Origin of the sequence: Candidatus Nitrotoga sp. BS (assembly GCF_927797785.1) — a bacterium.
In the GTDB taxonomy this organism is placed as follows: Bacteria; Pseudomonadota; Gammaproteobacteria; order Burkholderiales; family Gallionellaceae; genus Nitrotoga.
Genome location: NZ_CAKMLL010000032.1, coordinates 1 through 57,671 on the forward strand (window position 1 = coordinate 1; position 57,671 = coordinate 57,671).

At 46.9% G+C, this 57,671-nt stretch carries 53 protein-coding genes and 2 pseudogenes; 19 read left to right on the forward strand and 36 right to left on the reverse strand.

Going from position 1 to position 57,671, the window contains the following annotated elements; translation table 11 throughout:
- Positions 1-326 precede the first annotated feature (326 nt).
- The 9 genes from MJ769_RS02380 to MJ769_RS02420 form a co-directional block, all read right to left on the reverse strand.
- Entirely contained in the window at positions 327-2,234 is a 1,908-nt protein-coding gene (locus MJ769_RS02380; RefSeq protein WP_239234246.1) for a GGDEF domain-containing response regulator, read from the reverse strand.
- A gap of 55 nt (positions 2,235-2,289) precedes the next feature.
- On the reverse strand, positions 2,290-2,934 hold the full coding sequence (locus MJ769_RS02385) for a DedA family protein (RefSeq protein ID WP_239234247.1): 645 nt from the start codon (positions 2,932-2,934) through the stop codon (positions 2,290-2,292).
- 3 nt (positions 2,935-2,937) lie between these two features.
- A complete protein-coding gene (gene secF, locus MJ769_RS02390) occupies positions 2,938-3,867 on the reverse strand; it encodes a protein translocase subunit SecF (protein WP_239234248.1) in 930 nt (309 codons plus the stop codon).
- 16 nt (positions 3,868-3,883) lie between these two features.
- Entirely contained in the window at positions 3,884-5,695 is a 1,812-nt protein-coding gene (secD, locus tag MJ769_RS02395) for a protein translocase subunit SecD (RefSeq protein WP_239234249.1), read from the reverse strand.
- Between the two features lie 9 nt (positions 5,696-5,704).
- Positions 5,705-6,028 (reverse strand): preprotein translocase subunit YajC, encoded by a 324-nt coding sequence (yajC, locus tag MJ769_RS02400; RefSeq protein WP_239234250.1) that lies wholly within the window; start codon positions 6,026-6,028, stop codon positions 5,705-5,707.
- 36 nt (positions 6,029-6,064) lie between these two features.
- On the reverse strand, positions 6,065-7,168 hold the full coding sequence (tgt, locus tag MJ769_RS02405; RefSeq protein WP_239234326.1) for a tRNA guanosine(34) transglycosylase Tgt: 1,104 nt from the start codon (positions 7,166-7,168) through the stop codon (positions 6,065-6,067).
- A gap of 114 nt (positions 7,169-7,282) precedes the next feature.
- Positions 7,283-8,188 (reverse strand): SPFH domain-containing protein, encoded by a 906-nt coding sequence (locus MJ769_RS02410; protein ID WP_239234251.1) that lies wholly within the window; start codon positions 8,186-8,188, stop codon positions 7,283-7,285.
- Positions 8,189-8,202: 14 nt separating this feature from the next.
- Positions 8,203-8,574: an NfeD family protein gene (locus MJ769_RS02415; protein WP_239234252.1), complete on the reverse strand. Its 372-nt coding sequence runs from the start codon at positions 8,572-8,574 to the stop codon at positions 8,203-8,205.
- A 1,174-nt stretch (positions 8,575-9,748) separates the two neighbouring features.
- A complete protein-coding gene (locus MJ769_RS02420) occupies positions 9,749-10,204 on the reverse strand; it encodes a hypothetical protein (RefSeq protein ID WP_239234253.1) in 456 nt (151 codons plus the stop codon).
- A gap of 186 nt (positions 10,205-10,390) precedes the next feature.
- Between MJ769_RS02420 and MJ769_RS02425 the strand changes: the two genes are divergently transcribed.
- Together MJ769_RS02425 and MJ769_RS02430 are read left to right on the forward strand one after the other, a co-directional pair.
- A complete protein-coding gene (locus tag MJ769_RS02425) occupies positions 10,391-11,806 on the forward strand; it encodes an aminotransferase-like domain-containing protein (protein WP_239234254.1) in 1,416 nt (471 codons plus the stop codon).
- Between the two features lie 216 nt (positions 11,807-12,022).
- Positions 12,023-12,535, forward strand: coding sequence for a DUF1993 domain-containing protein (locus MJ769_RS02430; RefSeq protein ID WP_239234255.1), 513 nt, complete (start codon positions 12,023-12,025; stop codon positions 12,533-12,535).
- 270 nt (positions 12,536-12,805) lie between these two features.
- On the opposite strand, the gene MJ769_RS02435 is transcribed toward MJ769_RS02430, so the two are convergent.
- The 4 genes from MJ769_RS02435 to MJ769_RS02450 all read right to left on the reverse strand — a co-directional run bounded on the left by MJ769_RS02435 (position 12,806) and on the right by MJ769_RS02450 (position 16,605).
- Positions 12,806-13,294, reverse strand: coding sequence for a hypothetical protein (locus tag MJ769_RS02435; protein ID WP_239234256.1), 489 nt, complete (start codon positions 13,292-13,294; stop codon positions 12,806-12,808).
- A 60-nt stretch (positions 13,295-13,354) separates the two neighbouring features.
- Positions 13,355-14,185 (reverse strand): hypothetical protein, encoded by an 831-nt coding sequence (locus tag MJ769_RS02440; protein WP_239234257.1) that lies wholly within the window; start codon positions 14,183-14,185, stop codon positions 13,355-13,357.
- Between the two features lie 643 nt (positions 14,186-14,828).
- Positions 14,829-15,515: a dienelactone hydrolase family protein gene (locus MJ769_RS02445; protein WP_239234258.1), complete on the reverse strand. Its 687-nt coding sequence runs from the start codon at positions 15,513-15,515 to the stop codon at positions 14,829-14,831.
- Between the two features lie 340 nt (positions 15,516-15,855).
- Entirely contained in the window at positions 15,856-16,605 is a 750-nt protein-coding gene (locus tag MJ769_RS02450; protein ID WP_239234259.1) for an MBL fold metallo-hydrolase, read from the reverse strand.
- 431 nt (positions 16,606-17,036) lie between these two features.
- Here MJ769_RS02450 and MJ769_RS14630 point away from each other — a divergent pair, with 431 nt between their 5' ends.
- The 4 genes and pseudogenes from MJ769_RS14630 to MJ769_RS02470 all read left to right on the forward strand — a co-directional run bounded on the left by MJ769_RS14630 (position 17,037) and on the right by MJ769_RS02470 (position 18,644).
- Positions 17,037-17,219, forward strand: a complete 183-nt coding sequence (locus MJ769_RS14630) for a hypothetical protein (protein ID WP_320412142.1) — start codon at positions 17,037-17,039, stop codon at positions 17,217-17,219.
- Positions 17,216-17,392: a YeeE/YedE family protein gene (locus MJ769_RS02460; RefSeq protein WP_239234260.1), complete on the forward strand. Its 177-nt coding sequence runs from the start codon at positions 17,216-17,218 to the stop codon at positions 17,390-17,392. Before MJ769_RS14630 ends, MJ769_RS02460 begins: the two co-directional genes overlap by 4 nt.
- Before the next feature lie 54 nt (positions 17,393-17,446).
- Positions 17,447-17,847: pseudogene (locus MJ769_RS02465) on the forward strand (DUF6691 family protein).
- Positions 17,844-18,644, forward strand: a complete 801-nt coding sequence (locus MJ769_RS02470; RefSeq protein ID WP_239234261.1) for a sulfite exporter TauE/SafE family protein — start codon at positions 17,844-17,846, stop codon at positions 18,642-18,644. The pseudogene MJ769_RS02465 and the gene MJ769_RS02470 overlap by 4 nt, the downstream one beginning before the upstream one ends.
- 14 nt (positions 18,645-18,658) lie before the next feature.
- Here MJ769_RS02470 and accD read toward each other — a convergent pair whose 3' ends face one another.
- The 13 genes from accD to MJ769_RS02535 form a co-directional block, all read right to left on the reverse strand.
- Complete coding sequence (gene accD / locus MJ769_RS02475) at positions 18,659-19,561, reverse strand: acetyl-CoA carboxylase, carboxyltransferase subunit beta (RefSeq protein ID WP_239234262.1); 903 nt, start codon at positions 19,559-19,561, stop codon at positions 18,659-18,661.
- A gap of 129 nt (positions 19,562-19,690) precedes the next feature.
- Positions 19,691-20,491, reverse strand: coding sequence for a tryptophan synthase subunit alpha (trpA, locus tag MJ769_RS02480; protein ID WP_239234263.1), 801 nt, complete (start codon positions 20,489-20,491; stop codon positions 19,691-19,693).
- A gap of 30 nt (positions 20,492-20,521) precedes the next feature.
- A complete protein-coding gene (trpB, locus tag MJ769_RS02485) occupies positions 20,522-21,733 on the reverse strand; it encodes a tryptophan synthase subunit beta (protein ID WP_239234264.1) in 1,212 nt (403 codons plus the stop codon).
- Positions 21,708-22,328, reverse strand: a complete 621-nt coding sequence (locus tag MJ769_RS02490) for a phosphoribosylanthranilate isomerase (protein ID WP_239234265.1) — start codon at positions 22,326-22,328, stop codon at positions 21,708-21,710. Before MJ769_RS02490 ends, trpB begins: the two co-directional genes overlap by 26 nt.
- Before the next feature lie 459 nt (positions 22,329-22,787).
- Positions 22,788-23,549: a tRNA pseudouridine(38-40) synthase TruA gene (gene truA / locus MJ769_RS02495; RefSeq protein ID WP_239234266.1), complete on the reverse strand. Its 762-nt coding sequence runs from the start codon at positions 23,547-23,549 to the stop codon at positions 22,788-22,790.
- A complete protein-coding gene (locus tag MJ769_RS02500; RefSeq protein ID WP_239234267.1) occupies positions 23,546-24,184 on the reverse strand; it encodes an energy-coupling factor transporter transmembrane protein EcfT in 639 nt (212 codons plus the stop codon). The genes truA and MJ769_RS02500 overlap by 4 nt, the downstream gene beginning before the upstream one ends.
- Positions 24,185-24,393: 209 nt before the next feature.
- On the reverse strand, positions 24,394-26,901 hold the full coding sequence (locus MJ769_RS02505; RefSeq protein ID WP_239234268.1) for a FimV/HubP family polar landmark protein: 2,508 nt from the start codon (positions 26,899-26,901) through the stop codon (positions 24,394-24,396).
- Positions 26,902-27,146: 245 nt separating this feature from the next.
- Entirely contained in the window at positions 27,147-28,166 is a 1,020-nt protein-coding gene (locus tag MJ769_RS02510) for an aspartate-semialdehyde dehydrogenase (protein ID WP_239234269.1), read from the reverse strand.
- Between the two features lie 151 nt (positions 28,167-28,317).
- A complete protein-coding gene (gene leuB / locus MJ769_RS02515) occupies positions 28,318-29,403 on the reverse strand; it encodes a 3-isopropylmalate dehydrogenase (protein ID WP_239234270.1) in 1,086 nt (361 codons plus the stop codon).
- A gap of 4 nt (positions 29,404-29,407) precedes the next feature.
- Entirely contained in the window at positions 29,408-30,052 is a 645-nt protein-coding gene (gene leuD, locus MJ769_RS02520) for a 3-isopropylmalate dehydratase small subunit (RefSeq protein ID WP_239234271.1), read from the reverse strand.
- A gap of 2 nt (positions 30,053-30,054) precedes the next feature.
- The gene (locus MJ769_RS02525; RefSeq protein WP_239234272.1) at positions 30,055-30,207 is read right to left on the reverse strand and encodes an entericidin A/B family lipoprotein; all 153 of its coding nucleotides are present in this window, start codon (positions 30,205-30,207) and stop codon (positions 30,055-30,057) included.
- 30 nt (positions 30,208-30,237) lie between these two features.
- The gene (gene leuC, locus MJ769_RS02530; protein ID WP_239234273.1) at positions 30,238-31,641 is read right to left on the reverse strand and encodes a 3-isopropylmalate dehydratase large subunit; all 1,404 of its coding nucleotides are present in this window, start codon (positions 31,639-31,641) and stop codon (positions 30,238-30,240) included.
- Positions 31,642-31,863: 222 nt separating this feature from the next.
- On the reverse strand, positions 31,864-33,642 hold the full coding sequence (locus MJ769_RS02535) for an ABCB family ABC transporter ATP-binding protein/permease (protein WP_239234327.1): 1,779 nt from the start codon (positions 33,640-33,642) through the stop codon (positions 31,864-31,866).
- A 339-nt stretch (positions 33,643-33,981) separates the two neighbouring features.
- On the opposite strand from MJ769_RS02535, the gene MJ769_RS02540 reads away from it, so the two are divergent.
- Positions 33,982-34,920 (forward strand): CobD/CbiB family protein, encoded by a 939-nt coding sequence (locus MJ769_RS02540; protein WP_239234274.1) that lies wholly within the window; start codon positions 33,982-33,984, stop codon positions 34,918-34,920.
- 75 nt (positions 34,921-34,995) lie between these two features.
- On the opposite strand, the gene rsgA is transcribed toward MJ769_RS02540, so the two are convergent.
- Genes rsgA through MJ769_RS02560 form a run of 4 tightly spaced genes read right to left on the reverse strand, consistent with a single transcriptional unit; the run spans position 34,996 to position 37,770 of the window.
- Positions 34,996-35,868, reverse strand: a complete 873-nt coding sequence (gene rsgA, locus MJ769_RS02545) for a ribosome small subunit-dependent GTPase A (protein WP_239234275.1) — start codon at positions 35,866-35,868, stop codon at positions 34,996-34,998.
- On the reverse strand, positions 35,865-36,203 hold the full coding sequence (locus tag MJ769_RS02550; RefSeq protein WP_239234276.1) for a 4a-hydroxytetrahydrobiopterin dehydratase: 339 nt from the start codon (positions 36,201-36,203) through the stop codon (positions 35,865-35,867). The genes rsgA and MJ769_RS02550 overlap by 4 nt, the downstream gene beginning before the upstream one ends.
- A gap of 5 nt (positions 36,204-36,208) precedes the next feature.
- A complete protein-coding gene (locus tag MJ769_RS02555; RefSeq protein ID WP_239234277.1) occupies positions 36,209-36,514 on the reverse strand; it encodes a c-type cytochrome in 306 nt (101 codons plus the stop codon).
- Positions 36,515-36,516: 2 nt separating this feature from the next.
- The gene (locus tag MJ769_RS02560; RefSeq protein WP_239234278.1) at positions 36,517-37,770 is read right to left on the reverse strand and encodes a M48 family metallopeptidase; all 1,254 of its coding nucleotides are present in this window, start codon (positions 37,768-37,770) and stop codon (positions 36,517-36,519) included.
- A 169-nt stretch (positions 37,771-37,939) separates the two neighbouring features.
- Here MJ769_RS02560 and orn point away from each other — a divergent pair, with 169 nt between their 5' ends.
- The gene (gene orn, locus MJ769_RS02565; RefSeq protein ID WP_239234279.1) at positions 37,940-38,485 is read left to right on the forward strand and encodes an oligoribonuclease; all 546 of its coding nucleotides are present in this window, start codon (positions 37,940-37,942) and stop codon (positions 38,483-38,485) included.
- A gap of 56 nt (positions 38,486-38,541) precedes the next feature.
- Here the strand turns inward: orn and hemH are convergent, their stop codons facing one another.
- Together hemH and hrcA are read right to left on the reverse strand one after the other, a co-directional pair.
- Complete coding sequence (hemH, locus tag MJ769_RS02570; protein ID WP_239234280.1) at positions 38,542-39,633, reverse strand: ferrochelatase; 1,092 nt, start codon at positions 39,631-39,633, stop codon at positions 38,542-38,544.
- A 111-nt stretch (positions 39,634-39,744) separates the two neighbouring features.
- Positions 39,745-40,764 carry a heat-inducible transcriptional repressor HrcA gene (gene hrcA, locus MJ769_RS02575; protein WP_239234328.1) on the reverse strand — a complete coding sequence of 340 codons (1,020 nt, stop codon included), beginning with the start codon at positions 40,762-40,764 and terminating at the stop codon, positions 39,745-39,747.
- 1,119 nt (positions 40,765-41,883) lie between these two features.
- Here hrcA and MJ769_RS02580 point away from each other — a divergent pair.
- A complete protein-coding gene (locus MJ769_RS02580; protein ID WP_239234281.1) occupies positions 41,884-43,173 on the forward strand; it encodes a dicarboxylate/amino acid:cation symporter in 1,290 nt (429 codons plus the stop codon).
- Positions 43,174-43,544: 371 nt separating this feature from the next.
- Positions 43,545-43,907, forward strand: a complete 363-nt coding sequence (locus MJ769_RS02585; RefSeq protein ID WP_239234282.1) for a hypothetical protein — start codon at positions 43,545-43,547, stop codon at positions 43,905-43,907.
- Between the two features lie 638 nt (positions 43,908-44,545).
- Here MJ769_RS02585 and MJ769_RS02590 read toward each other — a convergent pair.
- A pseudogene (locus tag MJ769_RS02590) lies at positions 44,546-44,728 on the reverse strand (ISNCY family transposase); the annotation flags it as partial.
- A gap of 9 nt (positions 44,729-44,737) precedes the next feature.
- Here MJ769_RS02590 and MJ769_RS02595 point away from each other — a divergent pair.
- The 4 genes from MJ769_RS02595 (at position 44,738) to MJ769_RS02610 (ending at position 49,375) form a co-directional block, all read left to right on the forward strand.
- Complete coding sequence (locus MJ769_RS02595) at positions 44,738-44,998, forward strand: hypothetical protein (protein ID WP_239234283.1); 261 nt, start codon at positions 44,738-44,740, stop codon at positions 44,996-44,998.
- A 1,336-nt stretch (positions 44,999-46,334) separates the two neighbouring features.
- A complete protein-coding gene (locus MJ769_RS02600) occupies positions 46,335-46,784 on the forward strand; it encodes a hypothetical protein (protein ID WP_239234284.1) in 450 nt (149 codons plus the stop codon).
- 906 nt (positions 46,785-47,690) lie between these two features.
- Complete coding sequence (locus MJ769_RS02605; RefSeq protein WP_239234285.1) at positions 47,691-48,617, forward strand: ABC transporter ATP-binding protein; 927 nt, start codon at positions 47,691-47,693, stop codon at positions 48,615-48,617.
- The gene (locus MJ769_RS02610) at positions 48,614-49,375 is read left to right on the forward strand and encodes an ABC transporter permease (protein WP_239234286.1); all 762 of its coding nucleotides are present in this window, start codon (positions 48,614-48,616) and stop codon (positions 49,373-49,375) included. Before MJ769_RS02605 ends, MJ769_RS02610 begins: the two co-directional genes overlap by 4 nt.
- Positions 49,376-49,421: 46 nt before the next feature.
- Here MJ769_RS02610 and queD read toward each other — a convergent pair whose 3' ends face one another.
- Positions 49,422-49,871: a 6-carboxytetrahydropterin synthase QueD gene (gene queD, locus MJ769_RS02615; protein ID WP_239234287.1), complete on the reverse strand. Its 450-nt coding sequence runs from the start codon at positions 49,869-49,871 to the stop codon at positions 49,422-49,424.
- A 288-nt stretch (positions 49,872-50,159) separates the two neighbouring features.
- On the opposite strand from queD, the gene MJ769_RS14555 reads away from it, so the two are divergent.
- A complete protein-coding gene (locus tag MJ769_RS14555) occupies positions 50,160-50,384 on the forward strand; it encodes a bacterioferritin-associated ferredoxin (protein ID WP_338140733.1) in 225 nt (74 codons plus the stop codon).
- A 10-nt stretch (positions 50,385-50,394) separates the two neighbouring features.
- The gene (gene bfr / locus MJ769_RS02620) at positions 50,395-50,859 is read left to right on the forward strand and encodes a bacterioferritin (RefSeq protein ID WP_239234288.1); all 465 of its coding nucleotides are present in this window, start codon (positions 50,395-50,397) and stop codon (positions 50,857-50,859) included.
- Positions 50,860-51,054: 195 nt separating this feature from the next.
- On the opposite strand, the gene MJ769_RS02625 is transcribed toward bfr, so the two are convergent.
- Together MJ769_RS02625 and MJ769_RS02630 are read right to left on the reverse strand one after the other, a co-directional pair.
- On the reverse strand, positions 51,055-52,497 hold the full coding sequence (locus MJ769_RS02625; RefSeq protein WP_239234289.1) for a DUF4139 domain-containing protein: 1,443 nt from the start codon (positions 52,495-52,497) through the stop codon (positions 51,055-51,057).
- A 123-nt stretch (positions 52,498-52,620) separates the two neighbouring features.
- Entirely contained in the window at positions 52,621-52,989 is a 369-nt protein-coding gene (locus MJ769_RS02630) for an Mth938-like domain-containing protein (protein WP_239234290.1), read from the reverse strand.
- A gap of 191 nt (positions 52,990-53,180) precedes the next feature.
- Between MJ769_RS02630 and MJ769_RS02635 the strand changes: the two genes are divergently transcribed.
- From MJ769_RS02635 to thrC, 3 genes are all read left to right on the forward strand, one after another.
- Entirely contained in the window at positions 53,181-54,419 is a 1,239-nt protein-coding gene (locus MJ769_RS02635) for a pyridoxal phosphate-dependent aminotransferase (RefSeq protein WP_305854678.1), read from the forward strand.
- Between the two features lie 100 nt (positions 54,420-54,519).
- Entirely contained in the window at positions 54,520-55,830 is a 1,311-nt protein-coding gene (locus tag MJ769_RS02640; RefSeq protein ID WP_239234292.1) for a homoserine dehydrogenase, read from the forward strand.
- A gap of 99 nt (positions 55,831-55,929) precedes the next feature.
- Positions 55,930-57,363: a threonine synthase gene (gene thrC, locus MJ769_RS02645; RefSeq protein WP_239234293.1), complete on the forward strand. Its 1,434-nt coding sequence runs from the start codon at positions 55,930-55,932 to the stop codon at positions 57,361-57,363.
- Positions 57,364-57,671 lie beyond the last annotated feature (308 nt).

Consider the following 57,671-nt stretch of genomic DNA (forward strand, 5'->3'; position numbering starts at 1 on the left):
CCCTAAAAACCTGTCAAGTGTTTTCTTGATTATTTATAGGGGTGAGTAGTTACACATTTTGAATGGTGGCGTTGTTATTCGCACGCCCCAGTCAACAAACTTTAGTGAGCGCACAATCAAAAAATTAGAATTTTTTATTCTGGCTTATGTAACAGAATCGGCAGGAAAATTTTTATGTTAAAGAATATAAAAATCTTTAAATACGGACATTTGAACTGGCGCTGCTTTGACAGACTTTATTAATACTATGTTTGTGTTACAAAAAGACTTTAGCTAATTATCTTTACAACGATTGGACGCAAATTTTTTCTAGATGCAGAGGAAAATTAATTCCAAACAGTGATGTTACGCCCCATTTCTTTAGCCTTATACAACCGTTTATCTGCAAGTTGCAGTAACATTTCAGCATTTAACAATGCTGAAGATTTACTCGCTACCCCGATGCTAATAGTGACTCTCGTCCCCAGTTGAGTATCTCCCATAGCTACATTCTGACGCAATCTCTCTGCATACGGATAGATCTGATCTGCTAGTGCATCCGGGCAAATTACTAAGAATTCTTCCCCACCAAAACGGCAAACCAGATCCTGCTTGCGTGCGGATGAGCGTAAAATTTGCGCCACCTGCTTCAACACATCATCCCCCACCTTATGACCATAAGTATCGTTAACCTTTTTGAAGAAATCCACATCAACCATCATGCAAGACAGCGGACGGCCACTGCGCTCTGCTACCGCCCATTGCTGCTCCAGGTAATCATTTGCATGGCGACGATTGGGCAACTCAGTGAGCACATCAGTAAGCGCCATTTGCTGCAATCTCTGGTTTGATGCTGCCAATTGCGCAGCAATATTGCGTAACTGCAAATGTTCAACCTTCAGTTCATCCTGCAACTGCACCATACACTGAGTGACATGCAGTCTCGCACCAAGCACGTTTGAGTTAACCGGCTTAGTTAAGTAATCGGAGGCTCCAACCTTAAATATTTCTTCCAACCTAACCAAATTTTCTTGGGTCAGCATGACAAACACATGGATATTGCGCCATAGCTCATTACATCTAAGCGCCTTGCAGAATTCGATGCCATTCATCTTAGGCATGTGCCAGTCAGTAATGATAAGTTGAGGCATAAATTTATCGAGCATACTTAACGCTTCCACCCCATCGCCAGCAGTAGCAACCGTATGCCCCGCTTTTGTCAGTAACAGTTTCAGAACCATCGTCGTTGCATAATCGTCCTCTACCAGAAGGATACGCAATGGATAGCATGTCTCCAGACTAATCTCAGGTGCCCCGTCATCCAAAATTTCCAGCTCGTTAGGTGGCGTGTCTTGCAAAATCTCCTTGAAAGAGGGCATCTCTGTCGAACGAATGCCGAATAACTTACTCCATTCACGCCATTCCTGCACCGTCTTATCGCCTAACTCAGAAAAAGTATCCGCCTCCAAGCCCAACCTGGCGGCATTAATCATCAATTGAGATAGCATTTTGTGCCTTTGCTGACCGTGCGATAAACACGTTTTGGCAAAGCGGTTTGCGATATGTAATATATTTAGTACATGCCAGTTTCGATTGCCTTCCGCAAGATCAGACAGAGCTGGATTTTCATGATATAAAGCGGCTATATGGAATACTTGTGGCAGACCCCAGTTTGCTAACATCTCTTTAGTCAACTGGTTGTGATCAAGCCCGAATTCAGTGCGTTCGAGATCAATTAATATAGTATCTGTGTTGCCTGCTGCAGTCTTGTCAAGAATGAGGGAATATTCTTGAGGATATGCCGTCGCCAGTCCCAAAGAACCAACTTGAGCCAGCAAACCGAGAATAAACATTTCTTCGGCTGCTCCCATTCTACGGCCTTCGATAAAGTTTTTTGCAGCAATTGCCACCAACAATGATTGCGACCAAAAGTTTTGATAATTGAACTTTCGGCATGCTCCATCGCGGCTACCTTCCACTAGCGACAAACCCAACACCACATTACGTACAATACTCAAACCTAAAGACATGACCGCATCTGTTATTGATGCAATAGGTCTTGTCTGATAAGACATGAGTACATTGGCCATTTTAATTAACCGACCTGACAATGCCGGGTCCGTCTTTATCGCATGAGTGATTTCCTGAGTCGTTACATCTTCTTTCAAGGTGAGCTGAATTATTTTCAGAGCCAAACCTTTAGGGGAAGGCAAATGATCTTTTGCCTTGAGTTCCTCAAAGATAGCATTAACCATAGTTCAATTCACCTCTGATCCAGCCAAGTGCAACTTTGAATAAAATATTGCTAATTTATGCACTATGCGTGCGACGATGCCGAATAAATTCTCGCAATGCTGGTATAAATGAAAAAACAATGACAATGACAACCATAAGCGTCAAGTTATCTTTCACCACTGGGATATTACCTAAAAAATAGCCTCCAAAGGTAAAAAGGCTAATCCACGCGACACTCCCTAACGCACTGAACACTATAAAAAGGCGATAGCGCATCAAACCAATGCCAGCTACAAATGGCGCAAATGTTCGTACGATGGGCAAAAAGCGAGCAAACAGAATTGCTTTTCCTCCGTGCTTTTTGTAAAACACATGCGTTTTTTCTAAATGTTCATGTTTGAGAAAGCGTGAATTCGCACGCTTAACTAAACGCATGCCCACCAACCGACCGATCCAGTAGTTAGTGCTATCCCCTAGAAATGATGCAGCCATCAACATTGGCAAAATCAACTTAATTTCCAGCGCGCCAACCCCACACAACGCACCTACCACAAACAATAGCGAATCTCCCGGTAGAAAAGGCATGACTACCAGTCCAGTTTCGCAGAAGATAATCAGGAACAGGATGACATAAATCCACATGCCATATGCCTGCATGATTGCTAATAGATGAACGTCCAGATGCAGGACAATATCTATAAAAGTAGCGATCAGTTCCACAGTCTAGGGTAAAACTTCTTCAGTAACTTTCTCTGTCTTAATGAAATCCTCGCGCGAAACACCCATCAACATAAGCAATGGGCTGGCCACCAACACTGAGGAATAAATACTAAACAGAATGCCAATAGTCAATGCCAATGCAAAATAATGCAATGTCTCCCCGCCTAAAAACAGCATCGCTGTCACCATCATCTGGGTAGAGAGGTGAGTAATGATGGTACGCGACATAGTGCGTGTAATCGCGTTGTCGATTATTTCGGCAACCTCCGTCTTCCGCATCTTACGAAAGTTTTCCCGAATACGATCGAAAACTACCACTGATTCATTTACCGAATAACCCAGCACGGCTAACAGCGCAGCCAGCACGGTGAGTGAGAAATCCCACTGGAAGAATGCAAAAAAACCAATAATAATAACCACGTCATGCAAATTGGCGATTATCGCGGCTAGGCCAAACTTCCACTCGAATCGCACCCAAAGGTAGCAAGCGATACCAATGGACACTAGCAACAAAGCAAGCGCACCATTCTCCACCAAATCTTTACCCACTTGCGGGCCGACAAATTCTACACGGCGCATTTCCACACTGGCATCCTGCTGGCGCAACTTGTCGAGAATCATCTCGCTCAGTTTCGCGCCAACTACATTCTGCTTAAGCGACACTTGTAGTAGGACATCATGGCTAGAGCCAAAATTTTGCACTAACACATCATGCAGCCCCATGTCAGTTAGTTGCCCACGCACCTTGTTCAGGTCAGCTGTCTGAGAGTAGTGCACCTCCATCACCGTTCCACCGGTGAAATCCACGCCGAAATTCAACCCTTTAGTTGCGATAAAAAATACCGCCAGAACAAACGTCACCAGGGAAATTGTGGTGGTATACCGCCCATAGCTCATGAACGGGATGTTGCGGTTGATCTTGAAAAATTCCATTATTGCCTCTTTATACTTAACCGATGGAGATATTGGTCAACCGTAACTTACGCCCGTAAATCAGGTTAACCAGTGCACGCGATATCATCATTGCACTGAACATCGAAGTAAGAATGCCCAAGCACAATACAACAGCAAAACCTCGTACCGCCCCGGAACCAAACATGAATAACGCTATACCCGCGATCAAAGTGGTGATGTTGGAATCAAGTATGGTACGGAACGCTTGCTCATATCCGGCATGGATGGATGCTTGTGGCGTATTGCCATTACGTAGCTCCTCCCGAATACGCTCATTGATCAAAACATTAGCATCAATCGCCATGCCCAGCGTCAGCGCTATGCCGGCCATACCAGGCAAGGTCAACGTGGCTTGCAGCATGGACAACAATGCCACAAGCAGCAACAAGTTAGCGCCCAGTGCCAGAACGGAAACAGCGCCAAACAACATGTAATAAGCGATCATAAAAATCGCAATGGCAACAAAACCGATCTGCGTGGAACGAAAGCCACGCACAATATTGTCCGCGCCGAGACTTGGGCCGACAGTGCGCTCCTCAATGATTTCCATCGGCGCTGCCAGCGCACCAGCGCGCAACAACAACGATATATCGTTTGCTTCTTTGGTGTTCATCTGTCCACTAATTTGCACACGGCCACCGCCGATTTCCTCACGGATCACTGGAGCTGTAATTACTTCACCTTTACCTTTTTCAAATAGCACTATAGCCATACGCTTGCCGACATTCTCGCGCGTCGCATCTTTAAATTTACGCGTACCCGCGCTATCCAGATTGATATGAACTGCTGCCTCATTGGTACGGCTGTCAAAACCGGGTTGCGCATCATTGATGCGCTCACCGGTGAGCAGCACGCTTTTCTTCACCAGCAGCTTAGAGCCGTCCCGATCCTTGAACGTCTCGGTACCAAACGGTGCGGCAGAGCCTTCGTTGAACTGATGTTCATCATCTACCAGACGCACTTCCAGTGTCGCGGTGCGGCCAAGAATATCTTTCGCATGTGCCGTATCCAGCACACCGGGGAGTTGCACCACAATTCGATCTAAACCTTGCTGCTGGATTGTCGGCTCTGCCACGCCTAATTCATTGATACGGTTACGTAAGGTAATTAGATTCTGCTGCACTGCGGAATCTTGAATGCGTTTTTCTTCCACCGGTTTTAAGGTAACAAGCAAGAGAATCTCGTTGCTTCCATTTTTTTCATTGAAGGCCAAACCGCCGAAACGTTGTGTGAGTTCAAACGCTCCTTTACTGCGCGTTTCCGCATCACGGAACTTAATCGTCACTAATCTACCATCACGGCTGACACCGGAATAAGCAATACTCCGATCACGGAGGGTGCTTCGTATATCGCCGGAAGCAGTTTCCAACGCCTTATCCAACGCAGCCTTCATATCAATCTGTAGCAAGAAATGCACCCCACCACGCAAGTCCAATCCAAGATACATAGGCCGTGCATTTATAGCGGTTAACCACTGCGGCGAGCGTGATTGCAGATTGAGGGCAACCATATAGTCATCGCCCAGCTTTGACTGAAGTATATCTTTAGCTTTAAGTTGATCATCGGTACTATTAAAGCGAGCTTTAACGCTCGTAGGATCCAGCATGACCCCTTCCGCATTTAGATTTGCCGCTTTAAGCGCTTCATCGACCCGCTGCAGCAATGCATTATCCGCCTTTAAATTTGCGCGTATGGGCAACACTTGTACAGCAGGAGATTCACCATACAAATTAGGCAGGGTATAAACGAGGCCACAAATAAATACAAAGAGAACAAGCAGATATTTCCACAGCGGATAACGGTTCATTGCAGTACCTTAAATCGATTTAATTGTTCCCTTGGGCAGCACGGTTTGAATCGCACTTTTCTGAATCTGAACCGTAACATTTTCAGCGATTTCCAAGCTCATATAGTCATCCCCCACCTTGGATACTCGACCCAACTCTCCACCGATTGTGACGATTTCATCACCTTTTTGCAGGGCAGCCAGCATGGCCTTTTGTTCCTTGGCACGCTTCTGTTGCGGACGTAACAGAAGAAAATAAAACACTACAATTACTGCGACTATAGGCAAAAACTCCAAAAACCCAGAACCGGACGCAGCCGTAGAGGTTTGAGCATAAGCGTTGCTAATCAACATGACACTTTTCCCGGTTAAAATTCGAAGCGGCGAATTTTAGCACGAACTGGCACGGGCTTGCCGAAACCGGCTAACGAACTCATCGAACTGGTGAGTTGTAATAGCGGCACGAATTTCACTCATTAACTCGTGGTAATAATGCAAGTTGTGAATGGTATTAAGGCGCGCACCAAGTATCTCCCCGATGCGATGCAAGTGGTGCAAATAAGCGCGGGTAAAATTACGACAGGTATAACAACTACATTGTTTATCAATCGGTTGAATATCGAGGCGATATTTGGCATTTTTGATCTTAATGTCGCCGTGGCGGGTAAAAAGCATCCCGTTTCGCGCATTGCGTGTGGGCATCACGCAATCGAACATATCTATGCCATGTGTGACCGCCGCCACCAAATCTTCAGGTGTTCCAACGCCCATCAGATATCGCGGCTTGTCGACAGGGAGCTGCGGCGAGGTATGCTTCAGAATACGCAGCATGTCTTCTTTCGGCTCCCCCACCGACAACCCACCTATGGCGTAACCGTCAAAGCCGATATTTACCAGCTCGCGTAAAGATTCATCGCGCAGATTTTCGAACATGCCGCCCTGCACAATACCAAAGAGTGCGTTGGTATTGCCTTCGTGCGCACGTTTTGAACGCTCCGCCCAGCGCAAACTTAGGCGCATAGAGTCAGCTGCTTGATTTTCATCCGCTGGATAAGGTGTACATTCATCGAAAATCATCACGATATCGGAATTCAGCACCTTCTGAATTCGTATGGACTCTTCCGGCGTCAGAAAGCATTTATCACCATTCACTGGAGATTGAAACTTCACACCCTCCTCGGTAATCTTGCGCAGCTCGCCTAAACTGAACACCTGAAATCCACCCGAATCGGTTAGGATCGGCCCATCCCAGCCCATAAATCCATGCAAGCCGCCGTGCGCCTCAATAACTTCCAAGCCCGGGCGTAACCATAGATGAAAAGTGTTGCCCAGCACAATCTGGGCGCCAATTGCTCTTAACTCTACAGGCGACATCGCCTTCACTGTGCCATAAGTGCCGACTGGCATGAAAGCGGGAGTTTCAACAATGCCATGAGCTAAAGAAAGGGTGCCACGACGAGCAAAACCGTCAGTAGTGTTCAAACAAAAATCCATCAAAGAATCTCCCTCAGTCGCAATAACCACTACTTTGAAAATGACTCAGGGATTACAAATAGCTCGCATAGACCATATAACATCCAGTGGCCATTTTCACGGCGAGTGCAATCTCTACTTCTGCGTTTTAACAATGCTCATCGCCGCCGCTACCATAGCTCCCATATCTGCCATATTACCTGGCAGAATCAGAGTATTGCCTTGCTTGGCGACATTACCGAAAGCTTCCACATATTTTTCCGCTACCTTGAGGTTAACTGCTTCTATCCCTCCGGGAAACTGAATCGCTAATGCGACCTGCTGAATAGCCAAGGCGGTCGCTGTGGCGACGGCAGTAATGGCCGCAGCTTCGCCTTGAGCCGCATTAATTACAGCCTGCTTCTCGCCTTCTGAACGCTGGATAAAGGCTTCGCGCTCGCCAGTGGCAATATTAATCTGCTCTTGTTTACGTCCTTCGGAGGCAGCAATTAAGGCACGCTTTTCTCGTTCAGCAGTAATCTGCGCCTGCATAGCAAGCAGAATTTCCTTAGGAGGCACCAAATCCTTAATTTCATAACGCAACACCTTCACCCCCCAACTGGCCGCAGCTTCATCAAGAGCCGCAACCACAGCACGGTTGATATCATCCCGCTCCTCGAAAGTCTTATCCAATTCCATCTTGCCAATTGCCGAGCGTAAGGTGGTCTGTGCAAGCTGAGTGATAGCGCTAAGGTAATCGCTAGAGCCATAAGAAGCCAACTTCGGATCAGTGACCTGAAAATAAAGGACACCATCCACTTGTAGCTGCGTATTGTCCCGGGTTATACAAATCTGACTGGGAACGTCCAGCGGGACTTCCTTGAGCATATGGCGGTATGCAATACGATCGATAAAGGGAACCACAATGTTTAAGCCAGGTGCTAACACAGCATGAAACTTACCCAAGCGCTCAACCACCCAGGCATGCTGTTGCGGCACAACATTAAGCGCCTTGACAACAAACACAACGGCAGCCACTAAAAGAAACAGTGCGATTTCCATATTATTTCCTAAGGTTATTGTTGTTGCGGCTTGTCTGGTGTCAAAATCAACTTTGAGCCCTGTATTGCCTTGATATAAAGTACACCATCGCGTGACAAGCAGGGAGACTCCAGCTCCGCATCCCATTCCGTGCCTCGGTAATGCACACGCGCAACACCGTCATCACGCCATGATATAGCCTGCACCGACTGACCGATGTCCAAGCTTTGGCTAGTCATCTTGCCCGTAGCCGTGCCTCTCATGCGCCGCAACATCACTGTGCCAAATATACTGGCCACCGCACTAAGTGTGATTTGCAATGGTAAGTTAAGTCCAAGCAGCGCCGCAATACCTGCCAAGCCTGCAGCAATACTCACTATTAGTATGTAAAACGTTCCCGTAGCCATTTCTAATGCCAGCAGGCCTAAGGCTAACAAAAACCAATATATGTAAGGCTCCAAGTGCACTTTATTATATTCCTTCAATCTAATTTGATGATCATATCAGACCCAAGCCACTTCCCCGCAGACACACCAACATCCATGAACAAAATAAGGATTCTAATCTTAATATTAAGCTTGGAAGAGTCAAAGAGGCTAACTCTTCAAATCTATGAGTCCAGGTAATCATGAGCAGGTTGTTCATGATTACCTGGACTTAGGGCACCATCAAGGCAAAGATGCTAAATATCGTTCTCGATTTTTTCAATCTGGCTAGGTATCGCAGGATTTATTCAGACTTGCAATTACCTATACCATAATTTTTACCATCGGCGCGATGAAGCCAGTTCAGCCAAACTTACACGAGAAGCTGCCATACGCAGCTTTTGAGTCGCAGATATAGCGAATGCCATTTCAGTAGGTGCTCGTTTTAAACCGCTACCGATGATTGAATCTGGGCAGTTTCCTGGACGTTTATTCAAGCTAAAATAATTTAGTCCAGCCGTTCAAGCGTGTAGGTCGACAAGTCTGCCCTTTAGACAAAAACTAGCGCAGCAATCCTTTAGAATTTTTGTACAAACCGCGTTGTCATGAAAGGGCCCCTCCGACACTATCGACTACGGTGTATGTATACCAAAGACCATGCGCATACAGTTAATATCCATGAAACAGCTCTAACAGTTATCGAAGTATCAATTAAATTCATCTGGATCGCTATTGAGACCGCACTTAGATTAATAGCTACAATTGAACATAATAAATATAGCAGTAATGATTTCAGCATGGTTTTTACCCTTCCTAGTGACTTACAGGTAGATTTATCTATTAAAACTACATTTAGTTAAGCTTAAGTGGTATTTTTTCATATGCAGTGCTGCTCTGACTGTGAACAACTATCTAAATCTGGGCTTTCTGACAGAGCTTTCGTGTCCGAAATAATCCTTGTTAGCCGCCTCTAGAACGACCCTAAAGCTAGATCAAGGGGATGCAGTTGGTCGAAGTTATCCTTGACTCAGTGCAGACTGTAACGATGAGACACGGTTATAAGCAAGCTCTTTTTCTGCCATAGCCAGGCGGGTTTACACCGCCAGCAACAGACCTGACAAATGCTGATTAAATTACAATAATTAAACATGTAGGATCAAATAGTTACTTTTTTTTCGGCGGTCAGGTTTACCTCCCCATTTCTTTTGCTCGGATGGCCATACACACCTTTCACAACCTCTCCGATAATCCCTCCAAAATTGGCAGCTTCTACTACCAAAATGAGACAAGGTCCCCAGTATGCTAAAGGGATTAGGAAAAACATATCGACATCCGTAGCAGGATTTTCGAAGTAGGTTAAATAGACAAAGCTGATGCAGCGGACAATCAGTGGGGGTAAACAAGCCAGCCATTTTCCACCTAGACCAAAAATCCAGGACACCAAAAAGCCCGCAATGAACGGTACCAAAAATATATCTATCATCCACGCAAAAGTAAATGTGGAGATGCCCGTAAAGATTTCGATATTGACACCCAGCGCCTTATCTCCCAAATAAATTAACGCTGAGCCAGCCAGCACAGCAATACATCCTTTGGCGTATCGAGAATTCATTTTTACTACTCCTTTTTAATAAAGCTACTTGCTTCTTTAAAGATATTTAATAATAGTTAAGTACTTTTAGAGACGTTTATATTCAACCTGATCTCTTAATGCTTACATTACTAGACAATAATCTGACAATACAGGTACAGTTGTTTTTATAATTAACCAACCTGTACTGGTTCAGTAACCATGCCAATGTTAAGTTTAGATTCAAACGATCCGTTACCGTTGATTGACCAGATCGCCAATGCCATCCAAAAAATGATAGATGACAAGGCAATGCGACCGGGTTCACGTATGTCTTCGATACGAAAATTTGCTCAATACCACGGGGTAAGCCGCTTCACTGTTGTCCAGGCTTATGACAAATTGGTGGCAATGGGATATCTGCATTCGAGGCAAGGATCTGGTTTTTATGTTTCATCTCGACCGACGCCTCGTGATTTATCGGAAGCGGCATACAAACTCGATAGCGTAATAGATGTAGTTTGGCTGTTAAGGAATTCGCTAAAGGATCGTGCTAGCAAAACGATGCCCGGAGCATGGTGGCTACCAGCCTCATGGATGGTAGAAACGGGTATCAAAAAAAGCTTGAGAGCATTGTCACTTAAAGATGGAGAATTTCTAACCGCTTATGGCACGCCGGGTGGCTACTTACCTTTGAGGGACTTACTTCAAAGAAAACTATCTACGATCGGTGTTGTTGCAGATACGGCGCAGATCATCCTGACCACAGGTGTGACGCATGCGATGGATCTGGTCACTCGATACTTTGTACGGCCAGGAGACACTGTGTTAGTCGATGATCCAGGATACTTTATTCTTTTCGGAGGACTGAAATCATTTGGCGCGAAAATCGTCGGAGTGCCCTGGAATAATGATGGCCCTGATACCTGTGCGATGGAAACGCTCATCAAGGAACATCATCCCAAACTTTTTTTTACAAATACGATTTTGCACAATCCGACCGGCGCCAGCATTAGCCAGCCTGTCGCTCATCGCATGCTTCAGCTGGCCGAAAAATACGACATGATTTTGGTCGAGGATGATATATATGGCGATTTCCATCCTACGATGGCGACTCGCCTTGCGACACTTGACCAACTCAATCGAGTGATCTATGTAAGCAGCTTCTCGAAATCGGTCTCTGCAAGTCTGCGTGTTGGATATTTCGCGTGCAACCGGGAAATAGCAGAGAATCTCTGTGATGTTAAGCTTTTGACAGGCCTTACCACTTCGGAAGTAAGTGAGCGATTGATGTATCAACTTTTGACTGACGGCCATTATCGAAAGCACCTGGATAAGCTTCGAGCAAAATTGCAGCTGGCACGACAAACCACTATTTCAAAACTTGAAAACATCGGCTTTACAATATATTGCGAACCAGAAGGAGGAATGTTTGTTTGGGCGAAACTGAATGACCAAAGCAATGCGGCTGAAATTGCAAGCCTCGCTGCAATAGAGGGAATCATGCTCGCTCCCGGAAACATGTTCCGTCCACACCAGGAATCTTCACCTTGGTTCAGGTTTAACGTAGCCCATTGCGGCGACGATGCAACGTTTGAGTTTTTTAGAGTTGGGGGGTTCAACGCTGAAGCGCCGCTTTTGTAGGTGACTTTAGGCGGCGAGCTGAGTAAGTGAGCTACTTAAAAGACCAGGTCAAAGGGATTTTAAGATGAAGTACTATTTAATGAGTGAGGAATTCAATCTGAATGTATAGTGCATGTTGAGATTCTAAAAATGAGTTTCCAAAAAATCATTTTTATTCATTTAGGTACCTATCAAAGTGTATAACTATTACTATTATCAATTACTGAAAGGAAACTTATGAGCACTTATATGTACACCACATCCGTACCTGTTTTCAAACAGCTATTGAACAGCCTCAGTGCTATGTTGACCAAGGCTGAAGCTTATGCCACAGAGAAAAATTTTAAACCAACAGTATTACTGGATGCACGACTATACCCTGACATGTTCCCTTTGAGACGCCAAGTGCAAGTCGCTGCCGATTTTGCCAAGAGTGTATCAGCAAGGCTAGCAGGTGTTGAGGTGCCTGCGTATGACGACGATAACGAACTAACCTTTGCCGATTTGCAGGCACGAATTAGTAAAACTTTATCGTTTATCGAAAGCTTAACACCCGCACAATTTGAAGGCAGCGAAACGCGTGAGATTGTTTTACGCCCGGGCACACCGAAAGAGAAAAAAATGGTTGGTCACACCTATCTCTCCAACTACGGTTTGCCGCAATTTTACTTTCATATCACCACGACTTATGCGATTTTGCGGCACAATGGTCTGGAAGTTGGTAAACGAGATTTTATGGGTGACTATTAAGGTTGCTTAGCAATCGTTTCGGATCACAGCTTTCGCGGATATCCTGTGATCTGTTGCTCTAATCTTGCTTCCAGACGAGCATTCTTTCCCGCCACTTGGCGATAAGTGGCGACTCCGCTTTGCGTACAAATAAAGTCGAGTCTGAGCTAACCCGTGATTCAAGGTCACATAGATTAAGCACTATAGTACAACTTCACCACCTCAATCGGTTTTCGGTAGCCGAGCGACTGATGAATGAGGTTGCGGTTATAAAAGTACTCGACGGAATTGTTAGCCAACTTCACGATAGTTTTTTTCGCGCCATTCACGTTGCTTCGGAAAATAGCGGAAAAATGGCTTTAAATAAAGCGGCATGCACTCCCACTTTACTCGCTCCCAATCGTGCTTAAGAAGCAATGCAATGCGGTGATTGAACACTGACAAATCATCTGAATCCGCCGAAAACAAACGATCATAGTGATCCAGGATAGCGCCATCGTTGGTAATGTCTTTGGGATTTATTGACGTCGCCAAGACTGATCGCAGTGCGGCAACCTTGCTAGGTGATGGCGTTGTTTTGTTTTCTATGTGGAGAGCAGATATCTCTGCGGAGAGCTTTCGCATGTTGTCTCTCCACTTCTTTCGCTCTTCCGTGATTTGGCTCAATTGAACTGAGCGTTCGTCTTTGCGAAAGGCAATGAACGAGGCTATCCATCCGCCAACCATTGCGATGGACAGCCCGGCCAAAATCGAGGAAACACTTTCAGGAAATTGGAACATAAGCGATTAACGTAAAAGTAAGGAGCTGGGTGGTTTGCGCAGTCAAGCTTGACTGCCTGATTATGCACGAAGTTTGGCAAGATTGTCACCGATCTCATGAATAACTGCTCGCAATACTTGCAAGCAAATTTTTGCCGTATGTTCTCGTGGGGAAAAGCCAGAACTCATTTGCTCGAATGGATGTATGTAGTTTCTAAAGTCCCTAAGTGAATGGCTGAACTTGTGCGTGTCATGTTGTATTAGCCCTAGTTCCTTACCAACGTCGATGAAGCCACTAAGGTTCCACTCGTGAAATGGCCTCACCTTTGAGTTATTGTCCTTTGGCGATGATTTGGCAGAGTTAAATTGCTTGGGGTGTTGAATAGCCAAGCCAAGAAATATCCCTTCTAGCGTGCTTCCCGCTAGAAGAATAACTGCGAGTGGTGAGCCAGAATTAAAGCATTTTTCAATTTCCTTTATTCTGTACTGCAGCACAGTAGAGATTGCACTATCTAGTGTCAAAACCTTGACATCGACATTACTAAACTCGCGGTTCAGAAAATCGTTTTCAGATTCCTGTGGCACTTCTGGCTCGATTTCGACCTTCTCAAGTTTTTGAAAAAATATGTCGGCTTCTTTTCTAACAGCCTTCCATTTGTCGAATGCAAGATATTGATTGAACTCCTTGATCAAGATGTCTAACTCTTGAATCCGAGAAACAAAATTCACGGGTGCAAACGTGCTCTTGATGCACTGATCGAGCGTAGGCGTTCCGTTGATTTTTGCTAATTTCTCATCAGTAAAGTACCACCGAGATGGAAAGCCTTGTCCATACGAATCATTGAATCCTAGTTCGTTAAAGAATTGAACTAACTTAGGGCCTGATCGATACTCCGATTTTTCATTGATCATTTCCCGAAGGCATTCGAGAGTTTTCTTACATAGGATCATAGTTCAGAGTTTCGCTAATGAGAGCATAACGTAAAGTAGACTTCCTAATTGACGGGTCAAATACACAGGGTCAAGTCTCAATACTGTTCGGTTAGGGGTGAATTCCTGGTTTTTTAATGTTGTATCTTATTGATTATATTTATTAATTATTTTAAACCGAACAGTATTGGGTCAAGTCTTGCATTCATACATTCTCTTTCTTTCACCAGCTCGGTAGCCAATCTACCGACAAGCTCAGACGATGAGGTCTGTCTTCAGGTTGGGGCGGCTTCCCCAGTGAAACTCTGATTCTACGGGTGACTTCAACCAGAGTTAGAATGATTTTGATCATACAAGGTTGGACTGAATCAATGAAGCACACCATCTCCCTCACACTTGGCCTTGGTGGTAGGTACAAATGTGCTTGTACTTTGCCAGCGGTTGAGAATACTCGGCCTTATGTGTTTCCCGCTGCATCGGCATTTTGTCTACGCATCTGTTCATCAACTGTCTGTGATGTTGGGCTTCATTTCATTCAGCTCAATCGTGCTTCCTGACCGTAAACTCAATGGCTCATATGGCAAGAGAGTTGGACATGTATTGACTGGCAATGCGCAAAGGGAGGCTAGGCTAAATGCGTTCCAAAAAAGCGCATAGTTCGATCCCAAGCTATCTGTGCCCATGCTGCATCATATTGCATTGCCGGATTACGTCCTGGTCCTTGTGCGGTTTCGTTAGCGAATGCGTGATGAGCGAGATATCGGTGAGATTCCAAGTTCACTTTCGCACGCTGCAGCTTTTCTTCCAAGGCCTCCACACTGGCTATAGGAAATAACTGATCCTGCATGGCCCAGTGCGCCATCATCGGTACCTTGATCTTGCTGGCGTCTACATCTTCAAGTGGCGGCAAGCCATACCAAACTACTCCAGCTGCCACTTCTGCTACTGTGGTGAGCGTAAGGATCGTCAGTGCGCCACCCATGCAGAAGCCGGTAACGCCCACCTTGCCACCAAGTTTGGCGAGAAATTGCACGGCGCCGCGCACATCTTGCGAGGCGGCATCAGCAAAATCGAGGTCAGTCATTAGATGGTGAGCCTCCTCTGCTTCCACTGTGGATTTGCCACGGTAAAGGTCTGGCACGAGGGCAGTCAAGCCTGCCTTGGCAGCTCGATCAGCAACACCCCGAATCTGATCGTTCAAGCCCCACCACTCTTGGAGTATCACGAGAGATCCTATCTGTTTTTCGGCCTTGGCGAGATAGCCTTGTACCGTTTTTCCGTCTGGGCGGGTATAACTGATCATGGAGTTCATGGTAATTTATCCTTATTTAAGTGTGTAATGAGAATTTTTACTCTAAACTACATTGCCTGTCTAGTCAAAGCCTTATCAAAAGTGGTATGAGCGTAAGCGAGGCATCTGGTTGCGGCGATATTGGGAGCATCAAGTCCGGGTTGAAATTGATCTTACGCGTCACGTCTATTACATTCGTTACCTGTCGTCCTGTAAAACATGGTTGGACCTCTCACCCTGTTGATTGGCCACGTTCAATATCGCATGGCACTATTGAGAAGGGAATGGCAGCACGGTAGTGCGGGTTGGATGGAATGAAGCCCAACATTTCATTGCTCTCAGCTTTTCAATTCGGTGCCCGTCATCCTTGCGGACTATCGGTCATATGACCGCAATATTTCTCAAGATTTTCAGGGAGATGGTCTGGACAAACGCCGCACAGTTTATTTCCCGGCACTGCAAAATCAATGAACTTAGGGTAGGGCAAATTGAGGTTCGCCATAATATCTTTGAATTGCGCCAGCGTAAGATCTCCGCCTAGGCGAGGATTGCGTATCTTTTCCTGTGCGATGGAAGAAACACGCCTGTCTTTGTAATCATGACCGGGATAAACAAGAAACTCGTCTGGTAAGGAAAACAGCTTTTCTCTAACGCTCTTGTATAGCGCATCTGCGTCGCCGTTTTGAAAATCGGTGCGGCCACATCCCTCAATTAGTAATGAATCACCTGTGAATATCCGATCGCCTGACAGATAGGCAAAGTGTCCGTCAGTATGCCCGGGGGTATGCAACGGCTGCAATTGGATGCTACCAACATTTAACGGCGATCCTTCTTCAATTCCCACATCTGCGCAAGGCAATCGATCAATAGCGGGCATTGCTATCTTGCTGCCTACTTTTGATTTTAATTCGAGAGCGGCAGTGATGTGATCTGCATGAATATGGGTATCCAGACTATAGGCCAGCGTCAATCCAAGCCGACTGATTTCGGCAAGATCACGGTTGACCGAGTTGATAACTGGATCAATGAGGATAGCTTGTCGCGTTTCCTCACAGCCCAGCAAATAGGTATAGGTACTTGATAACGGTTCAAACAGCTGACGGAAGATCATGACGGTGCCTTTTAAAATTTAAGAAAATGATCAGGGTTTCTGCTTGTAGCTATTAATCCCCAATAGGCTGTTGAGCGGGCAGAATCCAACGAATACAGTATTCAACGCGATTCCGAAACGATACGGATCGCCTTGTCCGCAACACCTACATTGCAAGCTAAAGCTATCGTAGCCTCCTGCCGATAAAAACTCAGACATAGCATATCCTGATGAATAGCTGGCGAAGCCAAGTAGCTCATCAGCACAATATATTTAATTATATCCAACTAAAACATTCTTATTGAGGGAGATAGGTTGATGGGTGTCCCAACTGAAAAATTTTATCTGAAAGAATTGCGCGCTTCCGCGACAGATGCTTGCGGGCTGATGAAGGCTTGGCCAACACAGACTGCTTGACTCAAGGTGAATGCTGCGTCAGCGACTTGGAAAGCTTGCTAGACATTAGGCAGCCAAAGCTTTCTCAACAATTGTCTGTCCTGCGTGAAGAAAAGTTAGTCACTACCCGTCGAGACAGCAAACAGATCTTTTATGCCCTTGCCAGCAGGGAAGAAACGGCCGTCATGGCTGTTTTGTGCGAACAATTCTGTAAACCTGGTAAAGGATGGAAGAAATGACGATAGGCTGGACAACTTTAACCCCTTGGTCATCCTTAGCTGGTGGCGTACTAATTTGTTTGGCTGCAGCAATGTTCCTTTTGATTAACGATCGGATTGCGGGTGTCAGTGGTATTCTGGGTGGGTTGCTACGACCGGTAAAAGTGATATTGGATGGCGAGCCGCTTTTGTAGCGGTCTTTATCACTCATCACCTGATTAGTTAAAGAGATTACGATGCAAGTTTTAATGGCATTCACCACAGGTTTGATATTTGGGTTGGGTCTGCTTTTGTCCGGCATGACGGATCCGGCCAAAGTGATTGGCTTTCTGGATATTGCTGGCACCTGGAATCCATCGTTGGCATTTGTAATGGGTGGTGCTATTTTGATAGCCGCTATCGCATTTCACTTTGCTAAGATTCACCCAAAAGCTTTGCTGGGTGATGTCATGCGCTTGCCAACAGTGGGAGCAAGCCACTGATCTTTGTCGTCGCCATGGTTGTCGGTATGGCGATTTTCGAAATCAAGGATAGGCGTCAAGCGCGCACAAATGCAAAGCAGTCTAGTGCAGTTTACCCAGAGCCGAGTATGCAAATGACGTCGACTACTCTGATATGCGACGCGCGACTCAATAAAAGGTCACGATGATAGTTGAACTGGGATTAGGCATGGCGGTTGGCACAATAATGGCTCTGACTGGAGCTGGGGGCGGGATAATGGCAGTCCCACTGCTCGTATTCGTGCTGCAGCTTAGTATTGTTCAAGCAGGGCCGATTGGTTTATTAGCCGTAGGGCTAGCTGCCGCTTTGGGAGCGGCAGTCGGTTTGAAAGCGGGTATCGTTCGCTATAGAGCAGCACTGTTGATGTCCGTTAGCGGCATGTTTCTGACGCCTTTCGGTGTATGGCTTGCCCACAGAGTCGACAATCGTTGGCTAAGTATTCTATTTTCCATCATCTTGTTCTTCATTGCGTATCGGACTTTCCGCCAGGCGCTGAAACATTCAACCGATACTGTAGGCAGTACCCCCGCAAAACTTGCATGCGTTCGAGACGCCAATAGCGGTCAGTTCGTCTGGACCACTCGCTGCGCACGCGCCTTGGCAATGTCTGGAGGTGTTGCGGGATTTTTCTCTGGTTTGTTGGGTGTGGGAGGCGGCTTTGTGATTGTTCCAGCTTTACAGCGCTATACAGACTTGGTCGTTAAGTCCGTTGTCGCCACGTCATTAACCGTCATTGCGTTAGTTTCACTAACTGGCGTCCTCTTCAGTGCTACGGCTGGTGCATTGAACTGGGTGGTTGCGATACCGTTTTGTACTGGTGCCCTTGCAGGAATGATGGTTGGAAAAATAATATCTTCTTGGCTGGCAGAGCCTCAGTTGCAAATAAGCTTTGCTATTCTGTCCGCAGTCGTAGCGGTTGGGATGATGGTCAAGTCTTTCGCATAGCGTTCTACGCTAATCTATTGCAAAGTTTGACTGGCTTCTTCCATTTCTACGGTCGTCGGCCGCTTGGTAAGCAGCGTAATGAGCATAGCGAGCTGGTCGCGCATTTGGCGACGATCCACAATCATATCAATGGCGCCATGTTCCATCAGAAATTCTGAGCGCTGAAAGCCTTCCGGCAGCGTTTCACGCACCGTCTGCTGAATTACCCGCGCACCGGCAAAGCCGATCATTGCACCGGGTTCCGCAATTACCACGTCGCCCATGAAAGCAAAACTGGCAGACACGCCGCCCATGGTCGGATCGGTCAGCACTGAAATGAATGGCAGCTTTTCTGCGCTTAATTGGGTCAGCGCGGCACAGGTTTTTGCCATTTGCATCAAGGATAACAGTCCTTCTTGCATACGTGCCCCTCCGCTGGAGGCAAAACACACAAAAGGCGTTTTCTGTTCGGTGGCAAGCTGCACACCGCGCACGAAGCGTTCGCCCACTACCGAACCCATGGAACCGCCCATGAAACTGAATTCGAATACTGCTGTTACCAGCGGAATGGCGTGTACACTTCCTTGCATTACCACCAGCGCATCGCTTTCACCCGTGTCACGTTGCGCCGCTGTCAGACGCTCGCTGTATTTTCTGCTATCTTTAAATTTCAGCGTATCCAGCGGCTGCACTTCCGCACCAATCTCGAAACGCCCCTCCGTATCTAATAGCCAGTTCAGTCGAGTGCGCGCGGTAATACGGTGATGATGGTTGCACTTGGGGCAAACACTTTTGTTTTTCTCCAAGTCAGAGTAGTACAGCACCCCTTGGCATGATGGACATTTGTGCCACAGTCCTTCTGGCACATTTTTCTTGTTCTCCCCCCCCAGCTCTCTACGCTTAATTTTTGGGGGTAATAACTTTCGAAACCAACTCATGCAATCCTCCTTAAATCCTTAACGTTGCATTTGTCGCATGATAATTGCGCAGAATTTTCGCGAGTTGGGCAAAGCACCTAGCCTCGCTCAGTAAAATTTTCGCTACGATTCTTAAAGTCCTCCAGGCTGCTAGGTATAATTAATTGCTAAGCGCAATTCCTTAACCAGCCTTGCGACATTGGAGATCACAGACTCTTCGTTTGAACTCTCAATTTCTTGCACGATGCGGCTGCCTATAACCACGCCGTCGCACAGTTTTGAGACTGCTAGAGCTGTTTCTGCATCACGGATGCCAAAGCCTACGCCTATAGGTAGGCCGATATGCTGCCGAATATGCGGGATTTTCTGTGCTATAGCTGACAAGTCCAGATGTCCCGCCCCAGTCACGCCCTTCAGCGACACGTAATATACGTAACCACGCGCCAGTTTGGCCACCTGCTCGATACGCGCATCTGATGTGGTGGGCGCAAGCAAAAAGATGGGATCCACGCCATGGCGATGCAGGTGACCGAACGCCTCGTGGCTTTCTTCCGGTGGGAAATCTACCGTCAGTACACCGTCCACTCCTGTCTGCGCGCAGCGCGTGGCGAAGCGTTCCCAGCCCATTGCCTCGATAGGATTGCCATAACCCATTAGCACGACGGGCGTTCTCTCATCCTTGGTGCGAAATTCCGCCACCATATCGAGTACGTCATGCAATGTTACGCCATGCTTGAGTGCTCGCTCCGAAGAGCGCTGTATAGTTGGTCCATCCGCCATTGGATCAGAAAATGGCACGCCGACTTCAATGATGTCTGCCCCCACCTCTGCCAGCGCATGCATCAGCGAAACAGTAATTTGCGGATTGGGATCACCTGCCGTAACAAAGGGAATCAGTGCCTTGCAGCCGCGTTGCTTAAGTTTTTCAAAAGTGGTCTGAATGCGTGACATGAGATACCTGCTAAGTAATTCTAGAAAAGGTTACAGTTCAATACCAGAAACCCGTGCTACGGTCGCCATATCTTTATCGCCGCGTCCGGATAGATTGACCAGCAGAACTTTATCATGCCCCATCGTCGGTGCGATCTTGGCCGCATAAGCCAAAGCATGACTGGATTCCAGCGCAGGAATGATACCTTCGTAATGACATAAATCATGAAAAGCTTGTAGCGCTTCACTATCCTCAATGGCTACATATTGTGCTCGTCCGCTGTCCTTAAGCCATGCGTGCTCCGGGCCGACACCGGGATAATCCAGCCCGGCGGAAATAGAGTGCGTTTCAATGATTTGACCGTTTTCATCCTGCAACAAATAAGTACGATTACCGTGCAGTACGCCCGGCTTGCCCGCAGTAATTGCGGCTGCGTGCTGACCACTGGCAATGCCGCTGCCAGCCGCTTCCACTCCGATAAGCTGCACACCAGGCACGTCGATGTAAGAATGAAAAATTCCCATAGCGTTCGAACCCCCGCCCACGCAGGCGATCACCGCGTCCGGCTGACGCCCTGCCAATTCCGGCATCTGCAGCATGCATTCCTGGCTTACTACTGAATTAAAATCACGCACCATCATCGGATACGGATGCGGTCCTGCCACAGTGCCGATGATGTAGAAAGTGTTTTCGATGTTGGTGACCCAATCGCGCATCGCCTCGTTGAGCGCATCCTTAAGCGTTTTGGAGCCGCTCTCTACGGGCACAACAGTGGCGCCCAAGAGCTTCATCCGATATACATTAGTTGCCTGACGTTTAATGTCTTCTGCGCCCATGTACACCACGCATTCCATGCCGTAACGTGCCGCCACGGTAGCCGTTGCTACGCCGTGCTGCCCCGCGCCAGTTTCGGCGATCACGCGCGGTTTGCCCATGCGCTTAGCCAGTAGCGCTTGTCCTACCGTGTTATTCACCTTGTGCGCGCCGGTATGATTCAGATCTTCACGCTTCAGATAAATCTGCGCACCATCCAGCCGCTTCGACCAGTGCCGCGCATGGTAAATCGGACTGGGGCGTCCAACATAATGCTTTAGCTCATAGGCAAGTTCGGCCTTGAATTCAGGGTCAACAGAATAATGCTCATAAGCGACACGCAACTCATCCAACGCGCCCATTAAAGTTTCGGCAACGTAAATGCCGCCGTAAGGGCCAAAATGACCCGTGCTATCAGGATAGTTATAAGCCAATTTTCTTAACCTCATTGATGAATGCGGCGATTTTCGCTGCATCCTTAATTCCTTTTGCAGCTTCCACACCGCTGGAAACATCCACTGCCCAAGGCCGCACCTGCTTGATTGCATCCGTTACATTACTTAACTGCAAGCCCCCAGACAAAATTACAGGCAAGGGCAAATTCTGCGGAATCAGTGTCCAGTCAAAGCATACCCCCGTGCCACCATGCGTACCTTCGATGAAGGCGTCAAGCAACAAACCCTGTGCATCTTTATAATGCGCCGCACATTGTACCAAATCCACCCCATCTTTGACTCGCACCGCCTTCAAATAAGGGCGATCGAACTGCACGCAGAATTCTGGCTCTTCCTCCCCGTGAAACTGCAAAACATCCAAGGGTACCTGCTGCAATATTTCTTGCACCGCCTCTGCGCTGGAATTCACGAACAACCCCACCAGGGTTACGAAGGGTGGAATTGCAGCCGCCAGTTGAGCAGCCTGTTTTAGCGTCACATATCGCGGACTTTTGTCATAGAACACCAGTCCGAGCGCATCCGCACCGCTGTGCGCGGCGGCCAGCGCATCTTCCACACGCGTGATGCCGCAAATCTTAATTCGGGTCATAGTAATGAAAAGTGTTGATAATAAATCGGGTCGGTATTGTAGTGCATTCAAGCGGTAGGCTAAGTTTCAACCTAAATATTATCAATTCATCGACCCCGAGAGGGTTGGCGAATGAGGGTTCTCAACTCGAACTAGAGTTTTAACGAATGAAGAAATACTTACACATCAATTCATTAAATATTCTTACAAAAGAAGCTAGCAGCCTGTCGGGCTTAAAGAATCGTAGCGAAAATCGAGCTGAGCGAGGGTAGATTTTGCGAGCTTTCGCCTTACGGCGAAATGCCTGCTTACCCCACTTGATGATTTTGCAGGGTAATAGTTGTTCTATTGCCCAAAAAAGCGGCGAAATAGTCACCGCTCCGCTCAATTTGCAGCCGATTTCCTTTAAGTCCGACAGGCTGCTAGGGTAATAATGACGCCACGAACAGGGTATCGCTCGAATGTAGCACGCAGCGCTGCCTACTTAAGTTGTGGTAAGTCCCATTTCGCATCGTACGTAATCCGATGCAGATATAAGCCATCTGGTGCAAAGGTTGGCGCAGCAAGACTACGTTCATGACTTTCAAGCACTTCAAGCATCCACTGCGGTGGGTGTTTGCCTTTGCCAATATATACCAGACAGCCAATGATATTGCGCACCATATGGTGCAGAAAGGCATTGGCACTAAGATCGAAAATTATGGTATTGCCTTGCTTTTTAATGACGAGTTGCGCCAAGTTTTTGATGGGTGATTTGGCTTGGCATTCCGCGGCGCGCAAGGCACTGAAGTCATGCTCACCTAATAAATACTGCGCGGCCTCACACATTTTTTCCACATTCAGTGGGGCATGATACCAGCCTGCTTTACCGTGTTGTACGGCATTACGCACTGAGCGATTGATTAGTAGATAGCGGTAACTACGTGCCTGGGCAGAAAAACGCGCATGAAATTCTTCTGGCACAGGATGTGCCCACAATACAGCGATGTTGTTCGGCAACAAGGCATTGACGCCACGTACCCAAGCAGTTAGTGGTCTTTCTACGTCGGTATTAAAGTGTACTACTTGTTCCAGCGCGTGTACACCGGTATCGGTACGCCCAGCTGCGATGACTGAAATACGTTCGTTGGCGATGCTGCTCAATGCAACTTGCAACGCATCTTGCACCGTGTGGCCACTGGCTTGACTTTGCCACCCAAAATACTGGCTGCCGTCGTATTCCACTCCGAGTGCAATTCTCATAGCCGCACCAATATAAGCAAGGTGCAGCCTATAGTTAGTACCACGCCATCATGTTTTGTGAATGGGGTAGTGTGCAGTTCGATGCTGTGCAGCTTAACCTCAGCTGGGGCCAGCATCTGACTGATGCTGGTGCGCCAATTGCCAGTGGTATCTAATATAGCGGATTCGGCATACTGCAAGGTTAGCGCCAGTCGGACTGCCAAGCGTTCGCGCGACAGACCGACATATCGTAATGGATAAATCAAAACATATAGTCCACCAATGAGCTGCTGTCGGGGCAACTGGCTTAATAGAATAGCCAAACCTGCCAGAGTAAATGCCAGGCGGCACAATTGCTGAAAACCATTGATCAAACCTTCATGTGTAGGGCTGAATTGGGCGAGTGACAACCACACCGCTTCACCTGGTGTCGCATAGGCATAGATAAGTAGCAACGACAGCATAATCCAGCGCATGCGGCGTAACAGTGTAATCAGTCGAGGAGCGGACAACGCGAAGGCAACAGATAGCAGTGGAAAGCCAGCAAGCAGCAGTCCTGTAGTTTGCAATGATTGCACAGAGACAATGAGGTAGAACCAGAGGAGAATAAGCACGGCAGGGTGCGGTACTAGGGAACCGATTGTCTTATTAATCATTGAGAATAATAATAAGCACTTCTAAATATCACGATTTAAAATTGCACATGGGGCCAGTAAATAAAATTTCATTTCATCTGAGCTGCGATGTGGATGCAGGTACGTAGATAGTTCGGAATAATGGCTTTAATCCCGTCAAATGATCTGGTCTCAGTAAAAACGGCAGCTTAGATTACGAGCTGCCGTTTGGTGCTACATATTACAATCGATTAAATGGGTAGTTGTTGTAGCAATGCTTCAGCAACCCTTCGATGCTGCTCATCTCCCTCACGCACAACTTCTTCCAAAATTTCGCGCGCACCTGCGGCATCCCCCATTTCCTGGTAAGCCTTCGCAAGATCAAGCTTTGTAGCAGCGTCATGCCAACGTGCATCCCTTTCTTCTGCAGCCAGAGCAGGGGGAGGCACATCAGGTTTATCAAGACTCAGATTGATGTCGCTCAGACCGATATCCATTATTTCTTTGGGGGCAGCTTTTACAGGAGGAACCTCAAGCTTATCGACGCTCTTAATGGCATCAGGAAAATCCAATGTGAAATCCATAGGCTCATTTAAATTCGCCGGAGCAGATACTTCCGTTTTGTGCAGAGGCGCCGCAGGGATAAACGTATCCTCAGCTGTAACATCAAGAACGGAATTATCCAGGTTAACTGCAGATGTTTCCTCTTTATGGATGTTTGATGTAGACAATTTAGTGTGACTAGCTGTTACGTCAAAATCTACCGTTGCATTTTTTGAGTCAGAGTGCGATAGGCTTGTCTCAGCACTATCTGGAGATACTGTCGGTGTACTAAAGTCGAGATCGAGGTCAAAATCCAGAGCAGACGGCGTTTTATTTGTCTTGCCCTCATCGAGCGAGGTATTGGGAGAAGGAGTTGCATCGAATGACGCTTCTTCTACTGCTGCTCTTACAGTGCCACCATACATTGGATTGTTCGGTTCAAGCTTGAGCCCCATTATGGCTGCTTGCTCCCAAGCTTTCACATCGCCTGAATCCCGCAACTGACGCGCAATGGTAGCGAATGAATGTGTGTCCTTGCGGTTTGCATAAATAGACAGCAGCTTTAGATGGATCTGATGATTAGCTGGATTTTTGCTCAGCCCTTCTTTCAGAATTTTTTCCGCTTGCTCATCGCGACCAAAATTCAGGAACAAGTCTGCCCCGCTGATCGGATCAAAATCATCAGTCTGTGGTTGGTTAGTATCGCTGGTCGTGGCAATGTCATTCGTAACATTTTCAGCCTGCGAAGGATAGGTGAGTGGCATAACCGGTTGGTTTAAAGAGCCTATTGAATGCTCAATCGGCTTGTCACCAAGTTTGACTTTTCCCTTGCTGTCCTTGCGGCGTCGAGTCACCGCATAGACAAGTCCGATCAATCCCAGCAGCACTGCCGCTACGCCCACCAAATAAAGCGGTTCACGGAGTATTCTTTCCAACATTGAAGGTTGCGTAGCGACTAATTTGGATTTTTCTATGGGCTTAACTGGTTTCTGGACAGGCTTCACTTGCTCTGCTAAAGGCTGATTCTTCAAATCGATTAAGCGCTGCAAGTCTTGGACGGTTTTTTCTAACGCTACAACGCGCTCACCACTTTCCTGGAGCGCTTTGCTTTTGGAGATCGCTTCTTCTTCCAGTGCTTGAATCTTGTTCTGCAAAGTGTTTGCATTGTCACCAAGTGCTTCACCCTTGGACAATCGTACCACTTCCTTTGCTGATTCTTTAGCCACGGTGGCATCATCAGCCACAGAGGTATTAATTTTACCGGAGGCCTCCTGCATGGATTCATTCCCTGTCGCAAACCCACTGGCTGCCGCAAGCTTTTGACGATAGGCATGCCAATCCTCAGCTTGTGCGCGGATTTGCTTTACGGCCTCCACCTGCGACTGATTATCTATCGCGGATTGCTCTGGCATACGCAGGATTTTACCTGTTTTCAGACGGTTCATATTTTTGCCGTCGAATGCGTCGGCATTGGCGTGATACAGAGCGACCAGCGCACGCTCCAGGCTAACATCAGGAGATTTTGTTTGAAGTGCAAGATCACTTAGAGTATCGCCACGTATCACCGTGATAGTACCTAAAGCAACGTTACTACTTTCTTTGGGTTTGTTAACGGAGGCAGGAGTTTCTTTAACTACTTCTTCTACAGCCTTTTTTTCAACTATTGTGTCAGCAGCCTTCTTTTCATCCATCATTAAGGCAGTACTTGGAAACGGGGATTCGATTGCCTTTTCTGTGGCTTTGGGTTCAAGCTCAGCTACATCAACAATTCTCGGCGCTACTGGTTGCACCTTTGCGGGCTGGGGTAGTGTCGGAACATAACCTGGCGGATCAAGCAGGAAAGTATATTCTCGCAGCAGCTTGCCAGACGACCAAGTCAATTCCACCAATAGATTAACGAATGGCTGGTTAATCGGTTGCATTGAAGTTACCTTAATATAAGGTTCACCATTAGCATTCGTCTCAATTTTGAATTTCAAGGGAGGCAGCTCAGATGGATAATCCAAGCCCGCGTCCGCGAATACTTCGGGAGGAGCCAAGCGTGCAGACAGGCTGCTGATTTCATCTTTTCGGGCTGTCCCAAGTTCTATCAACACATTCATGGGCTCACCCAAAGTGTTGGTCACGTTAATATCGCCCATGCTAATAGCATGGGTATAACTAGACAAAACCAAACCGATAACTAACCCCAATATTTTGACGAGTGATTTCAGCACACTACCACCTTTATAAAAAATTTATTTAACGTGAAGAACATAACATCACGAAGTTATCAGCGCAAGCTAAAAGCTCAGGCTTTAAGGATGCGGAAACAATCAATACACCAGTTGGATGCGTTGATGGGCGCATTTCGTCGCTGTTCCTCGCTGAGGGAGCTAGCAGCCCCACACACCTAAACTCGTAACGCCTAGCACTACGATCCCGCCAGCCCCACAAAAAAGGAACATCGGTTATTTTCTCATTACAAGTAAGTTTCAATCAAAATCTCGGCAATCTGCACGCTGTTAAGTGCTGCACCCTTACGTACATTATCACTCACCACCCACAGATTAAGGCCACGCGGATGTGATATATCCTCACGGATACGCCCGACAAGAGTTGCATCCTGCCCTGCTGCTTCGATGGCAGTGGGGTAGCCACCAGGCTCGCGCTTATCCATTACCTGTAGACCTGGCGCTTTTTCCAGCAAAGCGCGCGCTTCATCAGCTGTTATTTTCTTATGTGTTTCAATATGCACCGCTTCTGAATGGCCATAAAACACTGGCACCCGCACAGCAGTAGCATTTACCATAATGGTTTCGTCTTCCATGATCTTGCGAGTTTCCCACACCATCTTCATCTCTTCTTTGGTATAACCGTTATCCATGAACACATCAATGTGCGGCAGCACATTGAATGCGATACGTTTAGAATAAACCTCAGCCTTGATTTCCTGATGGTTAAATAAAGCACGTGTTTGCTCCGCTAATTCTTCAATGGCTTCCTTGCCGGTGCCAGATACTGCCTGATACGTAGCAATATTTATGCGCTCTATGCCTACTGCGTCATGGATAGGTTTTAACGCTACCATCATTTGGATGGTGGAACAGTTCGGGTTAGCAATGATGCCCCGGTTCTTATATTGCGCAATGGCATGCGGATTCACTTCCGGCACCACAAGTGGAATATCATCTTCGTAGCGAAATTGCGCAGTGTTATCGATCACCACGCAGCCAGCTGCTGCAGCAATAGGTGCATATTTTTCCGATACACTGCTACCAGCTGAAAATAAGCCGATCTGCACCTGCGAAAAATCAAAATCTTCCACGTCCAGAACAGTCATTTCTTCGTTGCGGAATGTTACTGTTGAACCGGCTGAACGGCTGGAAGCCAAGGGGAAAAGCTTGCCGACCGGAAAATTGCGTTGCTCCAGAATTGACAGCATTGCCTCGCCAACTGCACCTGTCGCACCCAGTATCGCAACATCGTATTTCTTGCTCATGTTCCCACCCTCTTTATTAATTTCTTCCAGCGGAGCCGGAGGTCTACTATCGGATCATATTGTTGACGCTGATCATCCATGTGCTACCAAATATCGCTCGCGTCTGACTTTTTGGAATAAAATCCACCTGATATTTACAGTCCCATTTAAATTAATTTAGCAGCGTCGCAACTACGGCATCGCCCATCGCGTCCGTACTAATTTTCTCCATGCCGGCCTCGGCAATATCCGCAGTGCGCAAACCCTGCTGCAAAGCCTTGCGTACCGCAGACTCGATGCGTTGAGCGATATTTACGTGTGCAAATGTGTAGCGCATCATCATTGCCAATGACAAAATTGTCGCTAATGGATTGGCAATGTTTTTGCCTGCAATGTCCGGCGCGGAGCCGTGACAAGGTTCATACAAACCCTTGTTGTTTGCATCCAGCGAAGCGGAAGGCAACATGCCGATGGAGCCTGTCAACATGGAGGCTTCATCCGACAGGATGTCACCGAAAATATTGCCGGTTAGAATTACATCGAACTGCTTGGGTGCCCGCACCAGTTGCATCGCTGCATTGTCCACATACATATGCGATAGCTCGACTGTTGGATATTCCTTTGCTACCGCAGTCACAATTTCACGCCACAACATACTCGTGTCCAGCACATTTGCCTTATCCACTGAGCACACTTTCCCCATACGATTTTCACCGGCGCGTTTTATGGCAATCTGGAAGCCAACATGTGCCACGCGGGAGATTTCAGATTCACTGTATACCATGGTATCAAAACCTTGCCTCTCACCATTATCGAGCGTCCGAATGCCGCGTGGCTGGCCGAAATAAATATCACCAGTCAATTCCCGTAAAATCATGATGTCTAGCCCAGATACTACTTCAGGGCGCAGCGGAGAGGCATTTGCTAATTCCGGATACAGCATTGCCGGACGCAGGTTAGCAAACAGATTAAGCCCTTTACGAATGCGCAACAGACCTTGTTCAGGCCTTAACAAGCGTGGCAGCGCGTCATATTGGTAACCTCCCACTGCTCCGAGCAATACGGCATCTGACTGCTGTGCCAACTTTAGCGTAGCATCCGGTAGTGGATCACCTGAAGCATCATAGCCTGCACCTCCGATAGGCGCGTATTCCAGCTCCAAGGGCAGCCCTTCGCGTCGCAAGGCTTCCAACACCTTGGCGGCTTGTGCAATAATTTCCGGTCCAATGCCGTCGCCCGGCAGTATAGCGATTTTCATGAGCTCAACTTTCTTTAAATAACCACGGTACTTCAGGTTTACGCCGTGCTTCGTATTCCTTGATCTCTTGCACATGCTGCAGAGTCAGTCCAATGTCATCCAGTCCATTTAACAGGCAATTTTTGCGAAAGGCATCCACCTCAAAGTGATACACCGACCCATTCGGAGTAGTGATTCTTTGTTGCTCCAGGTCAATCTCTAAATGATAGCCAGGCGTCGCTGTCACCGACCGAAATAATTCATCTACGCTTGCAGTATCCAGCACAATTGGTAATAAACCATTTTTAAAACAGTTATTACAGAAAATATCGGCAAAGCTGGGCGCGATGATGGCGCGGAAGCCGTAATCATCAAGTGCCCATGGCGCATGTTCACGCGATGAGCCACAGCCGAAATTCTCACGTGCCAGCAAAATCTGTGCGCCAAGATAACGCGGCTGGTTCAATACAAAATTTGAGTTAAGTGGACGCTTAGAATTGTCCATGCCCGGTTCGCCGTGGTCAAGATAACGCCATTCGTCAAACAGGTTGGGACCAAAACCAGTGCGCTTGATTGATTTCAGAAACTGCTTAGGAATGATCGCATCCGTATCCACGTTGGCACGGTCAAGTGGTACAGCTAAGCCATCAATACGGATGAACTTATCCATTGCTATTTCCCATTGCTATTTTTTACCTCATCCGCAGTTTTCTCAATCGAGCTGCCGACTTTGGACAGATCCTTGCCAAAACCCCCGACAGTATTACATCCTGTCACCATAACTAAGGGGAACACCAGCAACAACACCATTTTAAATTTAAACATCCTTATGTTCTCCTGTACGCCCAAGCAATACTAAAAATTTCTGACATCTACAAAATGGCCGGCAATCGCTGCCGCCGCTGCCATCTCAGGGCTCACCAAATGTGTCCTACCGCCCGGTCCTTGTCGTCCTTCGAAATTCCGGTTGGAAGTTGAAGCGCATCGTTCACCTGGCTCCAATTTATCCGCATTCATCGCAAGGCACATAGAGCATCCTGGCTCGCGCCATTCGAAACCCGCCTCGATAAATACTTTGTCCAAGCCTTCGCGCTCAGCCTGCTGCTTGACTAGACCAGAGCCAGGCACCGCCATTGCTAGCTTTACATTGGCAGCAACATGCTTGCCGCGCACCACCTCTGCTGCTGCGCGCAAATCCTCAATGCGAGCATTGGTGCATGATCCTATAAATACTTTGTCAATCTGAATCGCAGTAATAGGTGTATTCGGCTGCAATCCCATATACTTTAATGAGAGATTAATACTGCTGCGCTTCACAGGGTCACTCTCTCGCGTCGGATCGGGTATGTTGCCATCTACCGCCACCACCATTTCTGGCGAGGTACCCCAAGTGACTTGCGGTTTTATTTCCGCAGCATCTAGTCGTACCACCTTGTCAAACTGTGCACCCTCATCGCTATGCAAAGTACGCCAGTAGTCTGTCGCCTTGTCCCATAGCTCACCTTGCGGTGCAAAAGGCCGACCTTTGAGGTAGCTGATCGTGGTGTCATCCGCTGCTATCATTCCGGCGCGGGCACCTGCTTCGATGGCCATGTTACATACTGTCATTCGCCCTTCCATAGACAGCGCTCGAATCGCACTACCGGCAAATTCGATCGCATAGCCTGTTCCACCCGCCGTACCAATTTTGCCGATCACTGCCAGTACCAAGTCCTTGGCAGTGACACCCTTACCGAGCGCGCCTTCCATCAACACTTGCATGGCACGGGCTTTTTTCATGAGTAAGCACTGTGTCGCCATTACATGCTCAACTTCCGATGTGCCAATGCCAAATGCCAGCGCAGCAAACGCGCCATGTGTACTGGTGTGCGAATCACCACAGACCACGGTCATACCCGGCAAGGTTGCACCCTGCTCTGGCCCAATGACATGTACGATGCCTTGGCGCACATCTGACATCCTGAACTCGGTAATGCCAAGCTCATCGCAATTGTCATCCAGCGTATCCACTTGCAGTCGCGAAATTGGATCGGTAATGCCATGCGTACGATCCGTAGTGGGCACATTGTGATCCGCCACGGCGAGCATGGAAGCTATACGCCAGGGCTTGCGCCCAGCCAGCCGCAAGCCCTCAAATGCCTGCGGACTGGTCACTTCATGCACCAAATGGCGATCGATATAAATCAACGTGGTGCCATCCGGTTCTTTATGCACCACATGGCTGTTCCAAAGTTTGTCGTAAAGAGTTTGTGTGCTCATGCTCGCTTCCTTTTATAGCACATGATTATGCCACAGCATGGAGGATGTCCGCCACGAACCGCCTCTTTATAACGCATGAAACTGGAGAGCGAGCTACATTCTCAATGAGACGTGATTTTGAGCGGCAGGGTAGCAAAAATGGCCTGAAATAAAGTCGCTCAGGCTAATTTTATTTTTGTAAAAGACTGGGTAACAAATGAATCAAAGAGCAAAAAGTTCTGGTCACTCTTGTTCTTGCTGTTGTAGAGCCCACATTTTCGCATACACACCTTGTTTCGCCAGCAACTCTCGATGAGTACCACGTTCAACAATGCGCCCATTGTCCATTACTAATATCTGATTTGCGTCCACGATGGTGGACAGGCGATGAGCGATAATCAGTGTGGTACGATCGTGTGCAACGTTGCGCAATTCATTTTGAATCACTTTCTCGGATTGAGAATCCAGCGCCGAAGTTGCCTCGTCAAAAATCAGGATCGCAGGATTTTTGAGGATGGCGCGCGCAATCGCCACACGCTGCTTCTCCCCGCCAGACAACTTCAATCCACGCTCACCCACCATAGTGTCGTAGCCATCCGGTAACGATGTTATAAAAGCGTGAATATGCGCCGACTGCGCCGCATGTAACACTTCTTCACGCGTGGCTTCGGGGCGGCCATAAGCTATATTGTAATAAATGCTATCGTTAAACAGCACGGTGTCTTGCGGCACAATGCCAATCACAGCGCGCAAACTGGCTTGTGTCACCTGGCGAATGTCCTGATTGTCTATCAGGATGCGCCCTGAATTGACATCATAAAAACGGAACAGCAATCGTGATAAGGTAGATTTTCCCGCTCCACTTGAACCCACCACCGCGACCGTGTGTCCAGGCGAAATATCAAAACTGATATCGAATAAAATCTGACGCTTTGGTTCGTAAGAAAAACACACTTGCTCAAAATGTACTGCTGCTTGATCCACCTTTAGCGCAACCGCATCTGGCGTATCTTGTATCTCACGGTTTTCATCGAGCAGGCGGAACATTTTTTCCATGTCCACTAGAGAGTGCTTGATCTCGCGATAGACAAAGCCAAGAAAATGCAGTGGCATATAAAGCTGCAACATGAAAACGTTGATTAGAACCAGGTCGCCTATGGTCAACTCACCTTTTACCACGCCATTCGATGCCAGCAGCATCAACGCGGTCATGCCGATAGCAATAATAGTGCTCTGCCCGGAATTCAACGTTGCCAGAGAAGTCTGGTTCTGCACCGCCGAGGTTTCCCACTTGCTCATGTGTTCATCGTAACGTCGCGCTTCATAGTCCTCGTTACCAAAATATTTTACCGTTTCATAGTTAAGCAGGCTGTCTATGGCGCGCGTGTTTGCCTTTGAGTCCATATCATTCATGGTGCGGCGAAATACCATGCGCCACTCGGTAATGAATAAGGTAAAGACGATATACACAGTCAGCGTGATGAAAGTGATAATCGCAAACCACGGGTTATATTTATAAAACAGGATACCTGCAACCAGAGCGATTTCGAGCAGCGTTGGCAGAATGCTGAACAGCATAAAATTGAGTAGGAAACTGATTCCTTTTGTGCCACGCTCAATATCACGCGATACGCCACCTGTCTGCCGCTCCAGGTGGAAGCGCAGACTTAAGCTATGCAGATGAACGAACAGTTTGAGTGCCACGCGCCGTATGGCGCGCTGGGTTACTTTGGCAAATACCGCGTCGCGTAATTCGCCAAACAGTGTACTGAAGAGCCTCAGCAATCCATAGCCAACCACGAGTGATACCGGTACCAAAAGCATTGCCTTTGGCTTATCCAGAGCATCCACGATTTCCTTGAGTAACAGTGGCACCGTTACGTTAGCCAGTTTGGCCAGTATCAGCAGTAACAACGCCAGCACAACACGATTCTTGAATTCCAGCAGGTAAGGCAACAAGGTGCGAATGATATTCCAATCGCCACGAGTCGCATGGTTTGAGGAGGCAGGGCGAGGGCGCATTATGATGTGAGGAAAATTGATAGGCGCCATTATAGCGTGCGTCACGCAATGTACATTTCATACAATAAAATGTGCAGGTGACAGTTAGAGAAATAAAACCCATCAATGACTTCAACCGTTGCGCGAGTCAGATGATCTTGCGTTAGTCAGTCATCTACCGAAGAAGGCAATAAGTGGTTGGTGTCGGGGAGGAAGCGGTTGCAGAGTGTTCACCGGCACGGCCACCTGGAAATGACAGCAAGTGTGTGTAATAACTGAGACAGTTGGGTTAATGGTGTCGCATTATCCTGTGTGTGTGGTATCTTGCAGGCTAACTTAGCCTACGCACCCCGAGATGCCATGAGCCTGTTTTCCCTAATCGCCGCCTTGTTGCTGGAACAATTACATCCACTTGCTTCGCGCAAACACTTGTTTGTCTGGCTGACACACTATGTCAATTTTTTTCAGTGCCACTTAAACGCTGGAGAGCATAAGCATGGCAAGATTGCTTGGCTACTTGCGGTGTTATTACCGTTATGCGTTACAGTTGCGCTGTATTGGTTGTCGAACCTTATCTACCCAGTGTTCGCCTGGGCATTCAGTGTGCTGGTGCTGTATCTCACCATGGGTTTCCGCCAGTTCAGTCATTACTACACCGATATTCACCAAGCGCTACGTGACAACGATTTAGACAAAGCGCGCAGTATTCTTTCTACATGGCGTGGATTGCCATGTGATGAGCTGAGCCACGAGGAGGTTGCGCGCGTCACCATTGAAGAAGGGCTGTTGGCCTCACATCGTCGTGTGTTCGGTGTGATAGTGTGGTTTGTGATTACAATGCTGCTGGGACTGGGGCCAGTTGGCGCAATACTGTATCGTATGGCACAGTTTATTTATACGCGTTGGGATAAACAGAATGACGTCGATCTCAACGAATTCGGCATGTTCGCACGACAAGCCTACCATTGGATAGAATGGCTTCCGCTGCGCCTCACAGCCACAATCTTTGCTATTGTCGGCGATTTTGAAGACACCGTTTATTGCTGGCGCACACAGGCACAAAATTGGCCTGATCCGGAAGCTGGCATTGTGCTGGCAAGTGGAGCGGGTGCGATCGGTGTTAGGCTCGGATTGCCAATTTTACAAGGTGGTTTGCCGCTGGACCGTCCCGAACTGGGAATGGGGGATGAGGCTGACGTGGATTTCATGCAAAGCACTATAGGTTTAGTGTGGCGCGCGTTGGTGTTTTGGATTGCGTTGTTGTTACTGCTAGGGTTAGCAACGTTTGTGAGGATCTGACGTATTCGCAACATTGGCTCCTTATTTGATAAATATCATAAGCCAAATCACCACCTGCTTTTTCAAGGAAGCAGATCAACACTTGTTCTGGCTGATCTCCTGAAACAGTTTTAGTCTCCGTGAATTTATCTTCCCACCTTGCTCAGCTTCTTTCAGCGCACAGCCCGGCTCGTGTGTGTGATGACAATTATTGAAGCGACACTGGCCGTAATAGACCGCGAACTCCACAAAGCCCGCTTCGATGGCACCAGAATCCAGATGATGTAGCCCAAACGCTTGCACACCGGGGCAGTCTACCAGTTGGCTTTCCCTATTTAAGTGATATAGGCGCGCGTGGGTGGTAGTGTGTTTTCCTGAATTAAGTGCGGTGGAAATTTCACGTGTGGCTGCTTGTGCATTGGGTAATAGTGCATTAATAAGGGTGGATTTACCCATGCCGGATTGCCCCACCAGTATGCTGGTATGGCCTTGTAGAAAGGAGCGTAGAGGGGTGATGTTCTCTTTTGCAGATAGTTCCAGCACTTGGTAACCGATGGCGCGGTAGGGTTCTAGTTGGACACGTGCGATTGTAGTTGCTTCAAGTAAGTCGCATTTATTCAGCACGATGAGGGTTGCAAGTTGCTGGTCGTGTGCGGCGATGAGGCAACGTGCCAGTAGTTCGTCGCTAAACGAAGGCTTGCTTGCTACGACCACAATGATTTGTGTGATGTTGGCGGCAATGAGTTTCTGGCGGTAGGCATCAGAACGATAAAGCAAGGTCTGGCGCGGCAGGATATGCTTAACCACTCCTTGCGCATCACCTATGCGCTGAACTTCTACCATATCACCACAAGCCACTTCGCTTTTCTTGCCATGTGTGAGACATGGCAGCAATTCTCCATCAGATAGCTCAACCAGATATTGGCGGCTGAAGGCGGCGACTACTTGTCCTTGGACAGGTGGATTCAAACTTTAAGCAAGGCGTCCACCTTGGCGGCACAGATGAAGTCATTCTCTGACAGACCCTGAATGGCGTGCGTGGAATATTCTACATGGCACTTGTTGTAGCTAACGCTCAGATCGGGATGATGATCTTCGTGGTGTGAAATCCATGCCACTGCATTTACGAATGCCATGGTCTGATAATAATTTTTAAATTCGAAAGTTTTACCGATAGTAAGATCGCGCTGCACCCAACTATCCAGCTGCTTTATCATAATACTAATATCATCCTGAGATAACGGCTGAATACCGCCTTCGCAAGGTTTGCATTTTTTGTTTGCCAAATCAAAGAGAGTTGTCACAGCACTTACTTGAATTTATAAAAATACTTGTTGAGATAAGCTGCGAGGTCCAGTTTTGCATGTGCGGAAAGATTAGCACGCACATTACGAGCGCATACGTCAATTTGCGCCGCTAGTTGCTGCGGATCATTCACCTTGCGGTTTGGACGCGTGAAGATGGCGTTGCCGTCGCCGCCCATTTTGCCGTTGTGGCAGCTGTTGCATTGGTATTTGTCGAACAATTTTTTACCGGCTTCAGTTTGTCCATCGGCAAATGGCTCGGCTTGTGCTGTACCGTACAGTAATAAAAATATAGCAAAGTATTTTTTCATGACTAGGTTCCTTGTAAAGTTTGTAATCGGGCAACGCGCATCAGAGCAGGTGGATGCGAGTCGTAAAACGTAGAATACAACGGATCTGGTGTAAGTGTTGCAGCATTGTCTTGATACATCTTTACCAGCGCGCTGGCCAGATCACGCGCATTGGTTTGTTGTGCGGCATAGGCGTCCGCCTCAAATTCATGTTTGCGAGAGTAATAGCTCATAAGTGGATGCAGTAAAAAGCTGAACACCGGCAATATCATGAAGAACAGTAATAGCGCCAGTGCAGTCGATGGAGTGGTAACACCGAGTCCGCCATAGAACCAGTTTGCATCCATTAGTTGTGCTAGCAGCCATAAAAAAACTAGGCTCAAGGCAAAGGTGGAAACGATGCGTTTGAGCACATGGTGACGCTTGAAATGCCCCAGCTCATGCGCTAGTACCGCCTCAATTTCTTTTGGCGCGAGGCGTTCCAGCAGGGTATCGAAAAATACAATTCGCTTTGTTTTTCCAAAGCCTGTGAAGTAAGCGTTTCCGTGTGAGGTACGCTTGGAACCATCCATTACAAATAGCCCTTGTGCGGTGAATCCGCATTTCTGTAAGAGTGCCTTAATACGCATTTTAAGCGTCTCATCTTGCAGTGGGGTGAACTTGTTGAACAACGGTGCGATGAAAGTGGGGTAGATGAAAAGCAGCAGCAGATTGAACGTTACCCATACTCCCCACACATACAGCCACCAATGTTCACCCATGCGTTCCATGAGCCACAATACTCCAAATAATAATGGCAGGACAAATATGGCACCGATCAACAAACCTTTCGCGGCATCAACCAGATACATGGCCAGCGTCATTTTATTGAAGCCGTAGCGTGCCTCAATTACGAATGTGCGGTACAGGCTGAACGGCATTTCCAACAGGGATGAAAGTAGTAACACTGTTAGGATGATCGCCAAGCCTTGTATAAGTGAATTAGTATAGGTGGCCAACCACAAATCAGCGATCCACTGTACCGCACCACCAAGAGTGAATACGAGTAATAGCAGAGCATTGAATGGCGTACTCAGTAAACTTAATCGCGTTTTAGCGCTCGTGTAGTCTGCCGCTTTTTGGTGTGCTGAGAGATCAATCTGTTTGCGAAAATCCGATGGCACTTCGGCGCGATGTGCGTGGATGTGATTAAGATGACGTCGTGCCAGCCACATTTGGGCGATCGTAGTTAACAACAGTGCACTAATAAATAACGCGGAAAATTGGAAAGGATTCATTTATTCTGATTTTATATAAAAATATAAATAACTAATTGATATTATTAGTTTATGTTGCATTTTATGGCATGCTCAGGTTATGTTCTATTAATTAAAAATAATTGGCTTGTAGTATTGGTATGGCACAATACCTGCCCGATAGTTTTATAAATAAAAAATGCAGCGAATTATGGCACAGAATAAAGACCACCTCATTTGGATAGATATGGAGATGACCGGTCTAGTTCCGGAAACCGATTGTATTATTGAAGTTGCGCTGGTTATTACTGATGGCGATTTGAATACAATTGTTGAGGCACCGGTTTTGGTAGTGCATCAAGCAGATATTGTATTGGATGGCATGGATAGCTGGAATAAATCCACCCATGGAAAATCTGGCCTCATCGACAAGGTAAAAGCATCTACGCTGGACGCTGCCGCAGTGGAAGCTCAGATGCTGGAGTTTCTCAAGGAATATGTGCCCGCTCGCATTTCACCGATGTGCGGCAATTCCATTTGCCAGGATCGGCGCTTTCTCGCGCGCTGGATGCCGCAACTGGAAAGCTATTTCCACTACCGCAATTTGGATGTAAGCACCCTTAAAGAACTTGCTAAACGCTGGAAGCCTGAAGTGGCTCAAGGAATAAAGAAACATGGTAAGCATGAAGCGCTGGCCGATATTTACGAATCAATCAATGAGATGAAATATTATCGCGAGAATTTTATCCGGATATAAAGGCATTTTTTGCTGCTGTATGGGTTAGCTCATATGGCGCATGCACTTTATTCAAGCTAACGCTCAGCACTCATAGCCAGAGCCCTTAAGCGGCTCTGTTCCAGTTGCGCAGCTTGCGGTTTATCCAGCCAGCCGTGTAGATTATCCAGCACTAAATCCGTTAAGGCATGTATCCAGCCTGGCCGTTCATTGAGACAAGGAATGTAGTGATATTCGCCCCCGCCTGCATGCTTAAAATCTTCTTTACCCTCCATTGCAATCTCTTCCAGCGTTTCCAGGCAGTCTGCTACGAAGCCAGGACAGACCACGTCTACGCGTTTAGTTTTTTTCGTACCTAATTCTTTAAGAATGGTGGTGGTATAAGGTTGGATCCACTCAGCGCGGCCAAAGCGTGACTGGAAGCAAACAGCGTATTGCTCTGTCTTAAGTTGCAGTGCCTCAGCTATCAGACGTCCGCTCTTTAGGCATTCACAGTGATAAGGGTCACCTTTCTCCAGCGAGTAGCGCGGTAAACCGTGGAAGCTCATCACTAGCTTATCCGGCCGACCATGCAGCGTCCAATAATCGCGGATGTTTTGTGCAGTGGCTGCAATGTAACCCGTGTTGTCGTGAAAGTGCTTAATAGTGCGTAGCGCGGGCATGTTGCGTTGTTTGGTGAGTTCACTAAAAATGACATCCCATGCAGTGCCAGTTGCACTGGCGGCATATTGTGGATACATTGGAACAATCAGGATGCGCTGACAGTTTTGCGCCTTGAGTTTGTTCAGTACACTGGGAATTGATGGGTTGCCATAGCGCATGGCGTAGTCCACAACCAGTGGCATATCTTGCATGCGTTCCCCTAGATAGTCTTTTAGCAGACTGGTCTGGCGTTCGGTATGCACTTTCAGAGGTGAGCCTTCCGGCATCCAAATGCTGGCATATTTGGCGGCTGATTTCTTTGGTCTAGTGTTTAAGATAATGCCGTTCAGAATGAACCACCAGACAAGTTTTGGAATTTCCACCACACGCTGGTCGCTCAGGAATTCACGCAGATAAGGTTTGACTGCTTGGGCGGTAGGAGCGTCCGGTGTGCCAAGATTAAGCAATAAAACAGCACATTTTTCAGGTATGCCGTGGGTGTAGGTGGGTTCAGCTAGGTAAGACATAGAGTATTATCCAATAAATTTTCTACTGAGAACAAACTAAACAAAATACCGATTGAAAAATTTTGGACTGTTCTTCTCTGTGGTGCCTTTGATGTTGATATTTTGTTTTAGCTAATTTTGCGACAGCGCATTACTAAGTAGTTTAGATGTGATGTCCACAATCGGGACGACTTTTTCGTAATTCATGCGCTTGGGACCGACCACCGCCAGTGTGCCAATAATCTGACCGTCAGAAGTATAGGGCGCACTAACTACACTGCACTCGCCCAACCCGGGCAACCCGGATTCGTTGCCGACAAAAATATGCACGCCGGGTGCATGGCGGCTTACATCAAGTAACTGCAGTAGCTCCGTTTTCTGTTCGAACACGTTAAACAGCCCGCGTAGCTGCTGCATGTTTGAAGAAAGATCGTTTATATATAGAAGATTGCGTTCACCGCTGATCACATAGTCTTCATTTTTTCGTGCAATTACCGCATCACCTGCTGCCATCGCCGCGCTCATTAACGATGTTAGGTCGTGCTGCAATTGATGTAACTCGGACTGCACGCGTTGGTGGATATCCTGAAGTGGGCAGTCAACATAGTGCTGACTTAAAAAATTACCGGCCTCAGTGAGCTGTGATTGCGTGTAATCCTTGTGCGTCAGCAATACACGGTTTTCCACCTCGCCATTAGGCATTACGATGATCAACAGAACTTTTTTCGTAGATAGGCGTAAAAATTCGACATGGCTTACTGTGATGGCGGCGCGCTTTGGCGTGGCGACCACACCGGCAAAATGGGTGAGCTCTGACAATAAATTGGATGCCTGCATCAGCAAGCGCGAAGGGTTGTCCGGTTGTAATTGGTGCTCGAGCTGTTGCACACGTGCGCTGTCCAGCGGTTGCACTACCATCAATGTGTCGATAAATAAACGATAACCTCGCGCTGTCGGTACGCGCCCAGCGGAAGTGTGCGGACTGCTCACTAGTCCCATTTCTTCAAGGCTGGCCATTACATTACGAATAGTGGCTGAGCTGACTTCCAAGCCAGAAAACTCTAGCAACGCGCGTGAACCAACCGGCTGACCATTGTTAATATAGCGATCCACCAATGTCTTAAGCAAAACTTGTGCGCGATTGTTAAGAATTGTTGACATGTAGTCTGATTTAGAAGTAGAGACGCAGTTTGTTAATAAGTGTTTGTTGTGTTTGTGGCTGATCGATAAGCGAGGCCAGTTAGAAAATAAGCAGTTTGCAATTTAATGAATTCGTCAAAAATTAGCTTCAGCTATGCTATGTCCAAGCATTACTATGACATACAGTAATAACATATTGGACCGACCTGTAGATTCACACTTCAACATTATATCCACTTGGTAGGCTGGAAGTTATTCTAATGTTGTTCTGCACTTGATATATCTTCAGTGCAGCTTATTTTTAGTGATAATCTTAGATAGACTGGATTTTAGTTGTCAAGTCCCAATGCTGTTCGGATAGCGCGCTTGACGGAGTATTTGTATTGTTCAGAATGTTGATTATATTAGCCTATTTTTATTTGCCGAACGGTATTCGTGTCAAGTCCCACCTGTTTATAAACGCATTTTACAAATAAATCTGGGTCTTTTTGTACTATTTTTATAATGACTGAATGGGCACCAGGTGGTTCGAAGCACGCTGCGGGATTAACTAGCATGAGGCCACGCTGGCCACCGGAAAGCCTGGTTGGGCTGAATGAAATGAAGCCCAACATCTTACCGTTCACCATGCCCGTCTACTCCATTATCTATTTACCACTTCAGTCCGATGCAACCTTTCTCCGTTCAATGTAATCATGCAATACAGAATTTTTGCAGGTTTAATTATCTACCCCTTTGGGCGAAGGCTGGTTAAAGTCAGCGAATTGTTAAGAGCGTAATTGACAACCCATTGCTTGCAGCAGGGTGCAGTATGGGTAAACATGGGTAATTCAAAGTTCCGATAACGGTTAGCCTGAAAACGGCGCATACCTTGAAGTGAAGCGCATCGGAAAGTCGTGCGTGGGAATTGAAGTCAGTATGATTATCGCCAAAAACAATAATCCGCAAAATCGAACGTACGGTTTGATGAGAAAGGGCAGGCGAGAGCTGGTTCTCTACCCTGTATTTTTATTATCTCTTGGAAGATGAAAGCAAAGGAAAACTCGATTTGAAATTCGCGAGCAATTTTTATTCGAACATGCACCCAAAAAATACCTACCGATCTGGTTGATTTCTGATAGCTTTCAATAAATGACTACAAAAATATTAATCTGGATGTTGGCTGGGCTGGTGTTGGGTGGCGTGATTAATGCCTATGCCAGTGATGTAGCGTTTATTCAAAGTTATGTTGTCCATGGTTTGTTTCATGTGTTGGGCGCGACATTTATTAATTTATTGAAAATGCTAGTAGTACCGCTGGTTACTTTCTCGCTGATTTGTGGGGTATGTGGCATTGGTGATATTAAAAAACTGGGGCGGGTTGGTTTAAAGTCATTTTTATTGTTTTTGTTGACTACGGCTTCAGCCGTTACCTTGGCTGTTTTTGTGGCAACGATTGTTGCGCCAGGGAAAGGTTTTGATCTGACAAAAGCCGCACAAACGACATTTGAAGCACCCACAGCACCACCGTTAACGCAAGTTTTTATTGATCTGGTGCCGAGTAATCCAGTGGCTGCTTATGCAGAAGGCAATATGTTGCAAATCATCTTCTTTACAATCTTATTCGCAATTTGCGTTGTGATGATAGGAGATAGGGGGCGACCTATTGCGGATGGTGCAGAGAGATTAAATGAAGTGATGATGGAGGTTGTCTCGGTTGTGATGTCAATTGCGCCTTATGGGGTGTTTGCGCTGATGGCGAAGACTTTTTCGGTACAGGGGCTTGGGTTAATTGTACCGATGCTAAGCTATTTCGGCGTGGTAATGTTGGTGTTGCTGCTGCATGTGACGGGCACACTGATGTTGTTGTTAAAGTTTGCGGGTCGTGTCAGTCCATTAGTGTTTCTGAAGAAAATGCGTGCGGTGCAAATATTCGCATTCAGTACCTCCAGTTCAAATGCAACCATTCCTGTCACACTAAGAGCGGTAGAAAAGCGATTGGGTGTTGATAATTCTACAGCGTCCTTTGTGGTGCCTTTTGGTGCCACCATCAATATGGATGGTACCGCTATCATGCAAGGCGTTGCCACGGTGTTTGTCGCCAATGTTTATGGCATAGAGCTTGGTCTGGCGGGTTTTATGACGGTGATCGGCATGGCCGTCTTGGCCTCGGTAGGAACAGCAGGTGTGCCAGGCGTTGGGTTGATTATGCTAGCCATGGTATTTAATCAAGTGGGTTTGCCCGTCGAAGGCATTGCCTTAATTATGGGGGTTGACCGCCTGTTGGATATGATGCGCACGGTCGTGAATGTCACGGGCGATGCAACGGTAACAACAATTGTTGCTCGAGGTGAAGATAGTATTTCAATGGCTATCTTTAATGACCCTGATGCCGGCGTAATAGAAGACGTGCATCTACCACTTAAGAAACCGTTGACTTGATCTTAAGATGTGCTGAACGATGCGCATTTAGCTTGACGCACACTTAGGGCATACTGAAAACAGTTTAGAGTTACAATATGCTCTCAAGATGTAATATGAGAAGTCGCGACTTTGATCTAGCAATTACTGATTTTTTAGTTTGGCATTTTGACATATCGTATTCATCGAGAGGTTTTACAGTCGGCGTCAATGAGGGTGCTCGTCTAATTTCTTATCCATGATGCACAGTATTGTGCAGGCCATGTAGAGGATGTCTCATAAAATAAAAGCGCTGCCTTGCCCAATAATTAGGAGCACAGAAAATTCATTAAGTGCATAATAATATTGTGTATGTTGAATAATTTCCCGTAAATTTATAAATGGAGTTAGACATGAAGAAAACTGTTGGTTACCTTATGATTGTGTCCTGTTTTGCATTAGGCTCTACGTTAGCTCACGCGGATACCGATGCACACCATGGGAAAATGCATGGGAAAGCGCATGGACATGGGAAAATGCATGGACATGGGAAAATGCATGGACATGGGAAAATGCATGGACAAATGTTTAACTCTATGGATGCTAACGCCGATGGTGCAATCACCAAAGAAGAGTTTGATGTTTACCATGCTAAGAAATTTAAGGAAATGGATGTTAACGGTGATGGCCAAATCACTTTCGGTGATATGAAATCCAAGTCCGAGAAGGCGGAAGTTAATCGCGATAACTATTATAACGTTGGCCCATTACGCTAGATTGATTTGAGTATCTGGTCAGATTGATGGCTATATCATTGATTACGTTGGTCAGCTCTTGGTAAGTGTTGTTGATATTAGGATCGCTTACTTGCCGAGCGGGCCGACGGTGTCTTCGATATTGTCGCTGGATTTAAGATATTGGAGTTACGCAACTAATATTAGAGGTGCCATTAACTCATTTAATGGAAAAAATGAATTAGTGTGGCAATTAATCAGTGTTCAGATTGTATAGTGTGATACGGTAAAGCCTAAATATTAAGGCTAGCATATGCCTGTCTTGTTATTTGTGCCTGCCAGAATCTCCTCTATTTAAAAAACCTCCTTTCTGAACTTTCAGTATGTGCTCCACAAATGTTGATTTTTGTTGCGGGAAGGAAAAGTTTTGCATTTTCCCGATGCAGAAGTATTAATTTTCATGATGTTGGGCGATCACAATTCCTCGATTATTAAAGTCCGGCCTAAAGAAATTTAGTGTTGTTTAAGCCACTAGTTTGCATGGTGAGACTCGACCATTGCTTTTATCACCGTCCACACAACTACTCTCGTTTCCACAGGACGTTGCCTATGCGGTGAGATTCCTTGCCATCATGGCCATGCAACATGGTGCTTGAACCCGTTGATGGATGATTCGATCTCATTGAGACGACCATTTGATCATCCGTTATCTTTTCCGTCACTTGGTGATGCAAAATGAATTGGTGCTGGACCTTCAAAATGCGTACCTTGAAACCCAGTTCAAAGGGGACGCCCGCTTTGCCTTTGCTGCCCCATTCGGTGTGCGGCTCAAAGATTGAAAAAATTTTCCCGACCTGCGGGATAATTCCACCATGGATGATACTAAGTCCAGTTTAGTCTATCTGTCGCATCGCGTGTTCAATGAAGTTTCCACTTTCCAGTTTCTTCAGACCATCAAATTCACCCGTGAAGCCCATGCTGTTGAAGCATGGCAATCGTATCGCATGCTTGGAACAGTTGAAAACTTTTCGTTCCTCCCTTGGAATTACCCTCTGAATTCGCACTTTGGTAGCTCGCTTACAACCATATACCAACTGATGTTGATGCGCACACGGTACTGCTACATTCGTTGATAAAGTCACAATTCGATGTAAAACTTGTGGCGCAAGACACCTCGTTCGCGCAGAAATAGCATACAAAATTCGCCTGCGGGAACGATACGAATAAATCATCCTGATGTTCCGCTGTATGTTCGGGGCAAGCTCCGAGACCGTGAGCCAGCCGCATCTGTAAGACGAAGGAAGCGCTAGCCGCTGCTGGTAAATTGAATAGCTAGAGATATATTCACGACGTGCCGAATCCGAACGCAATCATCTATTCGCTTGTTGAAACACCAAGGCAAGCGGCGTGGATAAAAGTGGTTGCCGTAGAATTTCATGCGGCAACTTTATCAAACATCACTCCATGCTGATTAGCCTGTTGTTACTGAAGCACTTGTTGGCAATGAGCACTCCTACTGCACAGCAGGCGATTCTATATTCCAGTTTGTGTTGATATTCTTGAAAAATGGTTTTTAGTAGTTCTTTACTGCCCAGGCACCCACGTACTCTTCGGTCTATCGAATATGAATTTGCTCATTTATTCTCATGTGCTAGCAGCCTGTCGGACTTAAAGGAAATCGGCTGCAAATTAAGCGGAGCGGTGTATATTTCGCCGCTTTTTTGGGCAATAGAACAACTATTACCCTGCAAAATCATCAAGTGGGGTAAGCAGGCATTTCGCCGTAAGGCGAAAGCTCGCAAAATCTACCCTCGCTCAGCTCAATTTTCGCTACGATTCTTTAAGTCCGACAGACTGCTAGTGGTATTTGTGGGGCTAAAATGAATTGCGTATTTACTTTTTATAGTAGTCGTCCTATTATGTGGCTCTCATCGATATATATAAAGGTGAGATGCGAAAAACTGACAGGACAAAAAAGTTGACGATTGGTTGTCTATTTAGGATTAAAGACACTTGCCGGAGGCTCCATGATGTTAATCGTATGCAGTGTGGGAAGTTGTATGCAGTAGTTGTTGAAGACGGAAGATTGTAAAATACCGTCCATGTTGCTAAATGTACTTAATATCCATACGGTCAATGTAATTCGATCAAATGGGTATGGTGTTGCAAGTATAACAACATGTTATGCATTTGATTTGAAATGGGATTAAGAATTTATCAGGAGAATACTTTATACGTATGTTTTTTTCTGTTACCGGTGAATCTTAAATTTTAGTATCAATGAATTATGTGGATATTGAAATAAACTTCGATAAATACTGTTTGGTACTAGGATGCACTTGTATATTGATTTACTTCCATGATAATTATTTGCACACTTAACGCAGTCGCAATAAAAGCTTGTAGGAGTGAGGCACATTTCACCCCCACTCAACTATCCTCGTAAGATTTGATATTAAGGAGCTTGTAATGAAAAAAACTGTTATGAATCTAGCTATCGTTTCCTGTTTTGCATTGGGTGCTTCAGCAGCTCAAGCTTATAACCCAAATGCTTTTGGTGACCCAGCAGCGTCGGCAGCATATACAAAGAATGCAACGGTAGAAGGTCAGACACAAAATATCAAAGTTGGTCCTGATGGTGTTCGTCTTCCTTATAATATGGCTGAAGATCGTCATAGTCACAAAGTAGCTAATACCCCTAATGGTGTTAGTGTTCAATGCATGAACTGCGGCACCAGCTTGTCCTTGGCGGATGGCGCAAGGCAAACATATGGTGGTATTAGCCCTTACTTTCCGAAACCTAATGTCAAAAATCCACCAGTTGAAGCTCCTGAATATTGGAACATGACAGGAAAATCGGAAACAGGGGAAGAAAACAAAAACCAAAGTGCTTATAGCAGGGGTTATTTTGCCAGGTAATTTTTGGTAACAGGCATCAGATGTTTAAGTAAAATTAAAGCACAAGGCCAGCATTAATGCTGGCCTTGTGCTTTATGCGTAAATATATTGCTTGCTTGAGCAGCAAGAACCATTACACATGATAATGTTTTTGAGTTTTTCGGCGCTAACGGTTTTCCTGTGGGCTACATTGGCATTTTTTTCATACTTCCCACCGCCACCGCTCACTTTCACTTCCCGCTTGATTTGCGAGTTTTAGTCTTTTTTGTAGGTTGCGACAATTAATTTGAATGCCGATTAAAAAGTAATTTTTGAAGAGAGTGACAACGGGTGAGATTTTTTAGCTGGCAGACTACCGAATTATAGTGTTGTAGTAATTTAACATATTGATTATTTTTATAGAATATAACAGACAATAAGTATATCAATGTAATAATTGGTTATGAAAAAGCCAGATTGAATGTTCTTAGAGCAACACTGTTATTGGCCAGTTCAAACCTGCCAGAAGCAGCTTGATGTAATTGCCGCACACACCCTGCTGTAGGTAAGCATAATGCACAGCAATCTAATCTCTTTCGCCACCCCCTGCGGGGGTTCTTACAGTGAAGAACATCCGTTGGCATAACAGCCTTGATAGAGCGATCTGCCAATAGGTGTGGTGCTGGTCAAAAAGGTTACACTTGCTTGCCTCTTTTACATCAACTAGTGTCGTAATCAGTGTCCATCGGTCAACACGGACTTCCCTCACCTTAAGAGTCTTCCTTGGTCGCGTAAGTGTTCGCATCCTTCCAGACTGGGCGCAGAGGGCAATCCACGATTGTGCTAATAATAATAGGATATATTGACGAACTCTATGGATGCTCCAACTATTAATGCTCCAATGGAATAACCCTTCTATAGCAAATTTATTTTCAATAAGGAGATTGAGTGCAGCCAGTTATATCAGTGGAAAATCTCACAAAGGCCTACGCCTCTGGCGTTAAGGCGCTCGAAGGCATTAATTTAGAGATTCAGCGTGGAGAAATTTTTGCCCTGCTGGGACCGAATGGAGCCGGTAAGACGACACTAATCAACGTTATTTGCGGGATAGTCAATCCGAGTCAAGGCAGGGTACTGGCCGACGGTCATGACATCGTTTCTGACTATCGCGCGGCCAGATCAAAAATTGGCTTGGTGCCGCAGGAACTGTCCACCGATGTCTTCGAAACAGTTTTGGCCACGGTGAAATTTAGTCGTGGACTGTTTGGTAAACCACCAGATCCGGCCTATGTCGAAAAAGTTCTGCGCAATCTGTCTTTGTGGGACAAGAAAAATGCGAAAATCAGGACCTTGTCGGGCGGCATGAAACGCCGGGTAATGATCGCCAAGGCTTTGTCTCATGAACCGCAGATTCTATTTCTCGATGAGCCTTCAGCTGGCGTTGATGTCGAACTGCGTCGTGACATGTGGCAGATGGTCCGGGACTTACGAATAAGTGGCGTGACCATTATTCTGACCACTCACTATATTGAGGAAGCCGAAGAAATGGCCGATCGCATCGGGATAATAAGCAAAGGAAAAATTATTCTGGTAGAGGACAAAACCTTATTGATGAATAAACTGGGCAAAAAGCAGCTCAAGTTGTATCTGCAGTCTCCACTGGCATACATTCCCGCAGAACTCGCCGGATATTCGCTTGAACTATCGGCGGACGGCAACGAGCTGATCTACCTCTTTGACACCCAAGGAGAGCAGACAGGAATCGCAGAACTCCTGCGACAACTTGCCAAATACGGGATCGACTTTAAGGATATTCAGTCCCGCCAAAGCTCATTAGAAGAAATTTTCATTAATTTGGTAAGCGAACGACCATGAATATGTATGCTATTCGCGCGATTTATTGTTTCGAGTTGGCGCGCACTTGGCGAACGCTGATGCAAAGCATTGCATCGCCAGTCATTTCGACCTCGCTTTATTTCGTGGTGTTTGGTTCAGCGATCGGTTCGCGCATGACCGAAATCGACGGTATCAGCTATGGTGCTTTTATTGTACCTGGCTTGATCATGCTAGCCCTGCTGACGGAAAGTATTTCCAATGCCTCTTTCGGTATATACATGCCGAAATTCTCAGGTACCATCTACGAGATACTCTCCGCTCCTATTTCTTACGTGGAGATCGTCATTGGCTATGTGGGCGCTGCGGCCACCAAGTCCATCGTCCTGGGCTTACTCATTCTTGCTACGGCGCGGCTTTTCGTTCCGTTCCAGATCGTGCATCCATTGTGGATGATTGTCTTCTTGGTACTGACCGCCGTTACCTTCAGCCTCTTCGGTTTCATAGTTGGTGTTTGGGCTGACGGGTTCGAGAAGTTACAAATCATACCCATGATGATCATCACACCGTTGGCGTTTCTGGGCGGAAGTTTTTATTCGATCAGCATGTTGCCACCTCTGTGGCAACAAATCACACTGTTCAATCCGCTGGTCTACCTGATTAGTAGTTTCCGATGGAGTTTTTATGGCGTCTCCGACGTCAACGTGGCCGTCAGCGTTGGAATGACGTTGTTTTTTCTTGTTCTGTGTCTAACAACCGTGTGGTGGATTTTCAAGACGGGATACCGACTTAAGAGCTGAGGATGAACAATATGGTACAGATGCAGCAATTATTAACTCATCAAACTCAGCTTGAGTTGCGCAGGCAGTCTGCCCAGTTATTCGGCGTTTCGTAAATGCGCACGCGTTCCAGTTGCAAGTTATTCCCATAGCTATGGCGATAGGCGCTGTCGAGCAGATTAAATGCGAGCATGGCGAGATTTTCTGCGGTGGGCGGCACTTCCAGAACTACAGTTTTGTGATTGGGCAGAGAGTTCAGGAAATCCAATACCGCTTTGTCACTGCGATACACCAGGAAAGCATGATCCCACGCATCCACCAATTGTTCCTTAGCGATGCGTTTCACTTCAGTGTAGTCCATCACCATGCCTTGCTCGGATAAGCCATCGGTGGTGATGATCTCGCCGGACAATGTAATCTCAATGGCGTAGCGGTGGCCGTGTAAATGTCGGCATTGGCTGGTGTGACTGGGGATGCGGTGACCCGCATCAAATTCTAGTCTTCTGGTTATTTGCATGATAATTGCGTATTGTGTAGGTGCGCGGATTATAACTTGAATGCAGTAATCGCATTCCGTTAGGCGCGCAACGCTCCTTGCTTTTCTCTTGCCTCTGCACGAGCCTATCCACCTAATTTAAGCATTTCTAAAAAAATAGTTGCATTTTATTTATTGTTGAGTATCATTCTCATTATTGTTAGAGAATCATTCGTAGGAAAGTCTGACAGAACCCGTCGCTCAGCATCAAGAAGTAATAGTATTGCGGGACAAAAACAAGCTGAGCTGCATAAGATAAAGGCCAGAACTATGTATATTTGTATTTGCAAGGGCATAACTGATTCCGCCATCCGTGAAGCTGTCTGCCAAGGCGCATGCCGCATGCGGGATTTGAACACTTGTCTGGGTGTGAGTTCGCAGTGCGGTAAATGCGCTTGCCATGCCAGGCAGGTTATGAACGATGTTCTGGCAGATCTAAGACATGTTAAAATGATCCCGCATCAACCTAGCCATCTGGTTGGAGCCATAACCTAAGGAGACCAACATGAAAGGCAATAAAGAAATCATTCAGTTTCTCAATCGTCAACTGAAACACGAGCTGACTGCTGTTAACCAGTATTTTCTTCATGCACGCATGTACAAAAACTGGGGTTTCAATAGCTTGGGTAAGCACGAGTATGACGAATCAATCGAGGAAATGAAGCACGCGGATATGCTGATAGAGCGCGTTTTATTTCTGGAAGGTCTACCAAATTTGCAGGAACTCGGCAAGCTGATGATCGGCGAAAAAGCTGAGGAGTGCGTGGCCTGCGATCTCCAGCTAGAATCAGGCGCACGTGAAAATCTGGTCGCTGCGATAGCCGCTTGCGAAAGTGCTAACGATTATGTCTCTCGCGAAATTTTTAATAAAATTCTGGAAGACACAGAAGAGCACATTGATTGGCTTGAAACCCAGTTGGAAGTGATGCAGAAAGTCGGCATTCAGAATTGGCTACAAAGCCAAATGTAAAGCGTTATTGCCGCTGCTGACAGCTTCTGTCAGCAGTTTTTTTGTAAATCGGTTCACTGGGTAAACAATCTAAAGCAAACAAATTGGTTGTTTTTTCAATTTTATGCGCCCTGGATTAAAATACAAAAAACGCGGCATTTCTGCTGCATTCAGCTCATGCGCTGAATTGTCTTAAAGAATACATCTCCCGCAGTATCAATACTTGACACGCACCCGGTAAGTCAACGAGGCCTTGCCGTCTCCGGGCACAGTCACTTTCCATTCGGCCATGCCGGATGTCGCTTTGGTGTGAGGTTGAGATTCGGATATCATCGTCCAGTCACCAGGCATAGGTTCTCTTACCACTACTGTGATTGCCTCGCTCTTGGCATTCTTCAATACGATTTGGTAGGCACTTTCGAAGATACTACTCGAACGTCCCATTCCAGCCAATTTTTGAAAATCCGTCTGCTTTTTGTCGGCTGTAATATCAAATGCATCTCCCAGTTTAAGGCGAATAGACTCATTTTTAGGTGTGTGATTAATTTGATCTTCACCTACGAATTGGGCATTGCTCTGAGCATCTTTTTTGTAAACCCGGATCACCCCCTTGGGCAGGGGAATTCCTAAGCCTTCGCCTTTGTTTTGAAATTCTACAAAGACGCCAACTTTTAGTTTTTGGCCGATGTCGCCATACTGCCCAGAGTAATAGTAATTTGCGCCTGTCAACAAAAACTCTTTATGTATAGGTACGCTGGATGCAGACATCAGCGCCACCTGCTTGGTCTGCTTCTCCAATAAAGTCGTAGGGCGTTGCAGCGTATAGAGATGATATTCGAACAGTGATTCTTCTTTCATTTCCTCCGTATCTGCCATTTTTGACGCCATAGCTAACATGTTGCGCGAAATGGATTTCGGTTGACGCACCCGGTTCAGATCACCGGCAACCAGTTGCAGTTTGGCGTTCGGATATGCGGCCCCACTTTGATTGGTCAGTGTAGCCCAGCCATTGAGATCAAGGCGGTCATCGTGTTCATTTAATTCAGCTACATAATCGGCGCGCCATGATAGCCCAGCAGTCAAATAGGAAAGCTCAAGATTTTGTTCGCCTGCAACAGGGTTGATGAGTGAGACAACCAGAGTAGGTTTGTCGCGTAAATTTTCCGGAACACCAGAAAACACCAAGCGACCAGGAACACCGGTCTCTATACGGTCGGCGAATTTAAGTACGGTACCCCCATTAGTTGCAAGCACAGTGGCTGTTTCCCTGAGTTCCGTACCGGTGGCCGAGTTGGTCCGAATTACTGTCACTTCTTTGTTAAGATATTTTTCCAGCAGTGTCTGTGGCGTCAACAGATCAAAATCGAAATTTTGCTCCTGCAAGTGGAATCCACCGGGATTAGTGAGATTGCGCAATAGCGCCGTCTCGGGTCGCATTTGAGCAGAGACTTCGCGCCAAGCCAGTTTATTAAAATCACGATCCAGTTTTACCCTGCGCGCATCTTTAATTAAAGCCAGATTGTCGTTGTAAATCGTGACAGCGACTTCCTTTTGGTCAGACACCGTTGTGGTTTTCTCATCTCGAGGAGCCGCAACTCCATTTAGAGATATTAATAGGGTGCTCGCAAAAATTATGTTTGCAATGGATCTCCTGAACATTTCATTTCCCCTTTATAGTCTGAAAGTTACAATTTCAGGTACGTCACCTTTTGGTAAGGCGAATTCAACCCTGAAGTGCAGTTTTTGTAAGTGAATTTAGGTGGTGAGGTACGCAACCGAAAGCTATAACAAAATGGCGGCAACCACTTTGCGGTCTTCTCCCATGAGTATGTTGTAAGTGCGGCAGGCGGCGGGGGTATCCATACTTTCCACGCCGATGCCGACTGCAGTCAGTTGCTGGTATAGACGTGGATGCGGAAAGCACTGCTGCGCGCCGGTCCCAAGCAACAAAATTTCTGGCTTCATGGCTAAAAGATAGGCAAAGTGCGACTCGTTTAATGCATCGAAACCTTGCGGCTGCCAATCTCTGAAGACTTGTTCCGGCGTGACAATTATGGAATGCTCAAAGCGCTGGCCGTTGACCGTGACATAGCCAGCACCGTGTGCTGTAAAAACATTTTGGTTTGTGCGGGTGTTGAGATGCAGTTTCACGCGAGTTCTCCATTTGCTGACCTAGGCGCGCTCGGTTAGAATCACACCCTTTGTGGTCAATAATTTCAAGGGCCATAAGCGTATTTATAACGTTTTTCTTTCGTTCCAAATTCTACCACCCAGCGGATTGGTGTCACAGTTATGAAGCAACAGATTGAGAGAGCTCATTGAAACAACCTGACAGCACAGATATGAAAATCGTGCCCCTAATATTAAAATCCACCAAACTTGCCAGCGTCTGCTATGACATTCGCGGCCCTGTGATGGCACGTGCCAAGCACATGGAAGAAGATGGTCATCGTATCATAAAGCTGAATATTGGCAATTTGGCGTCATTTGGCTTCGAAGCGCCAGAAGAAATCCAGCAGGACGTAATACATAACCTGCCCAACTCTTCCGGTTATTCTGATTCAAAAGGGCTATTTGCCGCGCGCAAAGCCATCATGCACTACGCTCAGCAAAAGAATATCGCCGGGGTCGGGCTGGAGGATATTTTTATTGGCAATGGCGCATCCGAATTGATTGTGATGTCCATGCAGGGGCTACTTAATACGGGCGATGAAGTGCTGGTGCCAGCACCGGATTATCCGCTGTGGACGGCGGCAGTCACGCTGGCGGGAGGCACGCCGCGCCACTATTTATGCGACGAGCAGGCTGGCTGGTTACCGGACATGGCTGACATCAGCAGCAAAATTACACCCAACACGCGCGCCATCGTGCTGATCAACCCGAATAATCCTACTGGTGCGATATATCCGGATTCGTTGTTGCAAGAGATCATCGAAATCGCGCGTAAAAACAGACTTATTGTGTTCGCCGACGAGATTTATGACAAGGTGCTCTATGACGGTGTGAGCCATACCTCAATTGCTTCGCTGGCGGATGATGTATTGTTCGTCACGTTTAACGGCCTGTCTAAAAATTATCGTGCTTGCGGCTATCGTGCCGGCTGGATGATTGTGTCGGGCAAAAAAAAGCACGCGCAGGATTATATTGATGGCTTGGGTATTCTCGCTTCGATGCGGCTGTGTTCAAACGTGCCAGGGCAATTTGCCATCCAGACTGCGCTAGGGGGTTATCAGAGTATCAATGATTTAGTCGCACCTTCTGGGCGGCTATGCAAACAGCGTGACCTCGCATATCAATTGCTTACCGCTATTCCGGGTGTGTCATGTGTCAAGCCGAAAGCTGCGCTATATATGTTTCCGCGTCTGGATTCGAAGATGTACCCGATCAATGATGATCAGAAATTTATCCTTGAACTGCTGGAAACCGAGAAAGTTTTAGTGGTCCAGGGTACGGGCTTTAACTGGCCGGACTTCGACCATTTCCGCGTGGTATTTTTGCCTACTGCGGACGATTTAGTCGAAGCGATTGGCCGAATTGCACGTTTTTTGGAGTATTACCGTAAGCGGAATGGGAAGAAGTAATTAAATAAATCTAAATGTGCCTTTACTCTTCACAATCCCAAGTGTCAGGGGAAACGGAGAGAGGGTAAATATACGCATTGAACTTTGGAGTTAAAAAATAATGAAACCAATGAACGTAGGTCTATTGGGTCTGGGCACTGTAGGTGCGGGCACATTTACTGTGTTGTCACGCAATGCTGAAGAAATTTTTCGCCGTGCGGGCCGTCCCATACGCATTGTCGTGGTGGCGGAAAAGGATGTGGCGCGTGCCAATGAAATTACCCAAGGCGCCTGTCGTGTCGTTGACGATGCATTTTCTGTGGTGAGCGACGCGGAAGTGGATATCGTCATCGAGCTAATCGGTGGCTGCGGTGTGGCCAAGGAATTGGTGCTTAAGGCTATTGCTAATGGCAAGCATGTGATCACAGCAAATAAGGCGTTACTGGCCATGCATGGCAACGAAATATTTGCTGAAGCGCAAAAACAGGGCGTGACGGTTGCATTCGAAGCAGCCGTGGCAGGCGGTGTGCCGATTGTCAAAGCGGTGCGGGAGGGACTAAGCGCCAATCGTATTGAGTGGATTGCCGGAATTATTAACGGAACTACCAACTTTATCCTATCCGAGATGCGCGATAAGGGGCTGAGTTTCGATACAGTGCTGAAAGAAGCACAGCGTCTGGGTTACGCCGAGGCCGATCCAACCTTTGATATCGAAGGTGTGGATGCAGCGCACAAGATCACCATACTCTCTGCGATTGCGTTTGGTATTCCGGTGCAATTTGACAAAGTGTATATTGAGGGCATTTCCCAGCTTAACGCAAAGGACATAAAGTATGCTGAGCAGCTTGGCTACCGCATCAAGTTGCTCGGTATTACCAAACGCACGACGGCAGGTGCTGAGTTACGCGTTCATCCTACCTTGATTCCCGCCAAACGACTGATCGCCAATGTAGAAGGTGCGATGAACGCAGTAGTAGTACAGGGCGACGCAGTCGGTGCTACGCTATATTACGGCAAGGGCGCGGGTGCAGAACCAACGGCTAGTGCGGTGATAGCAGATCTGGTAGATGTGACGCGTATGCATACTGCCGACCCAGAACATCGTGTGCCGCATTTGGCATTCCAGCCGGATCAATTGGTCGATTTGCCCATTCTGCCAATAGCTGAGGTGCTGACCTGCCACTACATGCGCCTGCGGGTACAAGATGAACCTGGCGTGCTGGCCAATATCACGCGAGTGCTTGCTGATGAGCAGATTTCGATTGATGCCTTGATTCAAATAGAACCGGGTGAGGGTGAAGACGAGGCGGACTTGATTCTGCTTACCCATTTGACACGCGAAAAACGCATCAATTTAGCTATTGTCAAACTTGAAAAATTGTCAGTGGTAGTAGGAAAAGTGACGCGCATCCGTATGGAAACACTGGGTTAATAAGGCATTCCATCTTTACTGAGAGAAACTTGAAAAACTTACTCTCCTTTCTCTTTTCTGTAAAAGGGATAGGACTTAAAAAACGAAGCGAGCATAGCAATGAAATACATCTCCACACGGGGCAACTCACCCGCTAAAAATTTCACCGAAATCCTGATCGGTGGGCTTGCGCCCGATGGCGGCCTGTACCTGCCGGAAGAATATCCGCAAGTAACGCCAGCCGATCTGGATAGCTGGCGTAATCTGCCTTATGCTGATCTTGCTTATGCTGTGCTGTCCAAATTTGCAACGGATATTCCCGCCGCAGACCTTAAAGCGATCGTTAGCAAAACCTATACACCTGCCATTTATCACAACGCCCGCGCTGACTCTGACACTCAGCAAATTACCCCACTGCGTACGCTGGAGTCGGGAGTGCATATTTTAGAACTATCCAATGGCCCGACCTTGGCATTCAAGGATATGGCGATGCAATTGCTGGGAAATCTGTTCGAGTACGTGCTGGATAAACAGCACGAAGAACTTAATATTCTAGGCGCCACTTCTGGTGACACCGGCTCGGCGGCGGAATACGCCATGCGCGGCAAACGCGGCATTCGCGTGTTCATGTTGTCACCGCACGGCAAAATGTCCGCCTTCCAGCGTGCGCAGATGTATTCGCTGCAAGAGCCAAATATTTTCAACATTGCCATCCGTGGCGTGTTTGATGAGGCGCAGGACCTGGTCAAGGCCGTATCCAATGATCACGCCTTCAAGGCCAAATATAAAATAGGCACGGTCAATTCAATCAACTGGGCGCGTGTGATGGCGCAGATCGTTTATTATTTCAAAGGCTACTTTGCCGCGACACAATCCAACGATGAAAAAGTTGCATTTTCGGTGCCATCCGGAAATTTCGGCAACATCTGCGCTGGTCACATTGCGCGCATGATGGGCTTGCCCATCGGGCAACTTATCCTTGCCACTAACGAAAACGATGTATTGGATGAGTTCTTTAGAACCGGCGTCTATCGCCCACGCGCGACGGATCACACCTATCACACCAGCAGCCCGTCGATGGATATTTCCAAGGCATCCAACTTCGAGCGCTTTATATTTGATCTGGTTGGGCGCGAGGCTGCCAAAGTGCGCGAATTCTGGAGCAGCATTGATGCAGGGGGCGCGTTCGATATCAAAGACACGCCCTATTGGCATGAGCTGTCAAAATTTTGTTTCGCTTCTGGCAAAAGTACGCACCTCGATCGCCTTAAAATTATCCGCGAATTGTGGGAAGACTACGATGTAATGGTCGATACCCATACCGCTGACGGGATCAAAGTCGGCTACGAGCAACGCCGTCCCAACTTGCCGCTGATCTGCCTGGAAACTGCGTTGCCAGCCAAGTTTGAAGACACTATCATCGAAGCGCTCGGACGTAACCCGGAACGGCCTGCCGGATTAGAGTGCATCGAGCAACTACCACAACGCGTTGAGGTGATGGACGCAGATTTAGAAAAGCTTAAGGCATACATCGCTGCCAACATTCCGAATTAGAGCTCAAAAATGTCTGGGGTTTTATTGTGAGGGCAGCGGCGGTGAGTTGACCCCCGTTGCCCGAATGACTGGATTCAAGATTAACGCACTATTTTAAAGTTTATAACAACCCTATTCCGCAGCGCGCTTTGAATCACTTGACGCCGATCCTGTCATTGAAAAAATGGTGCACAGAAAAACCAGATTTATTTGTTAAACGTGTTTACAAACAGGCGGGACTTGACACCCCCTTGGTTCCCGCAGCCCTGTAGCCCTGTAGCCCTGTAGCAAGAATGCTAACAGCAGCATATACCGATAATACGCGTGGT

Excerpts from the sequence above, each read along its gene's own strand:
- MJ769_RS02380 (WP_239234246.1), bottom strand. The coding sequence starts at position 2,234 with ATGGTTAATGCTATCTTTGAGGAACTCAAGGCAAAAGATCATTTGCCT.
- secF (WP_239234248.1), bottom strand. The coding sequence starts at position 3,867 with ATGGAATTTTTCAAGATCAACCGCAACATCCCGTTCATGAGCTATGGG.
- secD (WP_239234249.1), bottom strand. The coding sequence starts at position 5,695 with ATGAACCGTTATCCGCTGTGGAAATATCTGCTTGTTCTCTTTGTATTT.
- yajC (WP_239234250.1), bottom strand. The coding sequence starts at position 6,028 with ATGTTGATTAGCAACGCTTATGCTCAAACCTCTACGGCTGCGTCCGGT.
- tgt (WP_239234326.1), bottom strand. The coding sequence starts at position 7,168 with ATGGATTTTTGTTTGAACACTACTGACGGTTTTGCTCGTCGTGGCACC.
- MJ769_RS02410 (WP_239234251.1), bottom strand. The coding sequence starts at position 8,188 with ATGGAAATCGCACTGTTTCTTTTAGTGGCTGCCGTTGTGTTTGTTGTC.
- MJ769_RS02415 (WP_239234252.1), bottom strand. The coding sequence starts at position 8,574 with ATGGCTACGGGAACGTTTTACATACTAATAGTGAGTATTGCTGCAGGC.
- MJ769_RS02420 (WP_239234253.1), bottom strand. The coding sequence starts at position 10,204 with ATGAATTCTCGATACGCCAAAGGATGTATTGCTGTGCTGGCTGGCTCA.
- MJ769_RS02425 (WP_239234254.1), top strand. The coding sequence starts at position 10,391 with ATGTTAAGTTTAGATTCAAACGATCCGTTACCGTTGATTGACCAGATC.
- MJ769_RS02430 (WP_239234255.1), top strand. The coding sequence starts at position 12,023 with ATGAGCACTTATATGTACACCACATCCGTACCTGTTTTCAAACAGCTA.
- MJ769_RS02435 (WP_239234256.1), bottom strand. The coding sequence starts at position 13,294 with ATGTTCCAATTTCCTGAAAGTGTTTCCTCGATTTTGGCCGGGCTGTCC.
- MJ769_RS02440 (WP_239234257.1), bottom strand. The coding sequence starts at position 14,185 with ATGATCAATGAAAAATCGGAGTATCGATCAGGCCCTAAGTTAGTTCAA.
- MJ769_RS02445 (WP_239234258.1), bottom strand. The coding sequence starts at position 15,515 with ATGAACTCCATGATCAGTTATACCCGCCCAGACGGAAAAACGGTACAA.
- MJ769_RS02450 (WP_239234259.1), bottom strand. The coding sequence starts at position 16,605 with ATGATCTTCCGTCAGCTGTTTGAACCGTTATCAAGTACCTATACCTAT.
- MJ769_RS02460 (WP_239234260.1), top strand. The coding sequence starts at position 17,216 with ATGACGATAGGCTGGACAACTTTAACCCCTTGGTCATCCTTAGCTGGT.
- MJ769_RS02470 (WP_239234261.1), top strand. The coding sequence starts at position 17,844 with ATGATAGTTGAACTGGGATTAGGCATGGCGGTTGGCACAATAATGGCT.
- accD (WP_239234262.1), bottom strand. The coding sequence starts at position 19,561 with ATGAGTTGGTTTCGAAAGTTATTACCCCCAAAAATTAAGCGTAGAGAG.
- trpA (WP_239234263.1), bottom strand. The coding sequence starts at position 20,491 with ATGTCACGCATTCAGACCACTTTTGAAAAACTTAAGCAACGCGGCTGC.
- trpB (WP_239234264.1), bottom strand. The coding sequence starts at position 21,733 with ATGAGGTTAAGAAAATTGGCTTATAACTATCCTGATAGCACGGGTCAT.
- MJ769_RS02490 (WP_239234265.1), bottom strand. The coding sequence starts at position 22,328 with ATGACCCGAATTAAGATTTGCGGCATCACGCGTGTGGAAGATGCGCTG.
- truA (WP_239234266.1), bottom strand. The coding sequence starts at position 23,549 with ATGAGAATTGCACTCGGAGTGGAATACGACGGCAGCCAGTATTTTGGG.
- MJ769_RS02500 (WP_239234267.1), bottom strand. The coding sequence starts at position 24,184 with ATGATTAATAAGACAATCGGTTCCCTAGTACCGCACCCTGCCGTGCTT.
- MJ769_RS02510 (WP_239234269.1), bottom strand. The coding sequence starts at position 28,166 with ATGAGCAAGAAATACGATGTTGCGATACTGGGTGCGACAGGTGCAGTT.
- leuB (WP_239234270.1), bottom strand. The coding sequence starts at position 29,403 with ATGAAAATCGCTATACTGCCGGGCGACGGCATTGGACCGGAAATTATT.
- leuD (WP_239234271.1), bottom strand. The coding sequence starts at position 30,052 with ATGGATAAGTTCATCCGTATTGATGGCTTAGCTGTACCACTTGACCGT.
- MJ769_RS02525 (WP_239234272.1), bottom strand. The coding sequence starts at position 30,207 with ATGTTTAAATTTAAAATGGTGTTGTTGCTGGTGTTCCCCTTAGTTATG.
- leuC (WP_239234273.1), bottom strand. The coding sequence starts at position 31,641 with ATGAGCACACAAACTCTTTACGACAAACTTTGGAACAGCCATGTGGTG.
- MJ769_RS02535 (WP_239234327.1), bottom strand. The coding sequence starts at position 33,642 with ATGCGCCCTCGCCCTGCCTCCTCAAACCATGCGACTCGTGGCGATTGG.
- MJ769_RS02540 (WP_239234274.1), top strand. The coding sequence starts at position 33,982 with ATGAGCCTGTTTTCCCTAATCGCCGCCTTGTTGCTGGAACAATTACAT.
- MJ769_RS02555 (WP_239234277.1), bottom strand. The coding sequence starts at position 36,514 with ATGAAAAAATACTTTGCTATATTTTTATTACTGTACGGTACAGCACAA.
- MJ769_RS02560 (WP_239234278.1), bottom strand. The coding sequence starts at position 37,770 with ATGAATCCTTTCCAATTTTCCGCGTTATTTATTAGTGCACTGTTGTTA.
- orn (WP_239234279.1), top strand. The coding sequence starts at position 37,940 with ATGGCACAGAATAAAGACCACCTCATTTGGATAGATATGGAGATGACC.
- hemH (WP_239234280.1), bottom strand. The coding sequence starts at position 39,633 with ATGTCTTACCTAGCTGAACCCACCTACACCCACGGCATACCTGAAAAA.
- MJ769_RS02580 (WP_239234281.1), top strand. The coding sequence starts at position 41,884 with ATGACTACAAAAATATTAATCTGGATGTTGGCTGGGCTGGTGTTGGGT.
- MJ769_RS02585 (WP_239234282.1), top strand. The coding sequence starts at position 43,545 with ATGAAGAAAACTGTTGGTTACCTTATGATTGTGTCCTGTTTTGCATTA.
- MJ769_RS02595 (WP_239234283.1), top strand. The coding sequence starts at position 44,738 with ATGGATGATACTAAGTCCAGTTTAGTCTATCTGTCGCATCGCGTGTTC.
- MJ769_RS02600 (WP_239234284.1), top strand. The coding sequence starts at position 46,335 with ATGAAAAAAACTGTTATGAATCTAGCTATCGTTTCCTGTTTTGCATTG.
- MJ769_RS02610 (WP_239234286.1), top strand. The coding sequence starts at position 48,614 with ATGAATATGTATGCTATTCGCGCGATTTATTGTTTCGAGTTGGCGCGC.
- queD (WP_239234287.1), bottom strand. The coding sequence starts at position 49,871 with ATGCAAATAACCAGAAGACTAGAATTTGATGCGGGTCACCGCATCCCC.
- MJ769_RS14555 (WP_338140733.1), top strand. The coding sequence starts at position 50,160 with ATGTATATTTGTATTTGCAAGGGCATAACTGATTCCGCCATCCGTGAA.
- bfr (WP_239234288.1), top strand. The coding sequence starts at position 50,395 with ATGAAAGGCAATAAAGAAATCATTCAGTTTCTCAATCGTCAACTGAAA.
- MJ769_RS02625 (WP_239234289.1), bottom strand. The coding sequence starts at position 52,497 with ATGTTCAGGAGATCCATTGCAAACATAATTTTTGCGAGCACCCTATTA.
- MJ769_RS02635 (WP_305854678.1), top strand. The coding sequence starts at position 53,181 with ATGAAAATCGTGCCCCTAATATTAAAATCCACCAAACTTGCCAGCGTC.
- MJ769_RS02640 (WP_239234292.1), top strand. The coding sequence starts at position 54,520 with ATGAAACCAATGAACGTAGGTCTATTGGGTCTGGGCACTGTAGGTGCG.
- thrC (WP_239234293.1), top strand. The coding sequence starts at position 55,930 with ATGAAATACATCTCCACACGGGGCAACTCACCCGCTAAAAATTTCACC.